The following is a 57,671-nucleotide window of genomic DNA, read 5'->3' on the forward strand; positions in this document are numbered from 1 at the left end:
GCGGGACGCGTCGCATCCCCGAACGGGTCGTTGCCACGCCAGCCCACGGTCCAGAGACCGAAGGTGAACCTGTCCGCGGGAGTGGGGGTGAAGCGATCCGTCATGGTGGTGTCCGCCTTCGCCTGCCTGGGGTCCGGAGTCGTCGTCAGTACCCCGGGCCTATTTGTTCACTGACATGATTAATTATGCACACGGCACCGCGTGGACGTAACCCCCCGGACAGCGAAACGAGCGACGCCCCTGTTCCGGACGCCGCCGATCACGTAATTTGTTTGTCGCACTCCCAAAATGAGAAGAGGTAGCCCATGCCGCCGCGTACCGTCGTCATCGGCGTGGACAGCTCCACCCAGTCCACGAAGGCCGCAGTCACCGACACCGAGACCGGTGAGCTGCTCGCCGTCGGCCGCGCCCAGCACGTCGTCACGGGTGACGGCGGCGCGCGCGAGACCGACCCCGAGGTCTGGTGGCGGGCGCTCTGCGACGCCGTGGCGGCCGGGCTCAAGGAGTCCGGGCTCTCGGCGTCCTCCGTCGTCGGCATCGCCGTCGCGGGACAGCAGCACGGACTCGTGACCCTCGACCGTTCCGGCCGTCCCCTGCGCCCCGCGCTCCTGTGGAACGACACGCGCTCCGCGCCCCAGGCCGCGGCGCTCGTCGCCGAGCTGGGCGGGCCCGAGGCATGGACCGCGCGCACCGGCACGGTGCCCGTCGCGTCCATGACCGCGACGAAGTGGCGGTGGCTGCGCGAGAACGACCCGGCGAACGCCGAGGCGACGGCCGCCGTGCGGCTGCCGCACGACTTCCTCACGGAGCGGCTCGCGGGCGTCGCGGCGACGGACCCGGGGGACGCGTCGGGCACGTGCTGGTACTCCACCGTGACGGGCGCGTACGACCCGGAGCTCCTGGACCGGCTGGGCCTGGACACCTCCATGCTGCCGGAGGTCGCCGCGACGGGCGGCACCCGGATCGGTTCCCTGACGGAGTCCGCCGCGGAGGCGCTCGGCCTGCCGGCCGGGATCGCCGTCGCGGCCGGCACCGGGGACAACATGAGCGCCGCGGTGGGCCTCGGCCTGGGCGGTGCGGGGCTGCTGGACCATCCCGTCCTGAGCCTCGGCACCTCGGGCACGGTCTTCGCCGCCTCCCGGACCCGTCCGGCGTCCACGGCGCTCTCCGGCTTCGCCGCGGCCGACGGTACGTATCTCCCGCTGGCCTGCACCCTCAACTGCACCCTGGCCGTCGACAAGGTGGCCACCCTGCTCGGCCTGCATCGCGACGACGCGACGCCGGGCGGCGAGGCCGTCCTCCTCCCGTACCTGGACGGTGAGCGCACCCCGGACCTGCCCACCTCCTCCGGGCTCCTCACCGGTCTCCGGCACGACACCACACCGCAGCAGCTGCTGGGCGCGGCGTACGAGGGTGCGGCCTTCACCGTGCTGCGGGCGCTGGACGAGCTGCTGCTGGCGTGCGGCCTCGACCCGGCCGACCCCGAGGTCGCGGGCAGGCCGCTGCGGCTGATCGGCGGCGGCGCGCAGGGCCGCACCTGGGTGGAGACCGTGCGCCGGCTCTCCGGCCGGCCGCTGATCGTGCCGGGCAGCGGCGAGCTGGTCGCGCTCGGCGCGGCCGCGCTGGCCGCCTCCGCGGCGGGCGGCGGCGACCCGGTCGCCATCGCGACCCGCTGGAACGCGAAGTCCGCCGACGCCGACGTCGAACTCCCGCCGGTGGAGCGGGACACCGAGACCTGGGAGCGCGTCGGTTCGGTGCTGGACAAGGCGGCGGGGCCCCTGCTCGGCGGATGAGACGGGCCCCGAAATCGCTTCCGGCGCACGCGTTTTGGGGATGGCTGCGGATCTTCAATAGGATCCGGCGATGATCATAAGAAAACGGCTGACGGCCGGGGTGTGCGTCCTGCTCGCCACCCTGGCCGCCGGGCTCGGCACCGCCCTTCCGGCTGCCGCCGACGAACCCTCCACCGCCGCCTCGCCCAAGGTCGAACTGGTCCTTGACGTCAGCGGTTCCATGCGCACCCGCGACATCGACGGCGAGTCCCGCATATCCGCCGCCAAGCAGGCGTTCAACGACGTCCTGGACGCCGTGCCCGAAGAGGTCGAGCTCGGCATCCGTACGCTCGGCGCCGACTACCCCGGCGACGACCGCAAGGTCGGCTGCAAGGACACCAAGCAGCTCTACCCGGTCGGCCCGCTCGACCGCACCGAGGCGAAGACCGCCGTCGCCACCCTGGCACCGACCGGCTGGACCCCGATCGGCCCCGCCCTGCTGGGCGCCGCCGACGACCTGGAGGGCGGTGACTCCACCCGGCGGATCGTCCTGATCACCGACGGCGAGGACACCTGCGGCCCGCTCGACCCCTGCGAGGTCGCGCGCGACATCGCCGCCCGGGGGATCCACCTGGTCATCGACACGCTGGGCCTGGTGCCGAACGCCAAGATCCGGCAGCAGCTGACCTGCATCGCCGAGGCCACCGGCGGCACCTACACCGCGGTGCAGCACACCGATGAGCTCTCCGGCCGGGTCAAACAGCTGGTGGACCGCGCCGCCGAGCCGGTCGTCACCCCCGTGGCGACCGAGGGCGCGGGCAGCTGCTCCGCGGCCCCGGAGCTGAAGGCCGGCCTCTACACGGACCGTCAGGAGATCGGCAAGCACCGCTGGTACCGGGTGGACGTCCTGCCCGGCCAGGAACTGCGCGCCTCGGTGAGTGTCGCGGCGGACCGCGCCGTGAACAACGACTACGGGGTGCTGCTGCGCGCCGTGACCACGCACGGCCGTGAGATCGTCCGGGGCGCGGAGTCCGGCACCGGGCGTACGGACGCCGTGTCCACCGGGCTGCGCTACCCGAAGCCCGATCAGGAGGACGCCGACGACTCCGACGTGAAGCCCGCCGCCGAGTCCGTCTGCCTCCAGCTCAGCAACTCCTTCTCGGCGCCCTCGTCCGTGAAGACCACTCCCGGCATGCCCGTCGAGCTGACCATCGACCTGGTGGACGCTCCCGACGAGGCCGCCGACGTCGCCGCGTTCGGCCTGGGCCGTGGCTGGTGGCTGCTCGGCGTCATGGTGCTGACCGGACTGATCGCAGGTCTGCTGTTCGGCTGGATCTCGCGCTGGCGCGTTGCCGTATGGAGGACCAACTGATGCGTACCACCCGCAGGAACACCGTGAGGCGCGCCGGTGCGGGCGCGCTGCTGGCAGCCGTCACCCTGCTCACCTCGGCGGGCGCCGCCGTCGCCGACGACCCGTCCGCGAGCGCGAGCCCGGCGGACGGTGAGGCCGCCGGGCCGACGGAGGCGGGCACCACCTTCCATACCGCCACGGCGGTGCAGCAGGGGCAGACCGCCACCGCGGACGCGTCCACCGGTGACTACCTGTACTGGGCCTTCCCCGCGGACGCCGGGCAGCGTCCCACCGTCCGCGCGAAGGTGAGCCTGCCGGAGAGCGCCACCCGGCACGGCGCCTCGACCTGGCAGATCGACGTGTACGACGGCCTCCGCCGCAGGCAGGCCTGCATGTACGGCCACCAGACCAGGAAGGCGGCGCCGGACGCCGGCACCCTCGAGCTGTCCTGTGTGCTGCGCACGGTCCGTGCCTGGTCCGAGCCGTGGGCGTCCGACCCGCTGCCCGGCAGCTACTACGTACGCCTGACCGTGGTCGGCCTGGCCGAGGAGGACCTCGGTCTTCCGGTGCACGTCGAGACCGAGATCACCTCGGCCGGCCAGGGCGGTGCCCACGACGTCGACGGCACTCTCGCGGAGCCCCTGGTGCCGGGAGTCTCCGTCGCCTCGGCGCAGGGCGGTGCCCCGGCCGGCAGCGAGCCGGAGGACGGCTGGTCCTCGGGCTGGTGGACCAGCCGCTGGCTGTGGACCACCGGGGGCGGCGTACTCGCCGCACTGGCGGGCGTGTTCGGTTACTCCCTGACACGGGGCGGCGGCCGTCCTTCGCGGGTCCCGCCGGGCGTCTGACCGCTCAGCACCCCGGCCCGAGGGCCGCAGGCCACCGCCTGCGGCCCTCAGGCATGTCCGGACCCGGCCGGAGATCCCCGCTTCGAACCCATGGCCGACTGGCATTAGGCTCTGCAACTCACGTACTGCGCACGGCAGATGACGGGAGTTCCCCATGTCCACGGAAACCGGTGCGGCCCTCGACGCCGAACCGCGCGGCCACCGGCTCGTCCAGGGGCCGAGGGGCCTCCCCCTGCTGGGGAGCCTGCCGCAGTTCGGCAAGGATCCGCTGGCCTTCTTCGAGCGCCTGCGCGGATACGGGGACATGGTCCGCTGGCGCTTCGGCCGCAACGACTGCGTCTTCGTCGCCGACCCCGAGTGCATCGGCGAGCTGCTCACCGAGACGGAACGCACCTTCGACCAGCCGCTGCTGGGCATCGCCTTCCGTACGGTCATGGGCAATGGCGTCGTCGTCGCCCGCGGCAGCGACTGGCGGCGCAAGCGGTCGCTGGTGCAGCCCTCGGTACGGCCCAAGCAGGTGAAGTCGTACGCCTCCACGATGACGGCGAGCACGGTGGAGCTGGCCGACAGCTGGTCGGGCGGTGAACGCGTCGACATCAAGCGGGAGATGGCCGCGCTGACGCAGAAGATCGCCGTACGCACCATCTTCGGCGTGGACACCCCGGCCGACGCGGAGTCGATGGGCCGTGCCATGGACATCGCCCAGCAGGAGATCGGCAAGGAGTTCAGCGGCCTCGGCGCCGTTCTGCCCGACTGGGTGCCGACTCCCGGCCGCGCCAGGATCAAGAAGGCCGCCGCGGTGATCGACGCGGAGGTCGGGCGGGTGGTGGCGCGCCACCGGGACGGCGACGGGGAGCGCCCCGACCTGCTGAGCCGGCTGCTCACCGCGGTGGACGAGACCGGGGCCCACCTCACCGACCAGGAGATACGCGACGAGACCGTCACGCTCTACATCGGCGGCCACGAGACGACCGCGTCCACACTGGTGTGGGCCTGGTATCTGCTCTCCCGCACCCCGCACGCCCTGGCGGCGCTCACCGAGGAGCTGGACCGGGTCCTCGGCGACCGGGAGCCGGGGATCGACGACTACGCACAACTGACGTACGCCCAGGCGGTGGTGAAGGAGACCCTCCGGCTGTACCCGACGATCTGGCTGGTCACCGGGATCGCCAAGGAGGGGGCCCGGATCGGCGGCGTGCCGATGCCGGAGGGCACCCGGGTGTGGAGCAGCCAGTGGGCCACGCACCGGGACGAGCGGTGGTTCCCGGAGCCCGAGGCGTTCCGCCCGGAGCGCTGGGACGCGGAGGACGGGGACGAGATCCCGGAGTACGCCTGGTTCCCGTTCGGCGGCGGCCCCCGGGTCTGTCTCGGTACGCGCTTCGCGATGGTCGAGGCGGTGCTGATCCTCGCCGTCCTGGCGCGCCGTTTCGAGCTGGACGTGGACCCGGGCACGGTCAACCCCGTCCCGACGCTGACTCTCCAGCCGGACCGGGAGGTCATGGCGACCGTACGGGCGCGCTGAACGCGCCGACGGGTGAAGCCGGCCAGGAACGCTTGACCTCAAGTTTCGTTGAGGTTCTAGCGTGCCACGCGTACCGACCGACTTTCCCGGAGGCACCGCATGGACATGGAAGTCACCGCCTGGCACTCACTGCACAGCACGGTGAACGCGCAGGAGGACCGCAGACCCTTCTCCCGGGCCACGCTGCGCCGTATCGCGGCGTTCGCCCGGCCGCACCGGGGCCGGATCCTCCGCTTCCTGCTCCTCAGTGTGGTGACCGCCCTGCTGGCGGTGGCCACACCGGTGCTGGCGGGGTGGGTCGTCGACGCGATCGTCCGGGGCGACGACGCCGGGACGGTCACCGGGCTCGCCCTGCTGATCGCCCTGATCGCCGTGGCCGAGGCGGGGCTCGGGCTCCTCACCCGGTGGCTTTCGGCCACCCTGGGTGAGGGGCTGATCCTCGATCTGCGTACCGCCGTCTTCGACCACGTGCAGCGGATGCCCGTCGCCTTCTTCACCCGCACCAGGACGGGTGCGCTGGTCAGCCGGCTCAACAACGATGTGATCGGCGCCCAGCGGGCGTTCAGCAACACGCTCTCCGGCGTGGTCTCCCATCTCGTCACCCTGCTGCTGACCCTGGCGGTGATGCTCACGATCTCCTGGCAGATCACGCTGCTCACGCTGGTGCTGCTGCCGGTGTTCGTCGTCCCCGCCCGACGGATGGGCTCCCGGATGGCCGGCCTCCAGCGGGAGGCCGCCGGCCACAACGCCACCATGGGCACCCGGATGACCGAGCGCTTCTCGGCGCCGGGCGCCACGCTCATCAAACTCTTCGGACGCCCCGCCGACGAGTCCGCCGAATTCGCCGCCCGCGCCGCCCGGGTGCGTGACATCGGCATCCGTACGGCCATGCTGCAGTCCACGTTCATCACGGCGCTCACCCTGGTGTCCGCTCTGGCCCTCGCACTGGTCTACGGGCTCGGCGGCCACTTCGCGCTGCGCGGCAGCCTGGAGCCCGGGGCCGTCGTCGCCCTGGCCCTGCTCCTCACCCGGCTCTACGCACCGCTGACGGCACTGGCCGGCGCCCGGGTCGAGGTGATGAGCGCCCTGGTCAGCTTCGAGCGGGTCTTCGAGATCCTCGACCTGAAGCCACTGATCGCCGAGAAGCCGGATGCCCGCCGGGTGCCGGACGGGCCGGTGTCCGTGGAGTTCGACGGGGTCTCCTTCGGCTACCCCTCCGCCGACAAGGTCTCACTGGCCTCCCTGGAGGAGGTCGCCACGCTCGACTCCGGGGGCGGCGCGCGGGTGCTGCACGATGTCTCCTTCACCGCGCAGCCGGGCCGGACGGTCGCGCTCGTGGGGTCCTCCGGAGCCGGGAAGTCGACGATCGCGCAGCTCCTCCCCCGGCTGTACGACGCCGACGCGGGCGCCGTGCGGCTGAACGGCGTCGACGTACGCGATCTGACGGCCGATTCGATCCGCGAGACGCTCGGCATGGTCACCCAGGACGGGCACCTCTTCCACGAGTCGGTGCGCGCCAATCTGCTGCTGGCCCGGCCGGAGGCGACCGAGGAGGAGATCTGGGACGCGCTGCGCCGCTCCCGCCTGGACGGCCTGGTGGCGTCGCTGCCCGAGGGGCTGGACACGGTGGTCGGGGAGCGCGGCTACCGGCTCTCCGGCGGCGAACGCCAGCGGCTCACCATCGCCCGGCTGCTGCTGGCCCGTCAGCCGGTGGTGATCCTGGACGAGGCGACCGCCCACCTGGACTCCACATCGGAGGCCGCCGTCCAGGAGGCGCTGGCCGAGGCACTGGAAGGCCGTACGGCCGTGGTGATCGCCCACCGGCTGTCGACGGTGCGGGCGGCGGACCTGATCCTGGTCGTCGAGGACGGCCGGGTCGTCGAACGGGGCACGCACGAGGAGCTGCTGGCTGTCGGAGGACGGTACGAGGAGCTGCACCGCACCCAGTTCGAGCGGCCGGGGACCCCGGAGGCCGCCCGGCCCGCGCGCGCGTAGGGAGACGGACGTGGTGCGCCCCGGACCACGAGGGAGGCCGGGGCGCGGGCTCACTGCTTCAGCAGGGCCATCAGGTCACGCATGTCACTGATCAGAGCCGGCTGGTACGGGGCCGTGTCGGGGATGTCCGGCTCGTCCTCCTCGGCCACTTCCCCGTCCCCGCCGTCGATCTCGTAGTTCAGGTCGGAGGAGATGCCCAGCGTGAGGACGGCTCCGCCCTCCAGCACCGTCAGCTCGGTGCTGCCGTAGTCGGAGGTACGCAGGTACGCCTGGTCGCCGAGGTCCGGGACGGCCTCCAGCTTCTCCTCGGTGTCGGCGTCCGCACCGGTTTCCCGTGCCCGTACCTCGAATTCGGGGCCCGGGTCCGTCTTCTTGTGCAGTTCCACGGTGGCCGAGACGGTGTACTCGAGGGACCAGCGGCCGGTGGGCCGCTTCCCCGCCGCCAGGGACTTCAGAGGGACGGTGCACTCGGCCCGGTCCAGGGACCCGTCTCTCGACTGCCACGACGCGGGCTCGTCCACCGGTTGCCTCGGCGCGATCGCCGAGCCGATCGACTCCAGCGGGAGAGCAGCGCAGAGGCCGTCGTCCAGCCGGTAGCCGTGCAGGTCCGGTCCGCGGTCCTCCACCCCGTACGCGTACCACGCGGCCGCCCAGAGGGCCGACGCCATGACCGCCCCACCCGCCGCCCACAGCCATGGGCTACGCCGCCGGCCGGGCTCCCGGTCGAAGCCGCCCACCACATCCGGGCCCCGGGTCTCCCCGGACTGCCCCACGATCTCCGGTTCGGAAATCATCCTGCCCCCCTCGGTCGTGCCCTCTGCGTCAGCCACGATGGTCGCAGAAGGTGCGGGGGTGGCCGGCCGGTCCCCCCGGCGGCCCTCTACGTGAACCGCAGCTCCGCCGGGTTCGCCACGCGCCGCAGGAGCGGCAGCGAAGTCGCCGCGGCCAGCAGACAGGCCGCGTAGACCACCACGGGGACGAGCAGCGGCACCAGGGAAACGGGCCCGCTCGCGACAGCGGCGTACGCCAGGTACACCACCACCCCTCCGGCGCCCGCGAGCAGAAGCGCCGGGGCCAGCGGGAGCGCCGTCTCCAGGAGCGTGGCCCGGGCCAGGACCGCGTGCGGCACCCCGGCCGCGGACTGTGCCGCCAGGCCCCTGCGGCGGGTGGCCAGCGACTCGGCGGTGCCAACCGCCAGGCCGCAGAGGCTGATCGCCAGGGCGACCAGCACGGCGGCTCCGGCGAGGTCGATGCCGGTGGTGTAGAAGGCCAGGTCCATCGGCTCGTAGTCGTTCCTCTCCAGCAGCGCCAGCAGTATCCCCCGGACCCCCACGAAGCCCACGCCGACCACCGTGACCAGCAGGAGTGCGGCGTGGGTGCGGGCGGCCGCCCACGGGTCGTGCGCGAGGCGGCTCGCGGCGATGAGGACCGCCGGGTTCTTCGCGCGCAGGGTGAGCCGGCGGCCCATGAACGCCGCGAACGCGCCGGTCACCCAGATCGCCCCCGCCCCGGTGAGGAGCACCAGACCGAGGACCAGCAGCACGAAGGGCTTCACGCTTCTGCCCGCCGGGGACAGATGGAGCAGTGCCGCCGCGGCGATCAGCCCGACCGCGAGCAGGGAGGCGAGCGCCGCCCGGCGCCCGCGGCGCGGGTTCGTCCTGCGCACATGGTCGAGCGGCGAGGCGACCACGTGGCGCAACGCGAACACGCTCACCAGCGCGGCGACCACCGGCACGGCGAGCACGACCGCCACGAAGCCCGCCCAGGCCACCGGAGGCGGGGTGTGTCCCGCCACGGCGAGGAGCACGGCGAATCCGGCGAACCCGGCCGACGAACCGGCCAGGCAGGCGAACACGGACTCCACCGCGGCGATTCTCCGCACCTGGGCGGGTGAGGCCCCGGCGAGCCGCATCCCGGCCATCCGGCGGTGACGGTGCACAGCGCCGATGCGCGCGCACTGGCCGAGGAAGCCCAGCACGGGGATCAGCAGGAGCCCGAGCGTGAACACCACGCCCGCCCGCTCGCCGGGCTGGTTCAGCAGGCCGTGCGCGTACGGGATCGACACCTGCCCCGGTACGGCGGCGACCACCACCGCCGCGAGGGCGAAGCCCGTGGCGAGCAGGGCGCCCAGCAGGGTGAGTGTGAATCTCCACCACTCGCGGCGTTCCGAACCGCACGCCAGGATCCAGGCGATACGGATGTCAGCCTTCACGGCGGGCCGCCTTCCGGCCGACGGGACCGGCGGAGCCGGAGTGGACGACCCCGTCCCGCAGTCCCACCTCGCGGTCGGCGTACGCCGCGATCTGCGCGTCGTGGGTGATCAGCAGCACCGCCGTGCCCGACTCCCGGGCGGTGTGCACCAGAGCGGTCATCACCTGTTCCCCGGCGAGCGAGTCGAGGGCCCCGGTCGGCTCGTCCGCGAAGACCGCCCTGGGCTCGGTGACCAAGGCCCTTGCCAGCGCGACCCGTTGGCTCTGCCCGCCGCTCATCCCACCGGGCCTCAGCTCTGCCTGCCCACGGACGCCGAAGCGCTCCAGCCACTCTCCCGCCCGCTGGTTCGCCTCGCTCCGCCGGGTCCCGCCGAGCAGCAGCGGCAGCGCCACGTTGTCGAGGGCGCTGAGCTCGGGAATCAGCTGTCCGAACTGGAACACCACCCCGAAGTCGCGGCGGCGCAGCTCACCGAGCCGCGCCTCGGACAGCCCGCCGAGCTGTTCGCCCCCGTAGCTCACGGCCCCCTCGTCGGGGCGGACGATCCCGGCCAGACAGTGCAGGAGGGTGGACTTGCCGCTGCCGCTCGCTCCGCTGACGGCGAGAATCTCGCCCTCGTGGAGGTCGAGGGAAGCGCCCCGCAGTGCTTCGTTCCTTCCGTACGACTTCTTCAGGCCGCGCGCCGAGATCAGCGCACCCGTCCCCGAGGGGGGCTGTACGTCCCGTGTGCTCATGCTGCGTTGACCTCCGCGGTCAGGGTGTCGATGCGGGCCGTGGTGGTGGTCATCCACCGCACGTCGGCGTCGAGATGGACAAGGGCGTAGTCGGCGGAGAGCACCGTGCTGAGATCGGCGCCCGGCTCGGTCTTGATCGCGGTGAGCTCGCGCATCCGCTCCATGTGCGCGGCGCGCTGCTCCCTCAGGTGCGCGACGGCGTCCGGTCCGTCCTGCCCGCTCCGTGCGGCGGCAGCCGCGACGAGGATCGAGACCACGACCTTGGCGAAGATCTCGTTCGTCACGAAGGGGGCGGGGGCGGTGATCTCGTCGGCCCACCGGGCGAGTTCGCGTGATCCCTCGTCGGTCGAGCGGTAGAGGGTGCGCTCCGGTCCGCCGTCGGAGTCGGTGCCGTCGACCGCGGCGAGCCCGTCACGCACCAGGCGCTGCAGAGTCGTGTAGACCTGCCCGTACGCGAGCGGGCGGGCCTCGGGGAAGCGTGCGTCGTACTGCCGCTTCAGGTCGTAGCCGTGGCAGGGACCCGCTGCGAGCAGGCCCAGAAGGACATGACGGGTACTCATGCGGTGCACTATATCCTCAGTACATGTACTGAGTGAATAGTGCGGACCGTGCGATCCCCGAAATGCCGTCAGCCGCCGCGGCGGGTGCCGCGACGGCTGACGGAAGGCCGGGAGGAATACCCTCCGGCTCAGATCACCGGTCCAGCCACTTCTTCCAGGTGTCCGGGTGCTTCTCGATCCAGCGGGCGGCGGCCTCGTCGGGTGACAGCCGTTCGGAGGCGATCATCTCGGAGACCTCGTTCTGGTCCTTTTCCGACCAGTTGAACTTCTTCAGGAAGGCGGCGGCGTCCCCGCCCCGCTTCGAGAAGTCCGCGTTGAGGTACTTCTGGAGCGGGGTCGTCGGGTACGCGCAGTCGATGTCGGCGGGGTCCTTGGCCGCGCAGGCGTCGGAGTACTCCGGGAGCTTCACCTCGACCATCGGCACCTCGTTGAACAGCCACTGCGGCTGGTACCAGTAGCTGAGGAAGGGCTTCTTCTCCTTGGCGAACTGCTGCATCTGCGTGATCTGCGCGGCCTCGGAGCCGGCGAAGACGACCTTGTAGTCCAGGCCCAGATTCTTCACCAGGGCCTTGTCGTTGGTGACGTAGGACGGTGAACCGTCCATCAGCTGGCCCTTGTCTCCGCTCTCCGCGGTACGCAGCTCGTCGGCGTACTTGTCGAGGTTCTTCCAGTCCGTGACGTCGGGGTGCTCGTCCGCCCAGTACTTGGGGACGTACCAGCCGATGTGGCCCGTGACGCCGAGGTCGCCGCCGGGGACGATCGTCTTCTTGTCCTTGACGTACAGCTTCTCCTGGTCGGGGTGGCCCCAGTCCTCCAGGATGGCGTCGACCCGGCCCTGGCTGAGGGCGTCCCAGGCGGGCACCTCGTCGGTCTGTACGAGGTCGACGCGGTAGCCCAGCTCGTCCTCCAGGATCTTCTGCGCGACGGCCACGTTGGCCTGCGCGCCGACCCAGGACTGGACGGAGAGGGTCACGGTCTTGATGTCCGCGGGGGCCGCGAACGGCGAGGCCTGCTTGGTCATGTCCGCCGCGCCGCAGCCGGTGACGGCCAGCAGCGCGCCGGCCGAGGCGACGATCGCGGACGTACGGAGGCGGGCGCGGGTATGGGTGCGAGCCATGTCAGCTCTCCTTCCGCTGGCGGCGGGCGGTGGGCTGGGTGACACGGTCCAGCATCAGTCCCAGGCAGACGATGGCGGCGCCCGCGACGAGACCGGTGGCCAGGTCGCCCTGGGCGAGGCCGAACACGACCTCGTAACCGAGTGCGCCGGAGCCGACGAGACCGCCGATGATGACGACCGCGAGGACCAGGACGACCCCCTGGTTCACGGCGAGCAGCAGGGCGGGCCTGGCCAGCGGGATCTGGACCTGGCGCAGCTGCTGGCCGCTGGTGGCGCCGAGCGAGCGGGCGCACTCCATCGCAGCGGGGTCGACGCCCCGCAGCCCCTGGGTGGTGATGCGTACGACGGCGGGCAGGGCGTAGACGACGGCTGCCGCGGCGGCGGGGGCGCGGCCGACGCCGAAGAGGGCGACGACCGGGATGAGGTAGACGAACTGCGGCATGGTCTGGAAGACGTCCAGGACCGGTCGCAGCAGCCGTTCGAGGCGTTGGCTGCGCGCGGCGCCGACGGCGATGCCGAAGCCCAGGACCAGGGTGACGGCGACGGCCGCGATGACCTGGCTGAGGGTGTCCATCGACAGGTCCCAGACGCCGAGGACCCCGATGGCGGCCATGGCCAGCACGGCGGTGAGCGCGGTGCGCCAGGTGCCGATGGCCCAGGCGAGGGCGGCGACGATCAGCAGCACGGACCACCAGGGCAGACCCTGCAGCCCGCTGCGGAGCGGGTTGAGGATCCAGTTGGTGAAGTGGGCGGCCCAGTCGGCGGTTCCGCCGATGACGGGGATGCCGGTGTAGAGGTGGTCGACCATCCAGTCCTTGGCCGTGTTGACCGGCTCCGCGATGGCGACGACGCCGTCCTCGGGCCAGACGCGGCCGCCGGTGAAGCGGCCGACGACGGCGACGGCCGCGGCGATCAGGGCGGCGAGCCCCCAGCCGCGTGCGCCGCGCAGGGCCTCGGGACCGGTGGGCTCCGTGCCGATCCTCCGGCCGGCCGCCTCGGTCGTACGGTCCAGGACGACGGCCAGCAGCACGATGGGGATGCCCGCGGCGAGCGCGGCCCCGACGTCCACGGAGGAGAGCGCCTGGTAGACGCGGTCACCGAGACCGCCGGCGCCGATGACGGAGGCGATGACGGCCATGGACAGCGCCATCATGATGGTCTGGTTGAGGCCGAGGAGCAGTTCCTTGCGGGCCAGCGGCAGCCGTGCGCTCAGCAGGCGCTGCCGGCCGGTCGCGCCGAGCGAGGCTACGGCCTCCATGACGCCCGCGTCGGCGCCGCGCAGTCCGAGTGCGGTGAGCCGGGCCATCGGCGGGGCCGCGTAGACGACGGTCGCGAGGACCGCGCCGGGCACGCCGATACCGAAGACCAGCACGACGGGCAGCAGATAGGCGAAGGCGGGCAGCACCTGCATGGTGTCCAGGACGGGGCGCAGGACCCGGAACGTACGGTCCGAGAGACCCGCGGCGAGCCCGAGGAGCAGGCCGAGCACCACGGAGGTGAGGACCGCGACGGTCATCAGGGCGAGGGTCTGCATGGTCGGCACCCACATGCCGAGCAGCCCGCAGACGAGGAAGGAGACCCCGGCGGTGAGCGCGAGGCGCCAGCCGGCCGTACGCCAGGCGACGAGTGCGGCGACGGCGGTGACCCCGGCCCAGCCGAGGGCGAGCAACGCGAGGTAGATGCCGCGCACCGACAGGACGACGGCGTTGCTGATGTGGCCGAAGAAGTAGAGGAACAGCGGGTGGCTGTCGCGGTTGCCGATGATCCAGTCGTTGACCTCGCCGAGCGGGCCGCTCAGGTCGACGGTCAGGGCGCCGGGCCAGAGTCCGCCGCCCCAGCGTGCGTGCGCGAAGGGTACGGCGACGGCGGCGATCACCAGCAGGAGGAGGATCTTGCCGAGGGCGGGCCGGCCGCGCAGGGCGGCGAGGGGACCGCTCCCCGGGGGACCGGAGGCGGTGCGTGTGGTGGCTTGGGCGGTGGCCATCAGACGGTCACCTCACGGGCTCCCGCATCCGCTCCCGCGACGACGTCGAGCAGGCACGCGTGGTCGACGACGCCGAGCAGCCTGCCGCCCTCCATCACCCGGGCGACCGGGTCGCCGGAGCGGGCGACCGCCTCGATGGCCTCGGAGACGGTGGCACCGGGCCGGACGGCCGGGCCGTCGTCGCCCTCGCCGGAGGTCGGCGGACGCATGGCGGTGGCGACGGTGAGGACCTGCTCGCGGGGGACGTCCCGGACGAACTCGCGTACGTAGTCGTCGGCGGGCGAGCCGACGATCTCCTCGGGGGTGCCGAGCTGGACGATGCCGCCGTCGCGCATCAGCGCGATGCGGGTGCCCAGGCGGAGCGCCTCGCTGAGGTCGTGGGTGATGAAGACCATCGTGCGGCCCTCCTCGCGGTGCAGCCGGACGACCTCGTCCTGCATCTCGCGCCGGATCAGCGGGTCGAGCGCGCTGAACGGTTCGTCGAAGAGGAGGACGGACGGGTCGACGGCGAGGGCACGGGCGAGCCCGACGCGCTGCTGCTGACCGCCGGAGAGCTGGGCGGGGCGGCGGTCCTCCAGACCCGCGAGGCCGACCTTCTCGACCAGTTCGGCGGCCTTGGCGCGCCGTTCGGCCTTGCCCAGGCCCTGGATCTCCAGGCCGTAGGCGACGTTGTCGAGGACCGTGCGGTGCGGCAGCAGCCCGAAGTGCTGGAAGACCATCGCGGCGCGGTGGCGGCGCAGTTCGCGCAGCCGGGTGGTGTCCATGGCCAGGACGTCCTCGCCGTCGATGGCGAGGGTGCCGCTGGTGGGCTCGATCAGCCGGGTCAGACAGCGTACGAGGGTCGACTTGCCGGAGCCCGACAGGCCCATGACGACGAAGACTTCGCCCTTCTCGACGTCGAAGGAGACATCGCGGACGGCCGCCGTACAGCCGGTGCGCTCGCGCAGCTCGGCCGGGGGCAGGCCGGCGTGCTCGCTGCCGGGGATGCGGTCGGCCTTGGGGCCGAAGACCTTCCAGAGGTTCTTGACGCTGAACACCGGGGCACCGGCCGCGGGGGCGCCCGCCGTGGGATCACTCGTGACAGGGGTACGGGTCACGGGGGTACTGGCTTCGGTCATCGGACATCGCCTCCGGTGGTCGGGGTCGCTCGGAGCAGCTCTGCGCACTTCTCGCCCACCATCAGCACGCCGATCATGGGGTTCACGGCGGGCATGGTCGGGAAGACCGACGCGTCGGCGATGCGGATCCCTTCCAGTCCCTGGATCCGCAGCTGGGGGTCGACGACGGCCGCCGGGTCGCCCTCGGCGCCGATCCGGCAGGTTCCGGCCGGGTGGTAGACGGTGTGGGCGACCTTGCGGGCGTACTCGCTGATGTCCTCGTCGGACGTGACCTCGGGCCCCGGGCACACCTCGCGCTTGAGCCAGTGGGCCAGCGGCTCGGTCTTCGCTATCTCGCGGGCGAGCTTGATGCCGTCGACCAGGGTGCGGCCGTCGTAGTCGTCCTCGTCGGTGAAGTAGCGGAAGTCCAGGGCCGGCTTGACCTCGGGGTCGGCGCTGGTGAGGTAGAGCCGGCCGCGGCTGCGCGGCTTGGGGATGTTCGGGGTCATCGACACACCGTGCTCGGGCTTCTCGTAGCCGAGGCGCTCCGGGTTGTCGGTGAAGGGGATCTGGTAGAAGTGGAACATCAGGTCGGGGCCCCGGGATCCGGGGTCCCGCCGTACGAAGAGACCCGCGTCGGAGTCCATCGCGGAGTTCTCGGGGATGGGCCCGTCGGTCTCCCAGACGATGACCGACTCGGGGTGGTCCAGCAGGTTCTCGCCGACCCCCGGTGCGTCGTGGACGACGGGGATGCCGAGTGCCTCCAGGTCCTTCGCGGGACCGATCCCGGAGTGCATGAGAAGCCGGGGGGTGTCCACCGCGCCCGCGCAGACGATCACTTCGCGGGTGGCGCGCAGGAGCGTCTCCTCGCCGTCCTGGGTGCGTATGTGCACCCCGGTCGCCCGGTTGCCGTCGAACTCCAGGCGGTACGCCCATGTCTCCAGCAGGATCGAGAGGTTGGGGCGGTCACCGGCCTCGATGTGCGGGTGGAGGTAGGCCACGGAGGCGGAGGAGCGCTTGTTGTTCTCCGGGTGGTAGGCCAGGTCGAAGAAGCCTGCGCCCTCGTGGAAGGGCTTCTTGTTGAAGCTGTCCACGCGCGGGACGTCGGCCGCGGCCTGGGCGGCGTCGACGAAGTCGCGGGCGATGGCGTTCCGGTCCTTCTCGTCGACGGGCACGATGTTGTTGCGCAGCCGGCCGAAGTAGGGGTCCATGGCGGCGGCGTCCCAGCCGTCGGCTCCGGCCTCGGCCCACTCGTCCCAGTCCCCGGGCAGCGGCTTGAAGCTGATCAGCGTGTTGTGCGAGGAGCAGCCGCCGAGGACGCGGGCGCGGCTGTGCCGGATGTGGGAGTTGCCGCGCGGCTGTTCGGTGGTGGGGTAGTCGTAGTCGAGGTCACCGCCGAGGAGACCGAGCCAGCGGCGGAGGGTGAGGACGTCCTCGCGGTCGATGTCGGTGGGGCCGCCCTCGATGACGGTGACGGTGACGTCGGGGTCCTCGGTGAGGCGGGAGGCGATGACCGACCCGGCGGTACCGCCTCCGACGATCACGTAGTCGACGGGTTCGGGGCGTGCGGTGCTGGAGGAGGGGGGCATCGGTCACTGCTCCTTCTGCAAGGTGCTTGCGTGTACGTGGTGCTGCGAACAGCCGGGCGGGGAGGGGGATTCGCTCTGTTCAGCCGGCGAACCAGCGCTGGGGGCGCGGGTTGAGGTTCTGGTAGATGTGCTTGGACTCGCGGTACTCGGCGAGTCCGGTGGGGCCGAGCTCCCGGCCCGTGCCGGACTTGCCGAAGCCGCCCCACTCGGCCTGCGGGAGGTAGGGGTGGTAGTCGTTGATCCAGACGGTGCCGTGCCGCAGCCGGCCGGCGACGCGCCGGGCGCGGCCCGCGTCCGTGGTCCACACGGCGCCCGCGAGGCCGTAGTCCGTGTCGTTGGCCAGCGTGACGGCCTCTTCCTCCGTACGGAAGGTCTCGACGGTGAGGATCGGGCCGAAGGTCTCCTCGCGGACCACCTTCATCTCCCGGTGGCAGCCGTCCAGGACGGTGGGGCGGTAGAAGTAGCCGCTCGCGGGGCGGATGTCCGAGGGCTCGGGGCGTGCTCCGCCGGAGCGGACGACCGCGCCCTCCTCGCGGGCGGACGCCACGTACGCCTCGACCTTGGCGAGTTGCTGCGCGGAGACGAGCGGGCCGCACTCGACGCCGTCGACGGTGCCCCGGCCGAGGCGGATCGCGTCGGCGCGGCGGGCGAGCTCGGTGACGAAGCGGTCGCGGACGGACTCCTCGATGATGAGGCGGGCCCCCGCGGAGCAGACCTGGCCGCTGTGGAAGAACGCGGCGTTGAGTGCCTGATCGACGGTGGTGTCGAAGCCCTCGTCGGTGGCGCACGCGTCGGCGAACACGACGTTGGGGTTCTTGCCGCCGAGCTCCAGGGCGACCTTCTTCACGGTGGGCGCCGCGGCCTGGGCGACCTTGGTGCCACTGGCGAGTCCGCCGGTGAAGGAGACCAGGTCGACGTCCGGGTGCTCGGAGAGCCGTGCGCCGACGGGGTCGCCCGCGCCGGTGACGAGGTTGGCGGCGCCGTCGGGCAGACCGGCCTCGGCGAGCAGCCGGATCAGGTGGACGGTGGAGAGCGGGGTGACCTCGCTGGGCTTGAGCACGAAGGTGTTGCCCGCGGCGAGGGCCGGGGCGATCTTCCAGCTGGCCTGGAGCAGCGGGTAGTTCCACGGGGCGATCAGGGCGCAGACACCGACCGGCTCGTGGACGACGACGCTGTGGACGTCGGGGTCGCCGGCGTCGACGACCCGGCCGCCGCTCTCGTTCATGACGAGGTCGGCGAAGTAGCGGAAGGCGTTGGTGACGTCGTCGACGTCGACGCGGCCCTCCTCCAGGGTCTTGCCGGTGTCGCGGCTCTCGGTGATCGCGATCTCCTCGCGGTCCCGCTGGAGGAGACCGGCGACCCGGCGCAGCAGCTCGGCGCGCTCGGCGACGGGCCGGTGGGGCCAGGGGCCGTCGTCGAAGGCCCGGCGGGCGGCGGCCACGGCCGCGTCGGTGTCCTCGATGCCGCCCTCGGAGACGAGGGCCAGGACGGTGGCGTCCGCGGGGTCGAGGATCTCCCGTGTCGCGCCTGATCCGGCTGCCCGCCAGGTGCCGTCGATGTGGAGGGTCTCCAGGGCGGCCGTGGGGCGGTCCGACGAGGTGGGAACCGACATGTAGCGATCTGCCTTCCGTGCCTGATTGCTCCGCACCGGTCCGGCCGAGCACTTGTGCGCCGGTGGACCGGGATACGGCACCAGCAGCCTGGGACCCTTTCCGTTCCGGCCAGATGTATGCCGAGATATTCACTCTGGGTGATGCGACTCACTTACGGCGTCCCGCGGCCCGAGGTCTGCCGGGGGCGGAGTGACGGAGGGTGTCCGTTCCGGCCGGCCCGCGTCCGGAACGGACACCCGGTGGCTACGCTTCGCGCACGCCAGCACACGGCATGTATGCGGCACCGTCGCCACCGGCACCGGGCGCGGGGTGGAGAAACTCCTGACGGGCCGGGGCCCGGGCGGTGCGCCCGGGCCCCGGCCCGTCCGGTGAGCCCGGGCCGGCACGGCTACACCGGGTCGGACCGCTTCTCCGCCCCGCCCTCGGCCGGGACCGCCTCCGCCAGGTCCGCGGTGGCCGGGGTCAGCAGGCGTGCGAGGAAGGACCGCGTACGGGCATGACCGGGCGCGCCGATCACCCGCTCCGGGGTTCTTCCCTCCTCCACGATGCTCCCGCCGTCCATGAAGACGACGCGGTCCGCGACCTCCTTGGCGAAACTCATCTCATGGGTGACGACGAGCATCGTCATCCCCTCGTCGGCGAGTGAGCGCATCACGGCCAGGACGTCCCCCACCAGTTCCGGGTCGAGCGCGGATGTGGGCTCGTCGAAGAGCATCAGTTCCGGATCCATGGCCAGGGCCCGCGCGATGGCCACCCGCTGCTGCTGCCCGCCGGACAACTGCGCCGGGTAGGCGGATTCCTTGTCGGTCAGGCCCACCCGGGCCAGCCGTTCGCGAGCGATCCGAGCGGCCTCCGCCTTGTCGCGCCGGAGTACACGCCGCTGGGGGAGCGTCAGGTTCTCCAATGCGGTGAGGTGCGGGAACAGGTTGAACGACTGGAAGACCATGCCGATCCGCCGGCGCACCTTGTCGATGTCCACATCCGGGTCGGTGACTTCGGCGCCGGCCACCGTGACCGTCCCCGATGTGGGTTCCTCCAACAGGTTCACGCAGCGCAGCAGCGTTGACTTGCCTGATCCGGACGGGCCGATGACACACACCACCTCGCCCCGCGCAACCGAGAAGTCGATGCCCGCGAGCACCTCCAGCGTGCCGAACGACTTGCGCAGGCCCCGCACCTCGATCGCCGGTCCGCTCGCCGCCGCCGCGCCGTCCGCCGTCGAAACCGCCTTCACCGCGGTCACCTCGCCTTCGCCGTACGCGCTTCGAGCCGCCGGACCAGGTGACCGAGCGGCAGAGTGATGATCAGGTAGCACAGGCCGGCGATGAGGATCGGCGTCAGGCTGCGATTCTGGTTCAGGGCGTCCCGGCCGAATTTGGCCAGCTCGTACTGGGAGAGCGACAGGCCCAGCAGGTACACCAGCGACGAGTCCTTCGTCAGCAGGATCAGTTCATTGGTGAGCGGAGGCAGAACGATGCGAAGGGCCTGCGGGATGATGATGGACACCATGGCCCGGGTCTGCGACATTCCCAGCGAACGTGCCGCCTCCATCTGCCCCTTGGGGACCGCCTGGATTCCCGCCCGTATCGTCTCCGCCATATAGGCGGCGCCGACGAGGCCGAGCGCCAGCATCACGGTCACGTACTGGTTGAGCGCCACCTGGAAGGCGAGCGGTACGCCGAATCCCAGGGCGATGAAGACCAGCAGTGCGGGGACTCCGCGGAAGAACTCGATGTACGCGACGGCCAGCCAGCGGTACGGCGGAACGTGCGACAGCCTCATCAGTGCGAGCAGGAGCCCCGCGACCAGCCCGAAACCGAAGCCGAGCAGGGTGTAGACCACGGTGTTGAGCAGGGCGGTGGTGATGATGTCGGGGAACTGCGCCTTGGCGACACCGACGTCGAAGAAGGCCCGTCGGATCTCACCCCAGTCGGCGGCCAGGGCGACCACGAGCAGTACGGCGGCGAGGACGGCGTATTGAACGCTCCGGATGGCGCGGGTCCGCCGCCTGCGGGATATGGACATCGGTAGCGGTTCCTCACTTCTTGGGGGCGGCGGGGAACCACTTCTTGTAGATCCGGTCATAACTGCCGTCGGATTTGGCGTCGGCGAGCACCGCGTCGATCTCCTCGCGCAGGGCGTCGTTTCCGGTGCGCACCCCGATGCCGTACTTCTCCCCCGTGTCGAACTCGGCGGTGACCTGGGTGTCCGGGTTCTTCCGCACGTATTCGAAGAGCACGCCGTTGTCGCCCACCGCGGCGTCGACCTGTCCGGTCTTCACGGCTGTGAGCAGCAGCGCCAGGTCCTCGAACTGCACGGTCGTCACCCCCTTGGCATTCTTCTGCGCGTACGTCTCCCCCGTGGTGCCCTGCTGGACCCCGAGCTTCTTTCCCTCGAGGCTTGCCAGTGAGGTGAAGGAGGAACCCTTCTTGGCGATCAGGGCCTGTGTGGCGTCGAAGTAGCCGACGGAGAAGTCCAGGTTCTTCGCGCGCACCGGCGTGATCGTCATGCCCGCCGCGGCCAGATCGCACTTGCCGGAGTTGAGGTCCTCGCCGGTCTGGATGCCTTCGAACGGCGTGTCCACGATCTCCTGGGTGACCTTGAGCTTCTTGGCGACCAGATCCACGAGGTCCACGTCGAAGCCGACGACGGCGTTGCCCTTGCGGATCTGGAAGGGTTCATAGGGCAGGTGTGTACAGGTGGTGAGCTTGCCGGACTTCACGAGCTCCAGTTCCGTCCCGCCGGACGCGGAGGGCTTGGTGCTGGTGCAGCCCGTGAGCACGGCGACGGCGGTGAGGGTGGCGGTGAATATGACAGGCAGTGCGGAACGAGCGGACACGACGTCTCCAGAGTTCGGCCGGTCAACGACCCCACTTCGTCAGTGAGTTGCATTGATCTTGCCATCGGTCGGGCCGGATTTCGCCTGTTGGGCCCGGGTTCCCGTGACGTGCCTGACAGCACCAGGGAGGCCCGGCGCGTCCGCACCGGGCCTCTGGTGGCACTTCCTCGCCGTACCGGGGCGGTCAGGCGACGGAGACGGTCCCCGTCCCCTCCCCGGTCGCCCCGGACTCCTCGGTGATCACGCGGTACGGCCGGCCGGAGCCCTCCGCCGTGACCCGCGTGCCGGTGCCGTCCCGTACGACGCGGAACTCCGCCGCCGTGCCTCCCGACAGGTCCGGCACGGTGACCGTGCGCTCGTCCGGGCCCGGGCCGAAGACCCGCAGGGTGAGTCCGTCGAGCCAGTCCCCGTCCGGGCGCTGGTCGTCGGCCCCCCACGGGAGTACGGCCCCGTCCCTGACCAGCAGCGGCAGACTGTCGAAGCCGTGCGTCTCGTGCCGCCAGGCCGGTCCGGTCACGCGCTCGCCGGTGAGCAGCGAGGTCCAGGTGCCCTCGGGGACGTAGTACTCGACCTCGCCGTCCTCCGTGAAGACCGGGGCGACCAGCAGGTCCGGGCCGAGCATGTACTGCCGGTCCAGGGTGCGGGAGGCGGGGTCGCCGGGGAACTCCGCCAGCATCGGCCGCATCATGGGGACGCCCGTGCGGTGCGCCTCGGCGGCCACCCCGTAGAGGTAGGGCATGAGCCGGTGCTTGAGCAGGGTGAACTTCCGCGCGACGTCGACGGCCTCCTCACCGAACTCCCACGGCACCCGGTACGACACGTTGCCGTGGAGCCTGCTGTGCGAGGAGAGCAGGCCGAAGGCGAGCCAGCGCTTGAAGACCGCCGGGTCGGGCGTGCCCTCGAAGCCGCCGATGTCATGGCTCCAGAAGCCGAAGCCGGACAGCGACAGGGAGAGGCCGCCGCGCAGCGACTCCGCCATGGCGGTGAACGACGCGAAGCAGTCGCCGCCCCAGTGCACGGGGAACTGCTGCCCTCCCGCGGTCGCGGACCGGGCGAAGAGCACCGCCTCCCCCGCACCGCGCTCCTTCTCCAGGAGCTCGAAGACCGTGCGGTTGTAGATCTGCGCGTAGTAGTTGTGCATCCGCTCCGGGTCGGAGCCGTCGTGCCAGACGACGTCCGTGGGGATGCGCTCGCCGAAGTCCGTCTTGAAGCAGTCGACACCCTGGTCGAGCAGGGCCCGCAGTTTGTCGTCGTACCAGGCGCGGGCGGCCGGGTTGGTGAAGTCGACCAGTGCCATCCCCGGCTGCCACAGGTCCCACTGCCAGATGTCGCCGTTGGGCCGCTTGACCAGGTAGCCGTGTTCGGCGCCCTCCGCGAACAGGGCGGACTTCTGGGCGATGTAGGGGTTGATCCACATGCTGATGCGCAGTCCGCGCGCCTTGAGGCGGGCCAGCATCCCCTCCGGGTCGGGGAAGACCTCGGGGTCCCAGAGGAAGTCCGACCACTGGTACTCCCGCATCCAGAAGCAGTCGAAGTGGAAGACGCTCAGCGGGATCCCGCGCTCGGCCATGCCGTCGACGAAGGAGGTGACGGTCTCCTCGTCGTACGACGTGCAGAACGACGTGGTCAGCCAGAGGCCGAACGACCAGGCCGGTGGCAGCGCGGGCCTTCCGGTCAGGGCCGTGTAGCGGGACAGGACGTCCTTCGGGGTCGGGCCGGCGACGACGTAGTACTCCAGCGACTGGTCCTCGACGCTGAACTGCACCTGCCCGACGGACTCCGAACCGACCTCGAAGGAGACCTTGCCGGGGTGGTTGACGAAGACGCCGTAGCCACGGGAGGAGAGGTAGAACGGGATGTTCTTGTACGCCAGTTCACTGCTGGTGCCGCCGTCCGCCTGCCAGATGTCGACGCTCTGGCCATTCTTCACGTACGGCGTGAAGCGCTCACCTAGGCCGTAGACGTTCTCGCCTACGTCCAGGGCGAGTTGGGCGATCATGTGGTGGACGCCGTCGGACGTGGTCGCGAAGGCGGTGCCCTTCGGGTCCACCCCGGTGAGGCGTCGCCCGTCGCCGCCGAGGAAGGTGATCCCCCAGGGCCCGTCGCCGTCCATCCGCAACGTCAGCGGCCCGCTGGTGAGTTCGGTGACCGCGCCGTCCCGCCGGGTGCGGGCCGTGGACGCCGTGGAGTCGTCCGCCAGGAGAGCGAAGTCCGGCCCGCGCCGCGCCCGGCCGGCGTGGTGGGTGGTGCGCACGCCGATGACACCCTCGGCCGGGGAGAAGCATTCGACCGTGATCAGCGGGGTGTTGAGCGTGTCGCCGCGCGCCTTGACCCGCTTGACCGCCGCGTACGCGGTGAACCGGTCGGCATCGACCCGCAGATCACGGATCTCGGTCGCGTACGAGGCCTGGACACCCTCACGCATCAGCCAGAAGCCGTCGGTGAACCTCATGCGGACTCCTTGCCGGGGACGACGTCGATGCGGGCGAGGCGCACGGAGCCCTTGAGCCCGACGCGCAGTTCCCGCACTCCGCGCAGACCGAGCAGCGCCTCGAAGGTCCGGTAGTCGTACGGGCCGCCGGCGGAGGAAACCTGGATCTCCAGGCTCTGCCCGTCCACGCCCACGGTGACGGTTCCCTCCCCCGAGGCGAGGAGTCGCAGTCCGTCCACGCCCTCGCCGAAGTCGCACGCCCGGTAGACGAGCTGCCCCTCCGTACCGGGGGAAGCCGGTGCGACGGCGTCGCCGTCCGTCTTCGCGCGGTCGACGATCCCGGTGCCCTGCTGGACGTCGTAGTCGGCGGCCTCCAGACCTCGCGCCGCAACAGGGCGCGGGCCCTCCGCCTCACCGTCGACGACCACCGTCGCGGCGAGCCGGATGTCCGCACTCGACGCGCCGGCGAGGATCTCGTACGCACCCGGCTCGACGGTCCACCGGCCGTGCGCCACGCTCCAGTGGCCCAGTTCCCCGACGGGCACGTCGAATTCGATGTCCACGGACGCGCCCGGTGCGAGGTGCGTCCGGCGGTGGCCGACCAGCTTGCGCAGCGGCAGGTCCGGGGCCCCGGAGGCGGAGACGTAGAGCTGGGCCACCTCTTCGGCGGCCGTCCCGCCGTCGTTGGTGACGGTCAGCGACACCCGCAGCTGCTCGCCGTCCACCCGCGTCCGGAGCGCGGAGTAGGTGAAGTCGGCGTAACCGAGTCCGTGCCCGAAGGGGTAGAGCGGGGTTCCGTCGAAGTAGAGGTACGTCTGCCGGGAGCCGATGATGTCGTAGTCGAACAGGCCGGGCAGGTCGTCGTCGCTCGCGTACCAGGTCTGCGGGAGCCGGCCGGCCGGGGACACGTCACCGGCGATCACCCGGGCGAGCGCGGTGCCCGCGGCCTGGCCTCCGTGCGCCGTCCAGAGCAGGGCGGGCAGGGCCTCCGCCGCGTCGGTGACCGCGTACGGGTAGGCGGAGGTCAGGACGAGGACCGTGCGGGGGTTGGCGGCGTGCGCGGCGCGCCACAGGCGGTCCTGCTGGGCGGGGAGGGCGAGGGTCGTGCGGTCCTCGGTCTCGCGGCCGTTGATGTGGGGGTCGTTGCCCGCGACGACGATCACGGTGTCGGCGGCCGCGGCGGCCCGGGCCACGACGTCGGCGCCGTACTCGACGGTCTCCAGCGCGAAGACCGTGGCACGGTCCCGCGAAATCTTCTCGCCGGCCTCGGCAACCTTCGCGCCGCCGGTGGCGACAGACACGTACCCACCGGTCCCGATGTGCAGAAGGCGGTGCCCGCCGTCGTGTCCCTCCACCGCTTCCAGGCGGAACGTCTCCTGGACGACCCAGCCGCCCGGCTCGTCGGCGGATGCCCTGACGTATCCGTCGTCGGCGACGGAGAGGTACAGCCCTTCGTCGGTGCGCAGGGTCAGGACGTCGTCTCCCCAGTCGACGAGGGACAGTTCGGTCGCCTCCTCGCCGCAGGTCAGCGGGGGCAGGTCGGTGCGGCCGGCGAGGAGGGCCGGGTCGAGGGCTCCCTCCGCACCGCGTGCCTCTCCGTCCACGACGCCGTCGGCCGCGGGGACCTGGAGCCAGCCGTCGGAGGACTTCAGCCGGACGCGGTCCGTCCCCTCCGCGAAGAGGACGTTCTCGGCGCCGTACCGCTCGCGGATTCCGTCGAGCGGCGACGAGCGGTGCATGAGCGTCCCGCTGTACCAGTCGAGCTTGCAGGCGTCGCCGAGAAGTCCGACCACTGCGACGGTCCGGCCCTGCTGCGGTTCGAGGGGCAGCAGTCCGTCGTTCTTGAGCAGGACGACGGCCTGTTCCGCGGCTTCCCGGGCGAGCGCGCGGTGTTCCTCGGTGTCCAGGGCGTCCACCTGGGCGTACGGATCGAGCTCGGGGTCGAACTCGCCGAGTGCGAAGCGCAGGGCGAGCAGCCGGCGGACGGCCGTGTCGATGTCGCTCTCGTCGATGAGGCCCTTGGCCAGCGCGTCGCGGATGCGGCCGGTCATGACCGAGGAGTCGGTGCCGTGGTCGGTGAAGCTGTCGACGCCCGCCTTCAGGGAGGCGGCGGTGGCCTCCTCGTGGGTGTCGAAGTAGTGCTCGGAGTCGACCAGGTTGGAGGGCGCGCCCGCGTCCGAGCAGACGACGAGCGGCTGTCCGGTCCAGCTCCGCAGGTGCTGCTCCAGGAGCGGGGAGACGTGGTTGGGACGGCCGTTGACCAAGTTGTAGGCGGGCATGACACCGGCCACCGCCCCGGCGCGCACCGCGTCGCGGAAGGCCCGCAGGTCGTACTCGTGCAGGACGCGCGGGCGCACCGAGGAGGAGGCGGTGTCGCGGTCGGTCTCGTTGTTGTGCGCGAGCCAGTGCTTGAGCACGGGGGCGGTGCGCCAGTAGCGGGGGTCGTCCCCGCGCAGCCCCCGGGTGTAGGCGACGGCGATGGCGGAGGTGAGCGCCGGGTCCTCGGAGTACCCCTCCTCGCCGCGGCCCCACAGCGGGTGGCGCAGCAGATTCACCGTCGGCGCCCAGACGTTGAGCCCGACGCGGTCGTCCTGGGCGCGCTTGGCGCGCACCTCGTCGCCGACGGCCTCGCCGATCCGGCGGACCAGGTCGTCGTTCCAGGTGGCACCGAGGCCGACGGCCTGCGGAAAGACGGTGGCGGGCCCCATCCAGGCGACCCCGTGCAGGGCTTCCTGTCCGGTACGGAACGGGCCGACGCCCAGCCGCTCCACCGCGGGGGCGAACTGGTGGAGCATCGCGATCCGCTCGTCGAGCGTGAGCCGTCCGAGCAGGTCGTCGGTGCGCCGGGAGAAGGACAGCTGCGGGTCGCGGAAGGGAAGCGGATGGTCCGTCACGTGCGGGTCCCCTTGGAGAGGTGGGAGGTTTTCGGGTCTGCGGGCGCCGAGTGGTCCATCGACGCGAGGAGAAGATCTTTCGAAGCGCTTCGATGCTCTGCGGCCGACCCCGCAGGTGTCAAGGGGACCCACACCCCGAAGAGGTATGTCCGGGTGCACCTGAGCCGCACCATGGCGGGAAACGGTTCGGAAACAGGTCGGAGGAATATCGAAACGAACTCTTGTGTGGCCGGGACCCTTCACTTAACCTCGCTGCAACATCGAAGCGCTTCGACGAGGCAGCCCGTTGACCGCTTCAGCTCAGCCGGTGCAGTGCCACCGGCTCGGCCGGTAACGCCCCCTACCTCAGACACAGGGCCGAGCGGCAGTCGCCGCCGCGGGCCGTCCTGTTGCACCACGAAGGGTTGACCCCATGACGCCGAACTCCTCCTCCACCGCCCCGAGCCGGAGAACGTTCCTGGCCTCGAGCGCTTTCGCCGCGGTCGCCGTGGCCGGCGGTGTACCGCTGCTCGCCGCGTGCGGTGGCAGCGGCTCCGGTTCGGGGACCAAGGAGGGCACGACGACGGGCAAGGCGCTCAAGAAGGTGCTGCCGGCCTACGCGCCGTCGAATCTGGTCCAGCCCGACGTGGCGAGCGTCAACGGCTCCAGCCCCGGCTTCACCAAGCTGCCGGACCCACTGGTCGCCTCGGTGAAGTCCGCGCCGGGCAAGGGGTCCGCCTTCCGGGTCATGACGCCGCTGTGGGGCACCGTCCCGAAGAAGCAGAACCCTTACTACACCGCGGTGAACAAGGCGGTCGGCGCGACCCTCAACTTCGATCCGCAGGACGGCAACACCTACCAGGACAAGATCGGCGCGGTGCTCGCCGGCTCGGAGATCCCCGACGTCATGACCATCCCCGGGTGGAACATGCAGGGGCAGATCCGCAACGCGATCGTCTCCAAGTTCGCCGACCTGGGCCCCTACCTCGCGGGCGACGCCGTCAAGAAGTACCCCAACCTGGCCAACATCCCGACCGGCGCCTGGCAGTACTCCGTCTTCGGCGGCAAACTGCGCGGACTGCCCATGCCCAACCCGGTCATCGGCAACGCGATCTTCTACCGCAAGGACCTGATCGGCTCGGGCGCCCTCCCCGCGAGCGCCGACGACCTGCTCGCCTTCGGCAAGGAGTACACGGCCCCGAAGAGCAAGGTGTGGGCCTACGACGACCTGTGGACCTGCATCCAGAAGATATTCGGCCTGCTGCCCGACGCGCCGCACTACTGGCAGCTGGAGGGCGGCAAACTCGTCCACAAGATCGAGACGCAGGAGTACCGCGAGGCGCTCGCGTTCGCCCGCAAGCTCCACGACGGCGGTTACGTCCACCCGGACGCCGAGGCGAACAAGGACGCCGACTCCAAGATCCGCTTCACCAGCGGCCACATCATGATGTACAACGACGGCACCGGCGGCTGGAAGGGCATGGTCACCGAACAGGCCGCCGCCAACCCGAAGTTCGACATGCAGGCACTGGACTTCTTCGCGTCGGACGGCGGCAGGCCGGTCCTGTGGCAGGACGACCCGGCGGGGATCTTCACCTTCCTCAGCAAGAACCTCTCCAAGGAGAAGATCGAGGAGTTCCTCGGCATCGCGGACTTCGCCGCCGCGCCGTACGGCACCGAGGAGTTCATGCTGACGAACTACGGCGTGAAGGACACCCACTACAAGGTCGAGGGCGGAGTCCCGACCTTCACCCCCCAGGGCATCGAGGAGGCGCAGCCCGCGACGCTCCTCTACGTCGCGTCGCCGCCCCACACCATCGCCTTCCCCGACGAGCCTCAGCTCGTCAAGGACTACGCCGGCTGGATGGCCCGCCAGGCCCCCCACCTCAAGAAGCCCCTCTTCTTCGGCATGCAGGTCGTCGAGCCCCAGCGCTACGCCTCGCTCTACACGCCGTTCGACGACCTGCAGAAGGACATCCGGCGCGGACGCAAGAAGGTCGGCGACGTCGACGCCGCCGTGACGACCTGGAAGAACAGCGGCGGCGACAAGCTCCGCGACTGGTACCAGGACCTGCTCGACAAGAACGGCTCCGGCGTCTGACGCGTACGGCCCATCCGAACGACATGCATGACAAGGCCGCCGGGCACAGGGAGCCCGGCGGCCGGGGCGGAGAGCACGACATGGGGAGTACAGGGTGAAGCCTCGGGCCACGGTGGCGACCGACGCGGGCCGCGCGGAGGAGCGGGGCACCGCCTCCGCGGACGGCGGCGGTGGCGACGGCGGGAACAGAGCGCGCGCGCACGTCCCGCGGAGAACCGGCCGGGCCGTGCGGCCGGGCCGGGACGCGAGGAAGGCACCGGCCCCGCCCGGGGGCATCACACGGCGGCTGCGCCTGCGCCGGGACCGCACGCTGATCCTGATGACACTGCCGGCGATGGTGCTGCTGCTGCTCTTCAACTACATCCCGCTGCTCGGCAACGTCGTGGCCTTCCAGGACTACGACGTGTACGACCTGGGTATCACCGGCAGCCCCTTCGTCGGGTTCGACAACTTCACCCGGATCTTCGAGGACTACCGCTTCTGGGAAGTCCTCGTGAACACGCTGGTCATCTTCCTGACCCAGCTGATCCTCTTCTTCCCGATCCCGATCGCCATCGCCCTCCTGCTCAACACGATCATGAGTGCCCGGGTGCGTGCCTGGGTCCAGGCGATCGTCTACCTGCCGCACTTCTTCTCGTGGGTGCTCGTCGTCACCGTCTTCCAGCAGATGTTCGGCGGGGCCGGCCTGGTCGCGCAGTGGCTGCGCGAGCACGGGCACGAGGGCTTCGACCTGATGACCAACCCGGGCTTCTTCAAGTTCCTGGTGACCTCCCAGGCGATCTGGAAGGACGCGGGCTGGGGCGTCATTGTCTTCCTGGCCGCGCTCGCCGCCGTCAACACGGACCTGTACGAGGCCGCCGCCGTCGACGGGGCCGGACGCTGGCGCCGTATGTGGCACGTCACGATGCCCGCCCTGCGCCCCGTCATCGCCCTGCTGCTGGTCCTTCGGGTCGGCAGCGCGCTGAACCTGGACTTCGAGCAGATCCTGCTCCAGCGCGACCAGGTGGGCGCGGGCGCCTCCGAAATCCTTGACACCTACATCTGGTGGACGGGCATCAAGACCGGCGACTTCGGCTACGCGGCCGCCGCAGGAATCTTCAAGGGCCTGTTCAGCGTCGCGATGGTGCTGGGAGCCAACAAGGTCGCCCACATGATGGGCGAGCAGGGGGTGTACTCCAAGAAATGACGACTCTCCTGGACACGGAAAAGGACGGGCCCCCGTCGGCGGCGCCCGTCACCGAGCGGGTCGAGACACCCCTCCAGCGGGCCCTGCGCATCGAGCCCCGGCCTGTCTGGGAGGAGGAGCCCACGAAGGCGGGGCTCGCCTTCAAGGGCTTCGGACTCACCGCCATCTGCGCAGTGATCCTCGTCCCCATCTGGGTGGTGGTGGTCACCAGCCTCTCCGACACCAAGGCGATCAACGAGGCGGGGGGTCTGGTCGTCTGGCCCAAGTCCATCACCTTCGTCGCCTACAAGGAACTCCTCAGTGGTGGGGCCGTCACACGTGCCGCGCTGGTGAGCATCGGGCTGACCGTCGTCGGCACGGTGTTCAGCATGGTGATTTCGGTGCTGTGCGCCTACGGACTGAGCCGCCGCGACTCCTTCGCGCACCGGCCCCTGCTGATGACGATGATGGCCACCATGTTCTTCGGTGCGGGCCTCATCCCGACCTACCTGCTGGTCACGGGAATCGGCCTGAGCGACAGCTACTGGTCGATGATCCTCCCGAGCGCGATCAGCGTCTTCAACATCCTGGTCCTGCGCGGGTTCTTCATGGACACGGCTCCGGAACTCATCGACGCGGCCCGGATCGACGGGGCCGGGGAATGGCGGATCCTGCTCCAGATCGTCATGCCGCTGTCCCGCGCGGTGATCGCGGTCATCTCGCTGTTCTACGCGGTGGGCTACTGGAGCCAGTGGTTCAACGCGATGCTCTACATCCAGGACAGCGACAAGTACCCGCTCCAGATGATCCTGCGCCAGCTGGTCCTCCAGCACCAGGTGCCGCCCGGCGCCATGGGCGCCGCGGTCAGCAGCGGGGCGATCAACAGCCTGGCGGTGCAGATGGCCGTGATGGTTCTCGCCCTGATCCCGGTGGCGGTGCTGTCGCCCTTCGTCCAGAAGCACTTCCAGAAGGGCATGCTCACCGGCGCCGTCAAGGGCTGAGCTCCGCCGTCCCGGTCCCGCGTCCACCCGTCACTCCCCACCGGAGGGTCTTCGTCATGCGCGCTTCGTCCGTCCCGCAGCCAGAACCCGCACCGCGTCCCCGGCGCCGGACCGTCCTGGCCGGTGCGGCGGTGGTCGCGGCCACCGCGTCCGTGCTGCCGGCGGCGGGCGCGGCCGGGGCCGCCCCGCGGCCCCCGAAGACCCGTCCGCACCGCTGGCGCACCGCCGCCATCGGCGGGACGGGCTTCGTGACGGGCATCCTGTTCCATCCGGCCGTACGCGGTCTCGCCTACGCCCGCACGGACATCGGCGGCGCCTACCGGTGGGACGCGCGTGCCTCCCGGTGGACCGCACTCACCGACCACCTGGGCTGGGACGACTGGAATCTGCTGGGCGTCGAGGCGATGGCCGTCGACCCGGTGCACCCGGACCGGCTCTACCTGGCCCTCGGGACGTACGCGCAGGAATGGGCGTCCCCGGGTGCGGTGCTCAGGTCCGAGGACCGCGGCGCGACCTGGGCGCGCACGGACCTCCCGGTGCGTCTCGGGGCCAACGAGGACGGCCGGGGCTGCGGCGAGCGGCTCCTGGTCGATCCGCGTGACAGCGGGACGCTCTGGCTCGGGACGCGCCACGACGGGCTGCTGCGCTCCACGGACCGTGGTGCCACCTGGGCCGCCGACCCGTCCTTCCCGGCCACGCCGTCGGCCGGCGGCCAGGGTGTCACCCTGCTGGTGGCGGCCGGCCGGACCGTGTACGCGGGCTGGGGAGACGGCGGCACGGCCCTCTACCGTACGAAGGCCTCCGGCGGCTGGGAGCCCGTCCCCGGGCAGCCGTCCGCCGGTGCGGCGTCAAGGGTGCCCGTCCGCGCGGCGTACGACCCGGGTATCCGTGCGCTGTACGTGAGTTACGCGGACGGGCCGGGCCCGAACAACCAGGCCGACGGCTCGGTGCACCGCCTCGACACGGTGACCGGGACCTGGAGAGACGTGACCCCGGTCGCCCCGGGCGACGGCGACGCGTTCGGGTACGGCGGGGTCGCCGTCGACGCCGGGCGCCCGGGCACCGTCGTCGTCTCCACGAACAACCGCTGGGGGCCGGTGGACACCCTGTTCCGGTCCACGGACGGCGGTGCGAGCTGGGCCTCGCTCAAGGACACGGCGGTGCTGGACGTGTCGGAGACCCCGTATCTGACGTGGGGCGGGGAGCCCAAGTTCGGCTGGTGGATCCAGGCCGTGGCCGTGGACCCGTACGACTCGCGGCACATCGTGTACGGCACCGGGGCGACGGTCTTCGGGACGCGCGACCTGGTGCACTGGGCCCCGGAGATCCGAGGCCTGGAGGAGTCGGCGGTGAGACAGCTGATCGCACCTCCCTCGGGCGCCCAACTGCTCAGCGGGCTGGGGGACATCGGCGTCATGTACCACGACTCCCTGACCGCGTCCCCGTCGCGCGGCATGGCGTCGAACCCCGTGTTCGGCACGGCGACCGGCCTCGCGCTGGCCACCCTGAAGCCGTCGTACGTCGTGCGGACGGGCTGGCCCTCGGGCTCCGGCTCGGCCGGCGCGTACTCCCACGACGGCGGGGCGAGCTGGCGGCCCTTCGCCTCGCAGCCCGCGATCGCCCCCTCGGCGCCCGGCCCGGTCGCGGTGTCCGCCAACGGGGCGACGCTGCTGTGGTCGTTCGTCCACTGGGACGGCACGAAGTACGCGGCCCACCGCTCCACGGACGGCGGAGCCACCTGGGCCGAGGTCGCCACGTTCCCCGAGGGCGGCACGCCGGTCTCCGACCCGCTCGATCCGAAGCGCTTCTACGTGTACGACACGGACACGGGCACGGTCCTCCGCTCCACGGACCGGGGCGCGACGTTCACCGCGGGCGCGAAGGGGCTCCCCTCCGGGGACGTCCAGTTCCGCATCGCGGCGGCGCCGGGGCGCTCCGGTGACCTGTGGCTGTCCGCCAAGGACAACGGGCTGCTGCGCTCGACGGACGGCGGCCGCACGTTCGCCCCGGTGGCCGGCTGCCAGGCCTCGCACGCCCTCGGTTTCGGGAAGGCCGCACCGTCCAGGAAGGGGGCGGGCTACCCGGCGGTATTCCAGACCGGGCGGGTCTCCGCGACGTACGACGGCGTAGCCGTGCTCCGCTCCGACGACGCGGGCGCGACCTGGCTCCGTGTGAACGACGACGCCCACCGCTGGGGGTGGACCGGCGAGGTCATCACCGGCGACCCCCGAGTCCACGGCCGTGTCTATCTGGGCACCAACGGCCGAGGCATCCAGTACGCAGACCCCCAGTAGAGGAACGAGACGTTCATGCCGTCCCTGCACGACGCCACCCGTGGCCGCATCCTCTTCGGAGGCGACTACAACCCCGAGCAGTGGCCCGAGGAGGTGTGGGCCGACGACGTACGGCTGATGAAGGAGGCCGGGGTCAACTCGGTGACCGTCGGGGTGTTCTCCTGGGCGATCATCGAACCGCGCCCGGGTGCGCGTGAGTTCGGCTGGCTGGACCGGCTGCTCGACCTCCTGCACACCAACGGCATCGGCGTCGTGCTGGCCACCCCGACGTCCTCGCCCCCGCCGTGGATGGGAGCGCTCCACCCGGAGACCCTGCCACGCGCCGAGGACGGCTCGATCGTCAACTACGGCTCCCGGCAACACTTCTGCCCCAGCTCACCGGTGTACCGGCGGTACGCCGCGGCCCTCACCGAGGACCTCGCGGCCCGGTACGCGGACCATCCGGCGCTCACCGTGTGGCACATCAACAACGAGTACTGCACGCACTGCTGGTGCGACGAGACCGCCGCCCACTTCCGCCGCTGGCTGGCCTCCAGGTACACCACCCTGGAGGCGCTCGACGCCGCCTGGGGCACGGCGTTCTGGAGCCAGCGCTACGACACGTGGGCGGAGATCCTGCCGCCACGCCGCGCCCAGTACATGCGCAACCCGGCGCAGGAGCTGGACTTCAAGCGGTTCACCTCCGACGCCCTGATGGAGTGCTACACCGCCGAGCGGGACATCGTCGCCCGGCACACCCCGCACATCCCGGTGACGACCAACTTCATGCCGCTGTGGTCGGGCCAGGACGCCTGGGCCTGGGCGGAGCAGGAGGACATCGTCTCCGTCGACGTCTATCCGGACCCGACGGACCCGCGGGGCGGCCAGTACAACGCGATGCTCGCCGACATGACCCGCTCGCAGGCCCGCGGACCGTGGATGGTGATGGAGCAGGCGGCCGGTACGGTCAACTGGCGCCCCGTCAACCACCCGAAGCCGGAAGGCCTCAACCGGCTCTGGTCGCTGCAGTCGGTGGCCAGGGGCGCGGACGCCCTCTGCTACTTCCAGTGGCGGCAGTCCCGCCAGGGCGCGGAGAAGTTCCACTCCGGGATGGTGAGCCATGCCGGTGAGCACGGCCGCACGTTCCGCGAGGTCAAGCGCATCGGCGCCGAACTCGCCCTGCTCGGCGGCGAGGTGAGCGGGACCGGGGTCCCCGCCGAGGTCGCCGTGCTGCACGACTGGGACGCCTGGTGGTCCAGCACCCAGCAGGGCCGCCCGTCGTCCCTCGTCTCGTACCCGGAGCTGCTCCAGGCGTGGCACCGGGGCCTGTGGGAGGGCGGGATCAGCACCGACTTCGCCCGGCCCGACGCCGACCTGAGCGCGTACCGCATGGTGCTCGTTCCGCAGCTCCAGCTCCTCTCCGACGCGGCGACGGACAACCTCGTCGCCTATGTGCGGGGCGGCGGGACCCTCGTGTGCGGGTTCTTCACCGGTGTCGCGGACGTGGACGACCGGATCAGGCCGGGCGGCATGGACAGCAGGCTGCGTGAGCTGTTCGGCATCCGTACGGTGCACGAGTGGTGGCCCCTCGACGCGGACACGACGGTGGAGTGCGACGGCTTCCGGGGCACCCTGTGGTCGGAGGAGCTGGAGCCCGACGGCAGCGCGGAGACGGTGGCCGCGTACCTCGGCGGCGAGCTCGACGGGCTCCCGGCCGTGCTCCGCAAGGGCACCGCGTGGTACGTCTCGACCCTGCCCGAGCCGGAGGCGCTGCGCGGCCTGCTCGGCCGGGCGGCGGCCGGGGCCGGCGTGCGTCCCGTGCTGGAAGGGCTGCCCGCCGGGGTCGAGGCGGTGCGGCGCGGCGGACTGCTCTTCCTGCTGAACCACGGCCGGTCCCCGGCCGGGGTGAAGCTGCCGGGCCGCCACGTCGACCTGCTCACGGGCGCCGGGTCCGACGGCGGTGTGGAACTGGACCGCTACGGGGTGGCCGTGCTCAGAGACGTGTCCGCATGATCGACGGCACGTGGGAGCCCAGCCCCGCCGCCCGCTGGGAGGACGCGTTCCTCAGCGGCAACGGCCGTCACGGTGCGATGGTGTACGGCGATCCGGCGGACGACCAGGTGATCGTCAACCACCACACCCTGGTGCGGCCCAACGGCAGCGAGGACCTGCGGCCGCCGGAGCTCGCCGACCGGCTCGACCGCCTCCAGGACGCGCTCCTGGCGGGGGACACCACGGCGGCCGAGGACTTCGGCGCGGGGCGTCCGCTGGTGTGGGTGCAGCCGTTCCACCCGGCGTTCCGGTCGCGCGTGCGCCGTACCCGGGGGCTGCACGAGGCGGTCGCCGGCTACCGGCGCGAGGTCGACTTCACGACGGGCGAGGTGACCGCGTCGTATGAGGCGTGGCGCAGCAGTGTCTTCGTGTCACGGGCCGACGACGTGGTCGTGCAGCACATCACCGACCTGGGTCTGACCGCGGAGCTGGTCCTGGACCACTCGCTCCCCGGCGCGCCCGCGCAGCTGGCGGTCGGCCGTTCCACCGTGCTGACCCCGGACGGCGCGCAACTGGGGCTGCGGGTGGGTTATCCGGGCGGTGAACTCGGCTACACGGGCGTCACGGTGGCGCGGGTGGACGGCGGCAGTGTGTCGGTGGCCGGCGAGGGCATCCGGATCGAGGGGGCGCGGAGCCTCACCCTGACGACCCGGGTCGTCAGGGGCCCCGGCCGCCCGGACCTCGGGGAGCTGTGGGCCGCTCTGCCGCGCGAGGACCACGCCACGCTGCTGGCCCGCCACCGGCCGCTGCACCGCACCGCCTACGGGCGGGCCTCCCTCACCCTGCGGGACGCGGCGCCGGAGCGGGAGCTGCCCGGCAGCGAGCTGCTGCGCGCCCCGAAGTCCCCCGCGCTGCTGGAGCGGCTCTTCGCGGCGGGCCGCTACCACCTGCTCTCCTCCTCGGGGATGCTGCCGCCCCGGCTGACCGGCCTGTGGACCGGCGACTGGGACACGGCGTGGTCCGGGGCCTTCACCACGAACGCCAATCTCAACCTCCAGATCGCCTCCGCCGCACCGGCCGCCCTTCCGGAGGTCACCGAGGCCCATGAGGCGCTCGTCCAGGGCCAGTTGCCGGACTGGCGGGACAACGCCCGGGCGCTCTTCGGGGCCCGGGGCGTCGTCGCACCGTCCCACACGGACGGCGCCTCGGGTCGCACCCGGCACTTCCAGCGCGCCTATCCGCTGCATCTGTGGACGGCCGGCGCGGACTGGCTGCTGCAGCCGCTCCTGGAGCACGCCGAGGTGACGGCGGGCACTCCCGGCCCCGCGCTGACCGCCGCCCTGGTCGAAGTGGCCCTGTTCTACGAGGACTTCCTCAGCCGGGAGGACCCGGACGGGAACGTGGCCGTCGTGCCCTCGTACTCCCCGGAGAACCGGCCGGCCAACGCGAGCTGGGGCACGGTGAACGCCACCATGGACATCGCCGCGGCCCGCCACGCACTGACGACGGCAGCCGAACACGCCCCCGGGCACCCGTCGGCCGGCCGGTGGCGGTCACTCGCCGCACGGCTCCCGGCGTATCTGGTGAACGAGGACGGGGCGCTCGCCGAGTGGGCGTGGCCGGGCCTGCGGGAGACGTACGACCACCGCCATCTGAGCCACCTCTACCCGGTGTGGCCGCTGGACGGGATCAACCCGTACGACACCCCGGAGCTGGCCACGGCCGCGCACCGCGCGCTGGAACTGCGCGGCTCGGAGAACGACTCGGCCCACGGGCATCTGCACCACGCCCTGATCGCCGCCCGGCTGCGCGACCCGTCCCGGGTGTCGGCGGCGCTGGACGCGGTGCTGGGTGGTGACTTCTTCCACGACTCGCTGATGAGCGCCCACTACCCGTCCCGGAACGTCTACAACGCGGACGCGGCCCACACGCTGCCCGCGGCCGTGATCGAGTCGCTCGTCCAGTCGACGCCCGCCCGCCTGGTGCTGCTGCCGGCCGTCCCGGCCGCGTACCGGGCGGGTGAACTCCGGGGCGTACGGACACGGTTCGGCGCCCACCTGGACCTGCGGTGGTCGGAGGACGGCGCCACCGCCGTGCTGCGTCCCACCCGCGACGCCCGCGTCGATCTGCGTACGGGCGACGGGCTCGCCCCCACCGAGACCTCCGCCGGAAACCCCCCGGCTCCGCTGGAGCTGACGGCCGGCGTGGACCGCGTCCTCACCCTGGAGGCGCGGTAGCAGTTCCCAGCCTCCATCCCCACATGGAAGGAACACCCCATGGCACGATCCACCCTGACCAGGCTGCTCCTGGCGCCCACGGCGGCAGTGGCCGCACTGATCGGCTTCGCGGCGGCTCCCGCCCACGCGGCGATCTGGACCTCGTCGGAGCAGTGGGGCAACTACACCACGTCCGACAACTACATCCTCTACAACAACATCTGGGGTTCGGGAGCGGGCAGCCAGACCATCTGGGCCAACTCCTCCAGCAACTGGGGTGTGACGGCGAACCACCCGAACACCGGTGGCATCAAGTCGTACCCGAACGCCAAGAAGATCGTCAACAAGCCGATCACGTCGCTCTCCTCGCTGACCAGCGGCTACAACGTGACCGTCCCGTCGTCCGGCGCGTACAACACGTCGTACGACATCTGGGACACGGACTACGACTACGAGGTCATGCTCTGGGTCAACTACAACGGTGCGGTCGGACCGCTCGGCACCTCCCAGGGGAACGTGACCCTGGGCGGCCACACCTGGACCGTCTACAAGGGTGACAACGGCGCCAACGAGGTCTTCTCGTTCCTGCGGACCTCGGACTCCACCTCCGGCACCGTGGACATCCTGCCGATCCTGAAGTGGATCAAGGACACCAAGGGCTGGTGGGGCAACGAGACCATCGGTGACGTCCAGTTCGGCTACGAGATCACGTCGTCGTCGGGCGGACTGGACTTCACGACCAACGGGTTCAACGTCTCGTCGAGCTGATCCCCGCGGGCCGGGGGGACGCCCCCGGCCCGTTGGTGTGCCCTGCTGCCGCTCAGCTCGCGGCCCGTCGGCCGGCCAGCCAGCGGGCGGTCCGCGTCCAGCGTTCGGGCGGGGCCCCCTCCAGGAGCGCCGCGAACCTCTCGGGGCGGGCGAGCAGCCTACGGTCACTCGGGTGCAGCGCCGTGTGCGCGAGCAGCCAGCCGGCCAGCGCGTGCGGGTCGAGGGGGCCGGGGCCGAGGAGCTGTTCGGCGTACGCCGCGCGCGCCGCCTGCGGGTCCCCCGCGACCAGCAGCTCGTCGGCCGTCGGAGAACTGCCGGCCACGGACTCCCGCAGCTGGTAGAGGCGGGCCCGGGGGTCATGCCAGTACCCTCGGTCCGGGTCCGGGGCCACGAGTGGTTCACCACCCGGTACGGGGGCGGCCCCGGAGCGCAGCGCCTTGAGGAGTCCGTCCCGGTCGTCGTCGGTGCAGCGCAGGTTGCGCAGCCGCCACTCCACCCGGTGGCTGACGGCCGCCGCCCGCGCCCTCGCCACGGTGGCGGGGTCCAGCGGCTCTCTCAGCCAGCCGTCGACGGTCTCCGACAGCCGGGTGACGAGCCGCAGTCCGGGTCCGGTGAGCCGGGCCCGGGTCGCCAGGGTGCGCAGGACCATGCGGGTCTGGAGCCGGCGCAGCGCGAAGAGGAACGACGCCCGTCCGTCCCGGTCGGCGGCGGTGTCCTCGATGCGCCCCCGCCAGAATCCGGTGACGCCGACGAACGCGTACGCACCGTGGAGGAGACCGGGCAGGTGCCGGGGGTCGGCGCGCCACGGCGCGTAGTGGCGTTCGGACCGGTCGTCGTCGAGGAGCGGGAAGAGGTGGAGCAGGGCGCCGAGCTTGCTGTGCTGGAACTCGTGGACGAGGGTCTCCGCGAGGGCGAGGCCGTCCGGCGGCCGGGCGATCACCATGGAGGCGAAGGCGTCACCGGTGGAGGCGCTGAGCCCCTCGGCCGGTACGGGAAGCTCCGCGTCCCCTTCCTTGGCGTGCCAGGGCACGATGCGGCTGATCTCCTCGGGCCGCAGACCGCCGGGGCCGGTTCCGCCCCTGCGCAGGATGGCCACGGCGTCCTGGAACAGCCCCTGCCAGGACCGCAGTTCCTCGGTGCTGAGGCGGCCGGGGGCGATGGGCTCGTCCAGGTCCCGGTAGGGATCGAGATCGTCGAGCTGGACGGCGCGCGCCCCCGCCCCGGTCTCCAGCCGGTGCACCGGAAGCCAGTGCGCCGATTCCGGGTCGGTGAGCGGGCGTACGACGATGTCGGGCCCGCCCTCGGTGCGGACGGTGAGGGTTCCGTCGTGCACCACGACGGAAACGGGGCGGTAGTCGTCCTCCTCCTGACCGGGAAGCCGGACCAGCCCCAGCGCGGCCAGGCTGACGGTCCCCAGCCGGGCGGGCAGGAGGAGTTCGGCGTCCGTACCCGCGTGCACGGCCGCCGCCGCGGCCACCGCGGCGATCTGCCCGGCGTCGGCCCACAGGGGCGGCCCGGAGGCCGTTCCGTGCAGCCTGCGGAGCGTGTGGGCGAGCCAGCTGCCGACCTGAGGGGTCAGCAGCAGCGTCTCGACCGCCTCCGGAGCCCGGGCGGCCGCTGCCTCCAGCGTGGGCCAGGCCGTTCGAGTGCCCAGGGGTCCGAGGATGCCAGGGGTCGCGTCGAAGAGGTCGAGGAGTTCGCGCAGCAGCAGGAGGCGGCGCGTACGTTCGCCCCGGACCAGGAACGCGACGGCCTCGGGCGAGCCGCCGCCCGTGGCGATCTCGTCGAACAGCGGGCCCGGCATGCGGATCGGGGCGTACACATCGCTCCCTGTCGTGGACGGATTCATCGCGGTGGCCTGTGGGGCCTCACTACTCGGCCCGCCCGGGTTCACCGTTTCCCATCGCATTGGTGCGCGCGCGCCGGAGTTCGGCGAGCAGCCGCTCCGCCCCGCTCGGGGCGGGCAGACGCCTCAGATCGGCAACGCCTACGGGGGTCAGGTCCATCAGGTCGGACTCGATGTGATCGGATGTGTTGTCGGCGGGCACCGGCTGGTACAAGGCGCGCTCCCCCTTCGCGAGCGGTGGCACAGGATGCCACCGTTTACTCCATCATGACGACTGAGACCCCTTCCCGAAACCCGTGTGATCACGCCAGCCGATCACCTTCCGGGCCGGGACTCCGCCATGAAGTCCACCACGGAGGAGTTGAGTTCGGCGGCGCGCACGGCGTCGTCGTCGAGCAGTGTCACTGCGGCGTACAAGTTCCACAGTCCGTCCGGCCGCCCCCTGAGAGTGCGTACGATCCCGATCACATCCGTGCGCGGCATGGGGTGCCTCGTCATCCGGGCGACGACGGCGGAGGGCAGTTCGTTGACCAGGGCCTGCCGTTCGTCGCGGTCGTTCATCAGCGGATACGCCATCAGAGCGTCGATGAGCCGGCCCAGCGGCAACATGGCGGGAACCGGCGGGCCCGACTGCTCGATGTGCGCGTGCCCTGACCTCTCCAGCCTGAAGTCGAAGGCCTGTCGGGCGTGTTCGGTGGACCTGAGCGTGTCCATCCGCGCCTTCACCGCCTCGAAGAAGGGCTGAGGGTCTGGCACCGGTTCATCAGGGAGAGCGCTCAGGACGATGTCCGAGAACACGCCGAGCCTGCGGTCCGGATCGTTGCCTGCCCGCTGCCCGCGGCCTGCGGCGAACATCAGGATCTGCTCGTGCGCGGCGATCCGCCCCCCGGCGGGAAGGCGCTCCGTGGGCGGCGGCTGCGGGAAGCGGTGCATCTCGTCGAAGGTGCGGCATGCGTCGACCATCCACATCTGCACGCCCAGGCCAGGGGCTACGTCGCTCCTGAGACGGGTGAGTGCGGATTCGACATGTATGTTGCGGCGGTCGCTCAAGGTGGCGTCGGCGGTGTAGAGACGGGTGTTGTCGTCCGTGTCCAGGACACCGTGTCCGCCCCACCACACCCACAGCGCCTCGTCCCGGCGGTCCGGGAGGTCGGTGATGAAGGCGCGTCTCAGCGATTCGTGGTCGGCCGGGCGGAACGGGACGTCCGGAACGCTGCCGGGCAGGGGTGCGAGGTGGAGCTGGATGTGACTGTCGGGCACTCCGCGGGCCAGCAGCCAGTCCCGGAAGCGGAGGGCGTCCCGGGCGGGCCCCGGCAGGTCCCAGCCCGGCCCGGCCGCGTACTGCTCGATGCCGACGACGAGTGCGAAGACGCGGTCCGGTGGGACGGGTCTGCGGGTCATGGGAGCCGCTCCCCGATCGCGCGGTAGACGGCGGGAGCGGTCCAGTAGGCGCTGTGCGCCACGGGGAAGGGCTGTCGGCTGTCGGTGGATACGTCCTGGGCCCGGCCGGGGAAGAGCGGTTCGGCGGCATATCCGAGAAGGTCGCGGCGATCGTAGAGATTCAGCCACGGTGGAACGTGGTCGGGCAGCGGTTCCGGGTGAGCGAGCGTGGGCAGCGCGCCCGTCTCGTAGAGGAAGGGGCCCTGTGAGCCGACGGTGATGAGGAACTCGACTCCCGGCACCGGGGCCGATATGAGGGTGTCGAGCGAGATGATGCCGCCGAGGCTGTGTCCGAGCAGGACGACGGGGGGCTCCAGCGTCGCCACCAGTTCCCGAAGGCCATGCCTCATGTCCTCGCCTCTGGCGAGGTATTTGAGGACGTCGCCGGCGGCCGGGTGCGCGGCGTCGGTGAGCGCTCGGCGGCGCCGTACGGCGTAGTGGGAGCCCAGGCGTACGAGCGGCCGTCCCGCCATCCTGAGCAGGGGGCCGCGGCCGGTGCCCGCCGGTGCGGCACCCAGGCGCTCCGCCAGCGCGGCGACGGCCGCGTCCCTGCCGTCGCCTCCGATCTGCACGGGGCTGTCAGCCGCGATGTCCGCAGCGACGGCCGTGGCTGTCAGGGCCCTGGCCAGCACCTCTGCCAGGGTTTCCGGGTCCAGGGCTTCGGCGGCGGGGCCGAGGAGGGGACTGCGCGCGAGCTCGGCCGCCGCCTGCCGAAGCCCCGGGGCAGGCAGGCCTGCCGCGGGCTCGCCCCGGGCGGCGATGTCCAGGAGGACCGCCCTCGGGCGTTCGTCAGGGAAGGCGGCTCCGGGCGGCGTCGCACGCCCGGCCGCTCCGGCGGCCGCCGTCGCCAGCTCGGCCGAGGGATCGTCGTACAGCCGGGCCCACTCCACCACGTCATCGCCCTCACCCAGGTCTCCGGTGCTTCTGCCGGTTCCGGCGCCGGGTGCGGCCGGGATGCTCGCACCGTCCGCGCCGAGCCTCGCCCCGTACGGCCCGCCCCAGTCGTACGCGACAAGGCGCGTGCCCGGAGCCGTCGCGGCCAGCCCCGAAGTGATCTGCGCGACCAGCCCGCCGAGGTGTGGTTCACGCACACCTGTGCCATGAGTGAAGACCACCGTGGTCATGTGTCCGTCCCCCGTTGCCTCTGCGCCGCGGTCGCGCCCGCCGCCACGCTGCGGCGGGCGGGACCGGCGGTCCACCCGGTCGTCGTCGGCGTCACATCGGCAGCGGCGTCATGTCGCATTCGATGCGCTGGTGAAGCCTGGCCGAGGTGTGCCAGGGATGGTTCGCCCCGAGCAGGCGCGAAAGTCCCCGCACGGCGATGTCGTTGAGCCGGTCGGCCTCCCCCGACTCGCCGAGCCCGCGCCGGTCCAGCGCAAGATTGGCCGTGCAGACGAGTGTCAGCGGGTGCTCAGCCCCCGCGGTGTCGGCAAGCTTGGGGAGCAGGTCCGAGTCGACAGCCATCGCCTGCGCGAAGTCGAGCCGCGCGTAATGGTCGTTGGCCCGGCACATCGCTGCGGTCAGCGTACTGATGTGCTTCGCCCCGAGGGCGTTCTCCAGGTATTCGAGCGCCTGGGTGTCCAGCGTCTCCGCCCGGTCCGTGTCGCCCTGAGCCCGAAGTGTGGCGGCGAGATTCACCTTGGCGAACTGAGTGAAGGGGTGGTGGTCGCCGAGCACCTTGCGGTAGGCGGACAGCGTCTGCTCGCCCAGTTCCCGGGAGCCCACGAGGTCGCCGTTGAGACGGCGTTCGACCATGGCGTGGTTCGCGGCGCAGAGCGCGTCGGCATTGTTCAGCCCGTAGCGGCTGGTGAAGCGTTCGAGGGTCTGCTCCGCGAGGGAGGACGCTCCCTCGCCCACACCCGCCCTGCGGCGGCACACCGCGAGATTCAGCGCCGCTCGGATGGTCGCCGCATTCGTCTCACCGAAATGGGCTACGTAGGGCAGGTAATTGGACTCCTGGAGCGCGCGCGCACCCAGGTAGTCGCCTGCCTCACGCAGGTCGATGGACAGCCCGTTCAACGTGTTGAGCGTGAGCCCGTTCACCGGCCCGTACAGCAGTTCCCTCTGGCGCGCGGTCTCCTCGTCGATCTCGCGCGCGAGGGCGAAATCGCCGTTCAGCCGCAGTGTCACACCGTAGTCGTGTGCGGCGCTCAGCGTCGTCGGGTCCTCCGGTCCGAACAGGTCGCTCGCCCGGGTGAACGCTTCCTCCGCCAGTTCACGGGCCTGCCCGAACTCGCCCTGGTGCCGCAGCGCCCCCGCCATCTGCCACATGGAGTCGACGAGTTCCTCATCCGGGATGTCGGCGCCGCGCGAGATCGCCAGCGCGCGCTCGTTGTGCACCACGCCCTCGGCGGGGCGCCCCAGGAGTCGCAGGTAGAAGCCGAGGAGCTTGGTGATCCTGATGACGTGCAGGTCCTCGTCACCGGACTGTTCACGCCATGCGGTCCAGGCCAGCCGGGCCTGGGCGGCGCCCGATTCGTGCGCGCCCCAGTAGTAGAGGAAGAAGACGATGTCGTAGACGAGGTCGCGGACCCACCCGTCGGAGCTCTTCACCGCACCGGATGCGATCACATGCGGGAGGATGGCCTGGTAGGCGGGCCACTGGTCCGGGGACGCCGGTGCTCCCGGCTTCGCTGTCGTCAGCAGGAGGTGGGCCGCCCGCGTCATCCGGGCGCGTTCCTCGGGATCCATCCTGGCCACGATCACGTTCTGCATGAGCCGGTGCATCTGCAGGGTGGCGGTCTTGTGGTCCAGCCTCACCAGCGACAGCTTGCTGAGGTCCCGGGTGGCGCGGGCGAGGAGCAGCGGGTCGCGCAGGACCGGGTCGAGTTCGGGTGTGACCTCGATGTTGCGGCCGCCCCTGAAGAGGCTGAGCGGAATGGGCTCCGGCGCCATGCAGGCGCAGATCTCCAGGAGTTGGCGCGCCGCCGGGTTGTCCTGCGAGAGGCGCCCGAGCGAGATGTCCCAGACGGCCGCGACCGGCAGCGGATAGTCGGGCGAAGGGTCGAGTTCGAGGATCTCGGGCCGGCGTTCGTCGAGCAGGGTGAGGTATTCGTTCACCGGCATCCCGGTGGCGGCGTGCCAGGCGCCCGCCTGCTCGACCGCGAGGGGCAGGTCACCCAGGGCGGCGGCGAGCCGGTCCGCGTCCTCGGAGCTGAGGCCGCGGGCGCGGCGCTGCAGGAGCGCGATGCTCTCCTCCCGGTCGAACACGTCGACGCTGAGGGGGGTGGCGACCCGTTCCCACTCACGGTTGCGCGAAGTGACGATGATCTTCCCCGGCCCGCCGTTGGGGAAGTAGGAGCGTACGGCCTCGATGTCCTCCGCGTTGTCGAAGACCAGCAGCCAGTTGTCGAACGGTTTGCCCGTACGGAGGGCCTCGCGCACGGCGGGCACAGCGGCGTTGGCCTGTGGCCCCACCTCCAGGCCGAGGCTGCGAGCCAGGTCCGCCAGGGCCCCCAGGATCAGGTTCTCCTGCTCCGAGGGAATCCACCAGATCACATTGAACTCGCCGCTGTGGCGGTACACGTACTCCACAGCGATCTGCGACTTCCCCACACCGCCCATGCCGTGCAGTGCGTGCGGGAGGACGGCCGCGGTCTCGTCCTCCCGCAACTGCTGTTCCACCGACGCCAGAAGGCTCTCCCGACCGGTGAAGTTCGGGTTCTTCGGTGGCACGTTGCCCATGATCTTCGGCTGGCCCGTACGGACGAACCGGAGCTCTGATACGGGGGCAGGCGTGCGCTCGTCGACCCGATCCTGCTCGGTGTCTACGGGTGGTGTCGTCGGCGACACAGATCCTCCTGGTGGAACCGTCGATTGCGACGGGGAAGCGGGGCCGTTCTCATTCACATCAGATGCCTCTTTATCATCTATTGTCGTCCCCGCCGACGCTCCCGCGCCGTGCAGCATCTCGCCGTTGAGCCGAGCCGCACGCCGCCGGTACGGCATGCCTCCCAGTGCACGCAGGACGGCCAGTTCGATCCGCAGCCACGCCGGTCCGCTCCCGCCGTCCGGAAGAGCTGCCTGCGCCGGGTCGCGCAGCGCGGCGCGCAGCCGGATGCCCTGCGCCCTGCTGGCTCGCGCCTCAGCCAGCAGGCCCACTGCACGGGCGAGTTGGGTGCGGTTTCCGGTGGCCAGCAGGGCTTCGCGGATGCCGTCGGCGAAGTCGGGCCCGCCCTCGCCGTCCCTCTCCCAGTCGATGAGGCCGCCCATCATCACCTCGGCCAGGTGCTCGGGGCGCGATGCGGGGAAGGCGCGGGCGCGCAACTCCTCGATGACGTCGAAACGCAAGGGGGCCACCGCCAGCAGGACCGCGAGATGCCGTGCGAGCGGGCTGGCCAGCGAGAAGAATCTGCGTACGGCGTCCGCCGCCGCACGAGGTCCGTCGACCCTGGGTGTCCGCACCCCGGGAGCGGACACCCCCTTGGCCATCGCCCCTGCCAGGACCACGGGCAGTGTGCGCCGCACACCGCGTTCGCCGGTGACCAGATCCGCCCAGGCACGGAAGGAACCGGGGCGCAGGCTGAGGACCGGCACGGGCACCGATCCGTCACCCGTATCGGGCAGGATGTGCGCGTGTTCGGGTACTCCGTGCGGGGGGTGGCAGAGGAAGTGGCGGTTGAGCGCCCCGAATCCACCGGCGTCCAGCCGGGCCCGGAAGGGGTAGACGGAGGAGCGGTGGCGCAGGTACTGCGGCAGCAGATGGACGATCGCCGTCGGACCGGCCGCGGAGAGCCGCCCCATCAATTCGTCCGCGCCGCTCCCGGCCCATCCGGGCGCCAGCCCGTCGGTCACGACGAGGAACAGCCGAGTCCCCCTGCCGTCCAGGAGCTCAGCGGGATCGGCCCGCCGGTTGCCGGGCCAGCGCAGCTCCGGCGGTGCCGCACCGGGCAGCGAGATGTCGACCGTACGGACGTCCCGGAAGGCACCGCTGCGTACCGCCTCGTCGGTCAGCTGGCGTACGTCGCCGGCCCAGACAGGCATCGTGGGCGCCCTGTCCACGAGCAGCATCAGGTCGAAGGCGCGTTCCTGCACCGGATCGAGGTAGGGGATCCAGAGTCCGTCGATCACACCGTTCTCGGCGGTGCGCGCCTCGTCGAGCCGGCTCTCGTGGCGCGAGGGCACGCGCCGCCCCAGACCTCGCAGGGCCTTGGCCAGAGGCAGCGGCGGCAGAACGCGCCGCGCAGGACGTGCCGGGTCCGGCAGGGCGCTCGCGGCACGGCCATGTCGCACGGGGAGGGCGTCGAGCAGTTCCACATCCCGTGGATCGACATCCAGGTGGCTCGCAGCGGGCACCGCTTCCTCTGCGCCTTGCTCCGACGCGGGAGCCTCGACCTCGGGAAGCACGCTCTCCGGGTTGTCGGGTAAGGGTGCGGAGTCCGGGCCGGTCGGCCCGTCCGCGTCACGGCCCGCCCGGTGCCATGCCGCCGCCAGCCAGACGGCGTCGGCGAGGTCCTGCCAGCTCGCTTCGCCGTCCGTTTCGTGCAGGTCGCCGCCGCTCGGCGCGGGCGCCGTGTCCGGTGCGCGTTCCCGTGGCGAGCCGTTCATCAGCGGCCCTTCGAGAGGTCGCGGAGGAGCGTCTCGATCAGCTTACGCCCGTCGCTGTCGTCCCGGAATCCGTCCGCCGTGGTGAGCTGCACGGCGTTCAGCAGCTGGTCGACGGACTGGGTGCCTCCCCCGTCCAGACGCCTGACGAAGTCGTCCACGAGGTCATCGACGCCTTCGGGACGCCGTCCCAGATGGCTGACGACGATCGAGACGAGCTGTTCACGGCTGGGCGGGCGCATCTCCAGTGGCAGGCAGCGCCGCCGGAAGGCGGCCGGGAACTCCCGTTCGCCGTTGCTCGTGATCACGACGACGGGGAATTCCGCACACTCGACCCGACCGGACTCGATGACGGCCCGGCCCTGGGGGTCGTCGGTGAAGACGGACACCTCGGCCACGCCGGCACGCACCAGTTCCGGGATCTCGTAGCTGCCGTTCTCCAGGACATGGAGGAGGTCGTTGGGCAGGTCGATGTCACTCTTGTCCAGCTCGTCGACGAGCAGCACCCTGGGGCGCCCGTGGGCGAGCAGAGCTGTCCCCAGTGGACCGAGGGTGACGAAGTCCCCCAGATCGGGGGCGGTTCCCGTGGCGCTCTCCGCCTCCGGGGTGCCCCCGGCACGCCAGGCGGCGATGGCCTGGGCCCGTCCGATGGCGTCGTACTCGTACAGCCCGCCGCGCAATGTGGTGCGGCTGACGATGCTCCACGGCAGCACCCTGCCCAGACCCAGTTCCTGGGCGATGAGGTAGGCCAGGGTGGACTTGCCGACTCCGGGCGGCCCGGTGATCAGCAGGGGGCGGCGCAGCAGGAGGGCGGCGTTGACCGCGTTGATCTCCTCCTCCCGTAACTGCGGGCCCTCCTGTACGGTGCCGAGTCGGCGCAGCGCCGACTGTGCGTCGTCGGGGGGATCCTGCTGCAGCGGGCTCCCGGCGAACACGCGCCAGGGCGGCGGCTGCGGAAGCTCCGGCGGACCGCCGGCCGGAGGCCGCCCTGTTGCGTGGAACACCCTCCAGGAGGGGGGCGTGACGGACTGCGCTGCCGAGACATGCTCGGTCATGCTGTCAACTCCTCGCAGTCGACCAGGCGGTACGGGTCGTCCCAGAAGAACGCCATGTGCTTACCCACGGAAAGGCTGTCCCGACCCAACTCCTCCGCCTCCTTGCGGATCTGACTGACTTTCGACGGCAGTTGTGCCGGCTGGTGAGCGAGCAGCAGGGTCAGCACCTGACCGGCCAGGTCCGGACTGTCCGCCCTGCGGTCCCAGGCTGCCACGCCGACTCCCTGCTCGATGGCGATGATCAGTGCGTCCAGACCGTGGCCGGGCAGTGCGGGAACATCGAGTATGACCGCGGTCAGACGCGGGTTCGCCGCGAGGTTGGCACGCCAGCGTTCCAGACGGTCGCCCTGTTCCCCGTGCCATCGGTGGGCCTCCGCCACGCCCACCTTCTTGAGCTGCGTCCAACGGGCCCGCCACCGGCCGAGCTCCCCCGTGTCGCGGGCCCTCATGCGCTCCAGGCTCCGCAGATGCACATGGTAGCCAAGGCCGATCGGCATCGGGACACGAGACCGCGTACCCAGTTTGATGCGCGCCATGTCGTGGTTCAAGTACTGGAAGGGGAGGACGAATTCGATCTGGATCGGAGGGTCGTTCTCGCCCTCGCCGACATTCGCCCAGCGAGAGGCACCCCGGATGAGCGCGCGTTCCACCGCACCGGCCAAGGTGTCCAGGTTCGCGCGTTCGACATCCCCGGCCTCGGGCTCCCAGTATCCCGGGGCGGCGTTGACCCAGTGACGTACGTAGACATCAGCTGAACTGTCGTCCGCGGGCTCCACCATTATGACGAGGCAACGGCACACATAGGGGTCGGCGGCAGGCCGGGCCGCGATCGTGTTCCTTCGCTCCGCCAGTGCCTGCACGGCATCCGCGCCGGCCTCGCGGGCCCACGCGTCCGACCAGTCCCTGAGCTCCTCCCGGAGAGCGGGCTCCGCGAGGAATGCGATGACCTCGACGAGCACCAGCGCGGGAGGCAGACCGTCGGCCTGGGTGTTGACCCTGCACAGATCGTCGAAGAGCTCGACCGGCGTCCGGCCGTACGGCACGTCGGACCCGAGCTCATGATTGAGCATCGTGTGCAAGCGGCCCTCGTCGACGCGCCACACCTTTCCGAGCATCCGGCGGGCTTCCCGCACCGCGCCGTCGGTGAACTCCGCTGCCGCACCCGCCACATGCTCGTCGCGGACGCTCTCCACGACTTCCTTCAGCTGGCGCTCGGATTCGGGCCCCCCGATGATCCCCACGGTGAAGATCAGCACCTCGAGACCCATTTCGTGTCTCAGCAGGTCCCTGACGAAGGACAGCATGTCGGCACGTGGGTTCTGGCGCCGATAGATGAGCTCCATTCCGAGCTGTTCCGCGACGAAGTCTATGAACTGGCCACATTGATCGCGATCGGTCACGAAGTCCTGTACGCACAGGAATTCGATCAGCGCTCTGATGAGCCGCCCCCTGGCCTCGTCCGGCTCGTCAGCTCCGGGCAGTCCGTGCACCACCACCGACCACCCCCGTCGAGTCGGTACCGCCTCATGACAGACCGTGAAGTTATCACGTCGGATCATCAGCAACCAGGCTCATTCCAGGGCCCGTTGACCACCTGTGACACAGGTGTCCCCACCTCACTGGGACACACCACCCGGACGAGTGAACGCCCCCTGCCCCGAGAACTCCGAGCGGGTACCCGCCGGTCAGACCGGAGCCGGACCTGAGCTCGCACGCACCGTCAGAACCGGCTCCAGCAGCTCCACTTCGTCCGATCCCCGGCCGGTGAGCTTCGCGACCACCTGTTCCACCGACCGGCGCCCCATCTCCTGCGCGGGGATGGCCACGGACGTGAGCCGCACCGATGCCTGTGTGGCCACCTGTTCGGGACAGATGGCCACGACGGACACGTCCTCCGGCACGGCACGCCCCTGCTGCTGGAGCAGGTTGAGCAGCGGCTCGACTGCGGCCTCGTTCTGGACGATGAAGCCGGTCGTCCCCGGCCGTTCGTCGAAGATCCGGCCCAGGGTGCCGGCCATCGCCGCGTACCCGCCCTCGCAGGGGCGGTGCAGGATGCGCATCCCGGTCTCCTGCGCCTTGGCGCGTATGCCGTCCACGGTGCGTTCGGCGAAGCCGGTGTGCCGCTCGTACACGGCGGCCGCTTCACCGATCACCGCCACCTCGCGGTGACCGAGCCCGGCGAGGTGGTCCACGCAGAGCGCCCCGGTGGCCTCGAAGTCGAGGTCCACGCAGGTCAGTCCTGAGGTGTCGGCGGGCAGACCGATCAGGACGGCGGTGCGGCCCGAGTCACGGAGCAGCGGCAGCCGTTCGTCGTGCAGTTCGACGTCCATCAGGATCATCGCGTCGGCCAGCGAACTGCCCGCGATCCGCCGGACCGCCGCCGGGCCCTCCTCGCCGGTGAGCAGCAGGACGTCGTAGCCGTGCGTACGGGCGCTCGTGGCGACGGCGATGGCGATCTCCATCATCACCGGCACGTACATGTCCGTGCGCAGGGGGACCATCAGCGCGATGATGTTGGACCTGCTGCTGGCGAGGGCGCGCGCACCGGCGTTGGGGTGGTAGCCCAGCTGCTGGATACTGTCTTCCACGCGTTCCCGGGTGGAGGCCGAGATCGACCGCTTGCCGCTGAGGACGTAGCTCACCGTGCTCGCTGAGACTCCGGCGTGCTGGGCGACCTCGGCAAGCGTGACCATTCGGTTTCTCCCCTACAGATGGCGGGAGGGGAGATTTTCGGTGAAGCGCTTCGACAGCGCCGTACTGTGCTCCCCTTCGCACTCTGACATGCACAGACACTGTGGAGCCTAGACTCGCTCACAGGTACTGTCCAGAGTGGAGTCGAAGCGCTTCGACCGACGGCCTCGGCAGCGGTCCGCTGCCACACACCGTGACTCAGGACGCCGAGGGTGTCCAGCCCGCCAGCCAGTCGGCGGTCTCCTGGTCCGCGGCCTGGGAGTCGGTGAGCTGCGGCCGGTCACTGCTCGCCGCGCCGGATCCGGGCCCGGTGTTCTTGTATTCGGCGAAGCGGTCGTCCTTCCAGGAGAAGCCGCTCATGTCCGTCCACGGGGCGGATTTGACCGCCGAGCTGAGTGTCGTGCCACGGAAGGTGGCCATCGGGTCGAGTGTGGCGTCCCCGCCCGCGTGCCACGGCCGGCCGAGGTAGAAGGACGACGCGGAGACATCGCCGTTCACGGTCGATCCGGTGATCAGGAAGCCCTTGCGGTCGGCGGCCGTGCTGGGGGCGGCGATGTAGCCGGCGGAGCTGCCGTCCCATCGCTTCCTCAGCGTGATGACCGACGTGTCGATCACCGCGGTGGCGCGTCCGAAGATGAAGTCGACGTTGCCGGTGATGGAGGAGTTCTTCACGTAGACGCGGCCGAGTGCCGCCTTGGAGGCGGTGTCGAGGAGCAGGGTGTCCTGGTCGCCGGTGACGATCACGGAGTCGAGGAAGACCTTGTCCGCGGCGGTGCGCAGGGCCACGGCCTGGAGCGCGCTCATGCTCTGGTTGGCGGCCTCGTCGAAGTCGTTGGAGATCGTGAGGTTACGGGCCTGGAAGCCGTTGGCCTCGGCCGCGACGGTGGCGCTGCCGCTGGTCCCGTAGGTGCCGGAGCCGTCGGGCTTCTGGGTGCCGGAGGCGTTGTTGTAGACGATGACGGTGTCGTTGCGGCTGGAGCCGCTGCCCTGGAGGGTGACGTTCTGCTTGGTGGAGGGGATCTTCACCGGTTCGCGGTAGGTGCCCGGCTTGATGGAGACGACGACCCGGGCCGTGTTGCCCGTGGGGACCGCGTCGACCGCCGCCTGCACGGTGCGGTACTGCCCGCTGCCGTCCTTGGCGACGGTGAGGGTGGTCGCCGCCTCGGCCCCGGACGCCGACCCGAAGGTCCACACCGAGGCAGCGGCGAGGAGGGCGGCCGCCCCTGCCGTCATCGCTCTGCGCGGCCCCGGGTGGAGAGCGGTGCGTCGTCGTCGGTTGGCTGCCATGGCCTGATCCGTTCGTCGGGGAAGAGGTGGGGTTCCACGCGGTAGTCGCCGCGGGCCGCCTCAAAGGTTGCCGGTCCCCCGGCATCGCCCGCCGGGCACGCCTCCGGGCCGGGCGTCCGTGTCGGACACCCGGCCCGGAGGCAGAGGTGGGGCCCCGGCGGCTGCTTCAGCGATGGCCTCCGCAGGGCACGCCGAGCGGGACGCGGCCCTCCCTCAGCACTCGGCGGAGGCCGGAAGGCCGGCGTACTGATCGCCCTTGAAGTAGACCGCGCTGCTGTACCCGTCGGCGAACGCGATCCAGATGTCGTTGGTGTAGCCGTTGTCGGTGACGGTCTGGCCGTGGGTCCAGCAGTAGGCCTGGTAGGACCGCCCGGCCGTCAGCGTGGCGAGGTAGGCACTGTCCGCGGTGGGCAGCTTGCGGACGTTGACCCCCGTGTACGGCACCACGGTGTACGACGGCTCGGCGGGTGCGGCCACGGCCGCGGCTCCCGGGGCGAGCACGACGATCGCGGCGGCGAGTGCGGCGATGGCGGCCGGCTTGCGGTGCATGGCGGTTCCTCCTGTGTGGTGGGGCACGCTGTTCACTGGCAGAGGCCCAGGCCGTCGATCCAGTTGGTCTTGTTCTTGAGGTAGTAGCTCGCCATGAACCCCATGCTTCGGTGGTCCTGCGTCGAGACCAGCACCCAGTACGGGTTGCCGCCCACGGTCTGCCCCGGCTGCTGGCAGATCACGTTGACGACGTCCCCGGCGTTGACCTGGGCCTGCACGCTCGGACAGGCGGCGACGCTCGGGCGGATGCCGCACCCGGTGCTTCCCGGTGCGTTGTCCCGGATGTTGACGCTGTTCGCCCAGACCCCGTAGGTGCCGACGCCGTGGCCGTCCGCGTGCGCCGTCGGCATCCAGACGGCCCCCAGGGCGACCGCTGCCATGGCGGCGCCCAGAATTCCCCGTTTCCTCATGTCATCCCTCCAGGATGTGTGTGACGGGGACAACGATCGTCACGGCCGGGCGGGGGCGGCAATCCTTTCGTCCCTGCTCGAAAGGACAGCCGCCCCAACCCTCCTGACGGGCCGTCACATCAACGTACGGCGGCGGAGGCCAGCAGAGCCGCACCCAGGTGCGTGACCATGTGCAGCACCGCTTTGCCGTCGCGGCGGGTGGTGATCAGGTTGGCCTTGCGCAGCACGCTCGCGTGCCGGCTCGCCGACGCGGGCGAGATGTTCAGGCGGCGGGCCAGCCCGGTGGTGGTGCAGCCGTCGGCCGCGGCGTTGAGCACGGAGGCCCTTGTACGCCCCAGCAGGTCCTCCAGCGAGCTGCCGCCGGCGGCGTCGGCGCCCAGGAGCGCCGGTCCGTCCGTCGCGTCGTCGACGGTGGGCAGGGCCAGCACGGGCGCCCGCTCCACGTCCAGGAGGTCCTGCAGCACTTCCGCCTGCTGCGAGGAGAACACCGTCGGGGCGATGACGATCCCACGCCCGTGCAGGTGGATGTCCGCGCTGCGGGGGTGGCGCACTTCGAGTACGGGCGACCGCCAGCGCACCAGAGAAGGACACAGCGTCCCGAGAAGCCGCTCGACCCCGCCCTCGGCCATCGTGCGCACATAGGCCGCCCGGGCCGCCGCCAGATGTGACCACACCTGCTGCCGGTAGGGCGCGATGGTCACACCGTGGCAGGCCCGCAGAGCGCCGGCCAGCTGGAGCCGGGCCTCGCGGTCACCGTCGGCCAGACTCCTGGCCCACGACCGGTGATCCGGATGGACGTCGATGTACTCCACCTCGGCCCGCGTCAGGGAACGCGAGGCCGCCAGGAGGTTGTCCACCGCCTCGTCGATACAGGTGGCGTCCCCCGTCAGGCTCGCCACGTCGATCTGGGGCCCCCGCGCGGGCATCAACGCGAGCAGGGGCCTCACCTGTTCGCCGGCCCGTCCGTCGAACTGCCTGCTCACCGAGGCGCGCCAGGGCTGGAAGGCCGGGCCACCGTCACGTGCTCGCAGCCGTCTCACGCTGTCCATCGTCTCGGCCGCCACACCGATCGTCGTGACCACGCGGGTGCGCGCCAGATCCTCCGCCGTGAAATGGATGCGCTTCACCACAGGCCGCCCCGTCCCCGCCGTACTCGGTCCCGCCCGGCAGTATCCCAGGGGCGGGCCGACGGCACGACCGCCGTTCGAGCCACGTCGCGGCCCCCGGCGGCCCCCGGCTGCTACCTCGGCGGCGGGGCGTCCAGCGGGGTCAGTAGGCGACGGGCCATCCACTGCTCCAGTTCAGGAGGTTGACGCCGAGCTTCGGGGTCCCGTTGTCCTGGCCGTCGTAGTAGTGGTAGACGAGCAGGTCGCCGTCGGAGTCCGCCAGGACCGACTGGCCGCCGGGCCCGATGTAGCGCCCGTGCGACTCCAGGACGGGGGTGCCGCCGTTGCTGAGCATGCTGACGCCGTTGCGGTCCGTGTAGGGCCCGGTGACGCTGGTCGCCCTCCCCACCTTGATCTTGTACGTCGAGCCGGTGCCGGCGCAGCAGGTGTCGTACGAGGCGAAGAGGTAGTAGTAGCCGTTGCGCTTCACGACTGACGGCGCCTCGACGGCCTTCGTCCCGGTCGGCCGGGAGGCGAGCGAGCGGCGGGCGGTGTCCCCGGCGTACTGCTTGCCCGTCGACGGGTCGATCCGGATCATCTTGATCCCGGTCCACCAGGAGCCGAAGGACAGCCACCACTTCCCGTCGTCGTCCACGAACAGGTTCGGGTCGATGGCGTTGTAGTCGCTCGACGAGCTCGAGGTGTAGACGATCCCGTAGTCGCTCCAGCTGCCGGCCTGCCCGGTGGTGGAGGCCGCCAGACCGATGGCCGACGTGTTGGAGCCGAAGGACGAGACGGCGTAGTACATCAGGTACTTGCCGCCCCGGTACGAGATGTCGGGGGCCCAGGGGTCGGACGCCGAGGAGTAGTTCTTCCACCAGCTCGGCTTGGTGGTGAAGGCGTTCCCGGAGCGGCCGAAGGCGGTGCGGTCGGTGGAGGTGCGGAGCTGGAGGCCCTCACCGGTGGAGTAGAGGAGGTACTGGCCGGACGGACTGCGGATCATGCTGGGGTCGTGGACGACGACGTCACCGTTCACGGCACCCGGGTTGGGGTACGCGGACGCGCTGCCCGGCACGAGCGCCATAAGGAACGCGGCGGGGAGTACGGCGAGGGCTCTCAGCGAAGTGCGGCTCACGAGGGGGCCTCCTTACGGATCGCGGATGGGAGGTGCACCCCGCAGTCGCCACCGCTCCCGCATCGGTTGCCGCAACGCGAAAAGGGAGGGCTTTCGGACCGGACGGGCGCCGCTGCGGGCGCGTGCACGGTCCGAAAGCCCTCCCCATTTCACCCCGGGACACGCTCCCGAACGCTCAGCCGTGGAGCAGCACGGGGAAGGCCTCCGTGTCGTTCTGCGTCATGACCGGGAGCTTACGGAGCTCGTCGTCGGCCACCGCGAGCTTCAGCTCCGGGAAACGCCCGAACAGCGCGGGCAGCGCGATACCGGCCTCGACCCGGGACAGCGCGGCACCGGGGCAGATGTGGGGCCCGTGGCCGAAGGTCATGTGCCGGATCGGGGTCGGCCGGGTGATGTCGAAGGCGTCGGCGTCGTCCCCGTGCTGGGCGACGTCGCGGCCGATGGCCCGGTAGGAGATCACCACGCCCTCCCCCTTGGCTATCACCTGGTCGCCGACCTGGATGTCCTCGGTGGCGAACCGCATCAGCAGGTGGGTGGTGGGGGTGTCCCAGCGCAGCGTCTCCTCGATCACCGTCTCCCACGGGATCTCTCCGTCGAGCACCTTGCGCAGCTGGTCGGGGTGGGCGAGCAGTGCGCGTACGGCGTTGAGGATGAGCCCGATCGTGGTCTCGTGCCCTGCGGCCACCATGGCCTTGAGGTTGCCGACGACCTCCTCCTCGGTGAGCGGCTCCCCGCCCTCCTCGGCGAGGATCAGCGCGCTGGTGAGGTCGTCCGTGGGGTGCGCGGTCTTCGCCCGGACCAGTTCGGCGTAGAAGACGTCGAGCTCGGCCAGGAGGGCCAGCCGGTCCTCCTGCGGGGTGAGCATCGAGAAGAAGGCCTTGTACTGCCGGGTCAGCATGGGGTGGAGGGCCTCGTCGACCCCCATCAGCAGCCCGACGACCTTCATGGGGAGGGGCTGGGCGAACACGGCCTTGAGGTCGACGACCCCGTTCTCGCCCTGTGCGGTGAGCGCGTCCAGCAGCTCCTCGGTGAACTTCTCGATGTCCGGGCGGATCGCCTCCAGCCGGCGGGGGGTGAGGGCCTGGGAGGTCTTCGTCCGCAGCCTGCGGTGCTGCTCGCCGTCCACGGTGAACATGGAGCGTCCCGCGTCGATCATGCCGATCAGCGGCCAGGCGTGGGTGACCTCCCCGCTCTGCCAGAGCCCCCAGGCGTCCAGGTCCTTCACCAGGCGTGTGTCGACCAGGAGTTGACGCGCCTCGGCATGCCGGGTGACGGTCCACGCGGGGACACCGAGGAGCTCGATGCGGGCGAGCGGGACGGAATCCCGCAGCGCTCTGGTCTCACCGTCGAGGTCCTGGACCATGGGGTCGATCACCACGGTCGCGTACGGGCAGTTCACAGCGGGTCTCCAGTCGTGTGTACGGGGGCGAACCGGACGGGCAGTGCGTTCATGCCGCGCAGGAAGGCGGACGGCCGGCGGACGAGCTCCTCGGCGGGGACGGCGAGTTGGAGGTCGGGGAGCCGGTCGAGGATGACCTCGATGGCGGTACGGGCAATGGTCTCCGCGATCTCCTGGGCGGGGAAGGGGCAGCGGTACTCGCCGTGGCTGAACGCCAGGTGCGAGCCGTTGGCCGCATGGTGCCCCGCACCGCCGGACACCACCTCCTGGCGTATCAGCGGGTCGGTGTTGGCTGCCCCCAGGCCCAGCAGGAGCATGTCCCCGGCGCGGATGGTCCGGCCGCCGAGCTGCGTGTCGCGGGCCGCCCAGCGGCCGGCGAGGATCTGGGTCGGGCTCTCCTCCCAGAGGACCTCGTTCATCGCGTCACCGACACTGCGCCGCCCGCCGGTGAGGGAGTCGGCGAACTGGTCCTCGGTGAGCATCAGCCGCAGGGAGTTGCTGATCCAGTCGGCGGTGGTGAGGTGCCCGGCGGCGGTGACGGCCATCAGGTCGAGGGCGTACTCCTCGTCCGTGAAGGGCTCCGGGTCGGCGAGCATCCTGGAGGTGACGTCGTCGCCGGGCGCGGCCCGCTTGGCCGCCACCAGCCGCCGCATGTGCTCGCCGAAGCGGCCGTACGCCTCCTGGGCGCCGGGCCCGCCGTCGGCCAGGTCCTTCAGGACCCGGGCGATGTCCGTCCCCTCCGTGTCGGGGAAGCCGACGAGGCGGGCGAGGACAAGCACGGGGAGCGGCTCGGCGAAGTCGGCGACGAGGTCGGCGGTGCCCTGTGCGGCGATGCCGTCGACGAGCCGGTCGGCGAGCTGCTCGCAGTGCCCGCGGATCTCGAACGGGTCCGCGGCCTCGAGCGCGGGCACCACCATCGCGGAGTGGCGACGGTGTTCGGCGCCCGCGGTGAAGTAGATGGAGGGCATGGGCCGTCCGACCATCGGGAGCAGCGGCCAGTCCTCGGGTATGTGCTCCCACTGGTTCCACAGCCCGACGTCCCTCGGGAAGAGTTCCCCGTCGCTGGTGACCTGGTGGAGCTCGCGGTATCCGACGACCAGCCAGGCCGGGAACCCGCCGGGGAGTTCGACCGGCACGACGGGCCCGTGGGAGTGGCGCATGGT

40 protein-coding genes and 1 pseudogene (1 of these 41 running past the window's edge) are annotated in these 57,671 nt (G+C 71.2%); 12 read left to right on the forward strand and 29 right to left on the reverse strand.

From position 1 onward, the window contains the following. Nucleotides 1-305: 305 nt before the first annotated feature. From xylB to ACIRD8_RS33985, 5 genes are all read left to right on the forward strand, one after another. A complete protein-coding gene (xylB, locus tag ACIRD8_RS33965) occupies nucleotides 306-1,793 on the forward strand; it encodes a xylulokinase (protein WP_404000376.1) in 1,488 nt (495 codons plus the stop codon). A 70-nt stretch (nucleotides 1,794-1,863) separates the two neighbouring features. Beyond that, nucleotides 1,864-3,144: a VWA domain-containing protein gene (locus ACIRD8_RS33970; protein WP_404000379.1), complete on the forward strand. Its 1,281-nt coding sequence runs from the start codon at nucleotides 1,864-1,866 to the stop codon at nucleotides 3,142-3,144. Beyond that, nucleotides 3,144-3,968, forward strand: a complete 825-nt coding sequence (locus ACIRD8_RS33975) for a hypothetical protein (RefSeq protein ID WP_404000382.1) — start codon at nucleotides 3,144-3,146, stop codon at nucleotides 3,966-3,968. The genes ACIRD8_RS33970 and ACIRD8_RS33975 overlap by 1 nt, the downstream gene beginning before the upstream one ends. Nucleotides 3,969-4,122: 154 nt before the next feature. Next, nucleotides 4,123-5,490: a cytochrome P450 gene (locus tag ACIRD8_RS33980; protein WP_404000385.1), complete on the forward strand. Its 1,368-nt coding sequence runs from the start codon at nucleotides 4,123-4,125 to the stop codon at nucleotides 5,488-5,490. 99 nt (nucleotides 5,491-5,589) lie between these two features. Beyond that, complete coding sequence (locus ACIRD8_RS33985) at nucleotides 5,590-7,485, forward strand: ABC transporter ATP-binding protein (RefSeq protein WP_404000388.1); 1,896 nt, start codon at nucleotides 5,590-5,592, stop codon at nucleotides 7,483-7,485. 50 nt (nucleotides 7,486-7,535) lie between these two features. Here ACIRD8_RS33985 and ACIRD8_RS33990 read toward each other — a convergent pair whose 3' ends face one another. The 14 genes from ACIRD8_RS33990 to ACIRD8_RS34055 all read right to left on the reverse strand — a co-directional run bounded on the left by ACIRD8_RS33990 (nucleotide 7,536) and on the right by ACIRD8_RS34055 (nucleotide 26,551). Beyond that, a complete protein-coding gene (locus tag ACIRD8_RS33990) occupies nucleotides 7,536-8,279 on the reverse strand; it encodes a hypothetical protein (RefSeq protein ID WP_404000391.1) in 744 nt (247 codons plus the stop codon). An 86-nt stretch (nucleotides 8,280-8,365) separates the two neighbouring features. Next, nucleotides 8,366-9,697 (reverse strand): FtsX-like permease family protein, encoded by a 1,332-nt coding sequence (locus ACIRD8_RS33995; RefSeq protein ID WP_404000393.1) that lies wholly within the window; start codon nucleotides 9,695-9,697, stop codon nucleotides 8,366-8,368. Further along, complete coding sequence (locus tag ACIRD8_RS34000) at nucleotides 9,687-10,427, reverse strand: ABC transporter ATP-binding protein (protein ID WP_404000395.1); 741 nt, start codon at nucleotides 10,425-10,427, stop codon at nucleotides 9,687-9,689. The genes ACIRD8_RS33995 and ACIRD8_RS34000 overlap by 11 nt, the downstream gene beginning before the upstream one ends. After that, nucleotides 10,424-10,987: a PadR family transcriptional regulator gene (locus ACIRD8_RS34005; protein WP_404000398.1), complete on the reverse strand. Its 564-nt coding sequence runs from the start codon at nucleotides 10,985-10,987 to the stop codon at nucleotides 10,424-10,426. The genes ACIRD8_RS34000 and ACIRD8_RS34005 overlap by 4 nt, the downstream gene beginning before the upstream one ends. 133 nt (nucleotides 10,988-11,120) lie before the next feature. Further along, complete coding sequence (locus ACIRD8_RS34010; RefSeq protein ID WP_404000401.1) at nucleotides 11,121-12,104, reverse strand: ABC transporter substrate-binding protein; 984 nt, start codon at nucleotides 12,102-12,104, stop codon at nucleotides 11,121-11,123. 1 nt (nucleotide 12,105) lies between these two features. Then, a complete protein-coding gene (locus tag ACIRD8_RS34015) occupies nucleotides 12,106-14,088 on the reverse strand; it encodes an ABC transporter permease (protein WP_404000404.1) in 1,983 nt (660 codons plus the stop codon). Further along, nucleotides 14,088-15,206 carry a glycine betaine/L-proline ABC transporter ATP-binding protein gene (locus tag ACIRD8_RS34020; protein ID WP_404000407.1) on the reverse strand — a complete coding sequence of 373 codons (1,119 nt, stop codon included), beginning with the start codon at nucleotides 15,204-15,206 and terminating at the stop codon, nucleotides 14,088-14,090. The genes ACIRD8_RS34015 and ACIRD8_RS34020 overlap by 1 nt, the downstream gene beginning before the upstream one ends. Next, nucleotides 15,203-16,774, reverse strand: a complete 1,572-nt coding sequence (locus ACIRD8_RS34025; protein WP_404000409.1) for a GMC family oxidoreductase — start codon at nucleotides 16,772-16,774, stop codon at nucleotides 15,203-15,205. Before ACIRD8_RS34025 ends, ACIRD8_RS34020 begins: the two co-directional genes overlap by 4 nt. A gap of 79 nt (nucleotides 16,775-16,853) precedes the next feature. Then, nucleotides 16,854-18,386, reverse strand: coding sequence for an aldehyde dehydrogenase family protein (locus ACIRD8_RS34030; protein WP_404000412.1), 1,533 nt, complete (start codon nucleotides 18,384-18,386; stop codon nucleotides 16,854-16,856). Nucleotides 18,387-18,775: 389 nt separating this feature from the next. Beyond that, nucleotides 18,776-19,621: an amino acid ABC transporter ATP-binding protein gene (locus ACIRD8_RS34035; protein ID WP_404000415.1), complete on the reverse strand. Its 846-nt coding sequence runs from the start codon at nucleotides 19,619-19,621 to the stop codon at nucleotides 18,776-18,778. A 5-nt stretch (nucleotides 19,622-19,626) separates the two neighbouring features. Continuing rightward, nucleotides 19,627-20,412 carry an amino acid ABC transporter permease gene (locus ACIRD8_RS34040; protein ID WP_404000418.1) on the reverse strand — a complete coding sequence of 262 codons (786 nt, stop codon included), beginning with the start codon at nucleotides 20,410-20,412 and terminating at the stop codon, nucleotides 19,627-19,629. A gap of 13 nt (nucleotides 20,413-20,425) precedes the next feature. Further along, the gene (locus ACIRD8_RS34045) at nucleotides 20,426-21,226 is read right to left on the reverse strand and encodes an ABC transporter substrate-binding protein (RefSeq protein WP_404000421.1); all 801 of its coding nucleotides are present in this window, start codon (nucleotides 21,224-21,226) and stop codon (nucleotides 20,426-20,428) included. A 184-nt stretch (nucleotides 21,227-21,410) separates the two neighbouring features. Beyond that, on the reverse strand, nucleotides 21,411-23,678 hold the full coding sequence (gene yicI, locus ACIRD8_RS34050; RefSeq protein WP_404000424.1) for an alpha-xylosidase: 2,268 nt from the start codon (nucleotides 23,676-23,678) through the stop codon (nucleotides 21,411-21,413). Then, nucleotides 23,675-26,551: a glycoside hydrolase family 3 C-terminal domain-containing protein gene (locus ACIRD8_RS34055; RefSeq protein ID WP_404000427.1), complete on the reverse strand. Its 2,877-nt coding sequence runs from the start codon at nucleotides 26,549-26,551 to the stop codon at nucleotides 23,675-23,677. The genes yicI and ACIRD8_RS34055 overlap by 4 nt, the downstream gene beginning before the upstream one ends. Before the next feature lie 412 nt (nucleotides 26,552-26,963). Between ACIRD8_RS34055 and ACIRD8_RS34060 the strand changes: the two genes are divergently transcribed. The 7 genes from ACIRD8_RS34060 (at nucleotide 26,964) to ACIRD8_RS34090 (ending at nucleotide 38,046) form a co-directional block, all read left to right on the forward strand. Further along, on the forward strand, nucleotides 26,964-28,631 hold the full coding sequence (locus ACIRD8_RS34060; RefSeq protein ID WP_404000430.1) for an extracellular solute-binding protein: 1,668 nt from the start codon (nucleotides 26,964-26,966) through the stop codon (nucleotides 28,629-28,631). Between the two features lie 226 nt (nucleotides 28,632-28,857). Then, nucleotides 28,858-29,817, forward strand: coding sequence for an ABC transporter permease (locus ACIRD8_RS34065; RefSeq protein ID WP_404000602.1), 960 nt, complete (start codon nucleotides 28,858-28,860; stop codon nucleotides 29,815-29,817). Further along, the gene (locus ACIRD8_RS34070) at nucleotides 29,814-30,797 is read left to right on the forward strand and encodes a carbohydrate ABC transporter permease (RefSeq protein WP_404000433.1); all 984 of its coding nucleotides are present in this window, start codon (nucleotides 29,814-29,816) and stop codon (nucleotides 30,795-30,797) included. Before ACIRD8_RS34065 ends, ACIRD8_RS34070 begins: the two co-directional genes overlap by 4 nt. Before the next feature lie 56 nt (nucleotides 30,798-30,853). Next, nucleotides 30,854-33,091: a 1,4-beta-glucanase gene (locus tag ACIRD8_RS34075; protein WP_404000436.1), complete on the forward strand. Its 2,238-nt coding sequence runs from the start codon at nucleotides 30,854-30,856 to the stop codon at nucleotides 33,089-33,091. 15 nt (nucleotides 33,092-33,106) lie between these two features. After that, nucleotides 33,107-35,083 (forward strand): beta-galactosidase, encoded by a 1,977-nt coding sequence (locus ACIRD8_RS34080; RefSeq protein ID WP_404000439.1) that lies wholly within the window; start codon nucleotides 33,107-33,109, stop codon nucleotides 35,081-35,083. Next, a complete protein-coding gene (locus ACIRD8_RS34085; RefSeq protein ID WP_404000442.1) occupies nucleotides 35,080-37,299 on the forward strand; it encodes a glycosyl hydrolase family 95 catalytic domain-containing protein in 2,220 nt (739 codons plus the stop codon). Before ACIRD8_RS34080 ends, ACIRD8_RS34085 begins: the two co-directional genes overlap by 4 nt. A gap of 39 nt (nucleotides 37,300-37,338) precedes the next feature. Then, nucleotides 37,339-38,046: a hypothetical protein gene (locus ACIRD8_RS34090; protein ID WP_404000445.1), complete on the forward strand. Its 708-nt coding sequence runs from the start codon at nucleotides 37,339-37,341 to the stop codon at nucleotides 38,044-38,046. Nucleotides 38,047-38,098: 52 nt separating this feature from the next. On the opposite strand, the gene ACIRD8_RS34095 is transcribed toward ACIRD8_RS34090, so the two are convergent. The 15 genes and pseudogenes from ACIRD8_RS34095 to ACIRD8_RS34165 form a co-directional block, all read right to left on the reverse strand. Further along, nucleotides 38,099-39,868 (reverse strand): aKG-HExxH-type peptide beta-hydroxylase, encoded by a 1,770-nt coding sequence (locus tag ACIRD8_RS34095; protein ID WP_404000449.1) that lies wholly within the window; start codon nucleotides 39,866-39,868, stop codon nucleotides 38,099-38,101. Nucleotides 39,869-39,917: 49 nt separating this feature from the next. After that, complete coding sequence (locus ACIRD8_RS34100) at nucleotides 39,918-40,106, reverse strand: aldo/keto reductase (protein ID WP_404000452.1); 189 nt, start codon at nucleotides 40,104-40,106, stop codon at nucleotides 39,918-39,920. A 101-nt stretch (nucleotides 40,107-40,207) separates the two neighbouring features. Further along, the gene (locus ACIRD8_RS34105; RefSeq protein ID WP_404000455.1) at nucleotides 40,208-41,293 is read right to left on the reverse strand and encodes a caspase family protein; all 1,086 of its coding nucleotides are present in this window, start codon (nucleotides 41,291-41,293) and stop codon (nucleotides 40,208-40,210) included. After that, nucleotides 41,290-42,456, reverse strand: coding sequence for a hypothetical protein (locus tag ACIRD8_RS34110; protein WP_404000458.1), 1,167 nt, complete (start codon nucleotides 42,454-42,456; stop codon nucleotides 41,290-41,292). Before ACIRD8_RS34110 ends, ACIRD8_RS34105 begins: the two co-directional genes overlap by 4 nt. 91 nt (nucleotides 42,457-42,547) lie before the next feature. Then, entirely contained in the window at nucleotides 42,548-46,879 is a 4,332-nt protein-coding gene (fxsT, locus tag ACIRD8_RS34115; protein WP_404000461.1) for an FxSxx-COOH system tetratricopeptide repeat protein, read from the reverse strand. Continuing rightward, a complete protein-coding gene (locus ACIRD8_RS34120; RefSeq protein WP_404000465.1) occupies nucleotides 46,879-47,931 on the reverse strand; it encodes an AAA family ATPase in 1,053 nt (350 codons plus the stop codon). Before ACIRD8_RS34120 ends, fxsT begins: the two co-directional genes overlap by 1 nt. Further along, nucleotides 47,928-49,490, reverse strand: coding sequence for a hypothetical protein (locus ACIRD8_RS34125; protein ID WP_404000468.1), 1,563 nt, complete (start codon nucleotides 49,488-49,490; stop codon nucleotides 47,928-47,930). The genes ACIRD8_RS34120 and ACIRD8_RS34125 overlap by 4 nt, the downstream gene beginning before the upstream one ends. A gap of 126 nt (nucleotides 49,491-49,616) precedes the next feature. Then, complete coding sequence (locus ACIRD8_RS34130; RefSeq protein ID WP_404000471.1) at nucleotides 49,617-50,624, reverse strand: LacI family DNA-binding transcriptional regulator; 1,008 nt, start codon at nucleotides 50,622-50,624, stop codon at nucleotides 49,617-49,619. A 196-nt stretch (nucleotides 50,625-50,820) separates the two neighbouring features. Further along, nucleotides 50,821-51,789, reverse strand: a pseudogene (locus ACIRD8_RS34135) (pectinesterase family protein); the annotation flags it as partial. 333 nt (nucleotides 51,790-52,122) lie between these two features. After that, a complete protein-coding gene (locus ACIRD8_RS34140) occupies nucleotides 52,123-52,458 on the reverse strand; it encodes an SH3 domain-containing protein (RefSeq protein ID WP_404000473.1) in 336 nt (111 codons plus the stop codon). A gap of 32 nt (nucleotides 52,459-52,490) precedes the next feature. Next, nucleotides 52,491-52,868: a hypothetical protein gene (locus ACIRD8_RS34145; protein WP_404000474.1), complete on the reverse strand. Its 378-nt coding sequence runs from the start codon at nucleotides 52,866-52,868 to the stop codon at nucleotides 52,491-52,493. 119 nt (nucleotides 52,869-52,987) lie between these two features. Then, nucleotides 52,988-53,995 (reverse strand): winged helix-turn-helix domain-containing protein, encoded by a 1,008-nt coding sequence (locus ACIRD8_RS34150; RefSeq protein ID WP_404000477.1) that lies wholly within the window; start codon nucleotides 53,993-53,995, stop codon nucleotides 52,988-52,990. Nucleotides 53,996-54,137: 142 nt separating this feature from the next. Beyond that, nucleotides 54,138-55,058 carry an arabinan endo-1,5-alpha-L-arabinosidase gene (locus ACIRD8_RS34155; protein ID WP_404000605.1) on the reverse strand — a complete coding sequence of 307 codons (921 nt, stop codon included), beginning with the start codon at nucleotides 55,056-55,058 and terminating at the stop codon, nucleotides 54,138-54,140. A gap of 226 nt (nucleotides 55,059-55,284) precedes the next feature. Then, nucleotides 55,285-56,472, reverse strand: coding sequence for a cytochrome P450 (locus ACIRD8_RS34160; RefSeq protein WP_404000611.1), 1,188 nt, complete (start codon nucleotides 56,470-56,472; stop codon nucleotides 55,285-55,287). Nucleotides 56,473-56,504: 32 nt separating this feature from the next. Further along, a protein-coding gene (locus tag ACIRD8_RS34165; protein WP_404000480.1) for a cytochrome P450 crosses the window boundary here: on the reverse strand, nucleotides 56,505-57,671 show its 3' portion. The gene runs 123 nt beyond the window's last position; only the last 1,167 of its 1,290 coding nucleotides appear in the window; its start codon lies beyond the right edge, outside the window — the gene reads right to left on this strand; its stop codon occupies nucleotides 56,505-56,507.

The organism is Streptomyces sp. NPDC102451, from assembly GCF_044765485.1.
Lineage (GTDB): Bacteria > Actinomycetota > Actinomycetes > Streptomycetales > Streptomycetaceae > Streptomyces.

Excerpts from the sequence above, each read along its gene's own strand:
- xylB (WP_404000376.1), top strand. The coding sequence starts at position 306 with ATGCCGCCGCGTACCGTCGTCATCGGCGTGGACAGCTCCACCCAGTCC.
- ACIRD8_RS33970 (WP_404000379.1), top strand. The coding sequence starts at position 1,864 with ATGATCATAAGAAAACGGCTGACGGCCGGGGTGTGCGTCCTGCTCGCC.
- ACIRD8_RS33975 (WP_404000382.1), top strand. The coding sequence starts at position 3,144 with ATGCGTACCACCCGCAGGAACACCGTGAGGCGCGCCGGTGCGGGCGCG.
- ACIRD8_RS33980 (WP_404000385.1), top strand. The coding sequence starts at position 4,123 with ATGTCCACGGAAACCGGTGCGGCCCTCGACGCCGAACCGCGCGGCCAC.
- ACIRD8_RS33985 (WP_404000388.1), top strand. The coding sequence starts at position 5,590 with ATGGACATGGAAGTCACCGCCTGGCACTCACTGCACAGCACGGTGAAC.
- ACIRD8_RS33990 (WP_404000391.1), bottom strand. The coding sequence starts at position 8,279 with ATGATTTCCGAACCGGAGATCGTGGGGCAGTCCGGGGAGACCCGGGGC.
- ACIRD8_RS34000 (WP_404000395.1), bottom strand. The coding sequence starts at position 10,427 with ATGAGCACACGGGACGTACAGCCCCCCTCGGGGACGGGTGCGCTGATC.
- ACIRD8_RS34005 (WP_404000398.1), bottom strand. The coding sequence starts at position 10,987 with ATGAGTACCCGTCATGTCCTTCTGGGCCTGCTCGCAGCGGGTCCCTGC.
- ACIRD8_RS34010 (WP_404000401.1), bottom strand. The coding sequence starts at position 12,104 with ATGGCTCGCACCCATACCCGCGCCCGCCTCCGTACGTCCGCGATCGTC.
- ACIRD8_RS34015 (WP_404000404.1), bottom strand. The coding sequence starts at position 14,088 with ATGGCCACCGCCCAAGCCACCACACGCACCGCCTCCGGTCCCCCGGGG.
- ACIRD8_RS34020 (WP_404000407.1), bottom strand. The coding sequence starts at position 15,206 with ATGACCGAAGCCAGTACCCCCGTGACCCGTACCCCTGTCACGAGTGAT.
- ACIRD8_RS34025 (WP_404000409.1), bottom strand. The coding sequence starts at position 16,774 with ATGCCCCCCTCCTCCAGCACCGCACGCCCCGAACCCGTCGACTACGTG.
- ACIRD8_RS34030 (WP_404000412.1), bottom strand. The coding sequence starts at position 18,386 with ATGTCGGTTCCCACCTCGTCGGACCGCCCCACGGCCGCCCTGGAGACC.
- ACIRD8_RS34040 (WP_404000418.1), bottom strand. The coding sequence starts at position 20,412 with ATGTCCATATCCCGCAGGCGGCGGACCCGCGCCATCCGGAGCGTTCAA.
- yicI (WP_404000424.1), bottom strand. The coding sequence starts at position 23,678 with ATGAGGTTCACCGACGGCTTCTGGCTGATGCGTGAGGGTGTCCAGGCC.
- ACIRD8_RS34060 (WP_404000430.1), top strand. The coding sequence starts at position 26,964 with ATGACGCCGAACTCCTCCTCCACCGCCCCGAGCCGGAGAACGTTCCTG.
- ACIRD8_RS34070 (WP_404000433.1), top strand. The coding sequence starts at position 29,814 with ATGACGACTCTCCTGGACACGGAAAAGGACGGGCCCCCGTCGGCGGCG.
- ACIRD8_RS34075 (WP_404000436.1), top strand. The coding sequence starts at position 30,854 with ATGCGCGCTTCGTCCGTCCCGCAGCCAGAACCCGCACCGCGTCCCCGG.
- ACIRD8_RS34080 (WP_404000439.1), top strand. The coding sequence starts at position 33,107 with ATGCCGTCCCTGCACGACGCCACCCGTGGCCGCATCCTCTTCGGAGGC.
- ACIRD8_RS34085 (WP_404000442.1), top strand. The coding sequence starts at position 35,080 with ATGATCGACGGCACGTGGGAGCCCAGCCCCGCCGCCCGCTGGGAGGAC.
- ACIRD8_RS34090 (WP_404000445.1), top strand. The coding sequence starts at position 37,339 with ATGGCACGATCCACCCTGACCAGGCTGCTCCTGGCGCCCACGGCGGCA.
- ACIRD8_RS34105 (WP_404000455.1), bottom strand. The coding sequence starts at position 41,293 with ATGACCCGCAGACCCGTCCCACCGGACCGCGTCTTCGCACTCGTCGTC.
- ACIRD8_RS34110 (WP_404000458.1), bottom strand. The coding sequence starts at position 42,456 with ATGACCACGGTGGTCTTCACTCATGGCACAGGTGTGCGTGAACCACAC.
- fxsT (WP_404000461.1), bottom strand. The coding sequence starts at position 46,879 with ATGAACGGCTCGCCACGGGAACGCGCACCGGACACGGCGCCCGCGCCG.
- ACIRD8_RS34120 (WP_404000465.1), bottom strand. The coding sequence starts at position 47,931 with ATGACCGAGCATGTCTCGGCAGCGCAGTCCGTCACGCCCCCCTCCTGG.
- ACIRD8_RS34125 (WP_404000468.1), bottom strand. The coding sequence starts at position 49,490 with ATGATCCGACGTGATAACTTCACGGTCTGTCATGAGGCGGTACCGACT.
- ACIRD8_RS34130 (WP_404000471.1), bottom strand. The coding sequence starts at position 50,624 with ATGGTCACGCTTGCCGAGGTCGCCCAGCACGCCGGAGTCTCAGCGAGC.
- ACIRD8_RS34140 (WP_404000473.1), bottom strand. The coding sequence starts at position 52,458 with ATGCACCGCAAGCCGGCCGCCATCGCCGCACTCGCCGCCGCGATCGTC.
- ACIRD8_RS34145 (WP_404000474.1), bottom strand. The coding sequence starts at position 52,868 with ATGAGGAAACGGGGAATTCTGGGCGCCGCCATGGCAGCGGTCGCCCTG.
- ACIRD8_RS34155 (WP_404000605.1), bottom strand. The coding sequence starts at position 55,058 with ATGGCGCTCGTGCCGGGCAGCGCGTCCGCGTACCCCAACCCGGGTGCC.
- ACIRD8_RS34160 (WP_404000611.1), bottom strand. The coding sequence starts at position 56,472 with ATGGTCCAGGACCTCGACGGTGAGACCAGAGCGCTGCGGGATTCCGTC.